Here is a 57,671-nt window from a genome sequence, read left to right as displayed (position 1 = left end):
AATCCAAATGCGGTATTAAATCGCTTAGGGCGCTGCCAATCATCACGCCAATTGCACCAGCTAATACCCACCAGCTTTGATTAAACAGACTAATAGGCAGTATCAATGATTGTCGCGACTCATTTGGCAAACTGGTCATCACTGAAAACGTTTCGTCCGTTAAGGCGAATAAACAATAAGTTTTGGCTATTTTGTTTTTTGGTAGATACTGTAATAACGGCATACCATAAAAGACATGACGCAAGTTAATAGCAGCAATGTTGGTTGCGATATTGCCAATCGGTAATCCAGCACTCAGCATCGGTAGACAAGCATATTGCGCCGCGCCTGCATATAAGACCACACTTAGCATGATAGTAGCCCACACTGGCACACCAGCCACTTGTGCGAGCACGCCAAAGGCAATCCCTGCTGGCAGATAACCCATGGCGACTGGCAAGCTTTTTTTAAAGCCTTCCGCCCAATCGTAGTGGTAGGCTTGATTTTGATTTATCTCATTTGATTGAGTATTCACGTGACATCCTAATTTTTTCTTACTTTAATTTGTCGTTTATGGTCTTTTTTCTTGTTTTTTAAATTCATCATACAAGCATCGTTTTAGCTAAATGCTCTTAATGATTAGGCTTCAGGCTGCAATTTTTCATAACTGCCTGTCTGATGGGCACGATATAAAAACCCACCGAGGATAATCAATCTTAATAATAATAAGCACCAAACGCTCAGCCAGATGCCGGTCATATCCCATTGTTGGTACAGTAGCCAACTTAAGGGGAAAAAGATAACCGCCAATATAAGCGCGGCATTACGAATGACACTACCTGCCGTTAAACCAAAAAATATCCCATCTAACCAATAAGCGCCAACACCCACAAGCGGCAGTAGCACGGCATAAAGGTGATAGTCATAAGCAAGCGCAAAGACCGGCTCGATATTGGTCATCAATTCTAAATAAGTCGGCATGGCAAACCACCATATCGCACTTAGCATAATGGCAAGCCCGTAGCTAACCACGCCTGTGCGCTTTACGATAATACGAAACCGTGGCCAGTCGCGTCGTCCCGCAGCTTGCCCGCTTAAGGTTTCTGCAGAGACTGCCACGCCATCAAGGGCAAAGGCTGAGATACTCAATACCTGCAATAAGATGGCGTTGGCGGCCAGTATGACATCGCCGCTTTGGGCAGATAGACGGGTAATCCAAGCAAAGCTTACCGTTAAAATTAACGTACGGATAAAAATGTCTTTATTTAAAGAAAATAGCCTAAGCATTTTATCTTTGGTAAAGTGTTCTTTATTGGCGGTCAATAACGCTCGCCAAGAGATTTGTAGATGTCGACGGCTGAGCCATAATGCCAAAACTACGCCAAGCCAAAAGGCAATTGTCGTACCTAACGCCACCCCAACCAAGCCCATTTGCATCACATAAACAAAAAACAAGGTCAGTATGATATTAAGGATAGCGATAAATCCTTGTTGATAAAGCATGTAGCGGGTCTTACCTTGACCAGCAAACCAGCCTATAAACGCAAAGTTCATCAGCTCAGCGATAACACCCCAAAAACGTACATCTAAATAAGTCTTTGCCGCGCTGCCACTATCAGGATTGGCGGAGAGCGCTTGCAAGCCAAAATCAATTAACCAAGGTTTTGCGATAAGTAAAACCGCGCCAATCATAAAGGCCAATAATAAAGCCCGTTGCAAAATCGACAACAGCGGTGATGGCGTTCGGTTAGACGCGTTTAATGGCGCATTGTTATTGTTAAGGGCATCTTTATTAGCCAGTTGCCCCAATGCTTGTGCCGACAGTCCAGATGACGCATATTGCAAAAAGTTAAAGCTGACCAGTATTAAAGAGAGCAGCTGTATGGCTAAGCCCATACCAGCAAGCTTAGCGGTGTCATTCATATTACCGACAATCGCTGTATCAATGACGCTTTGTAGCGGCATCGCAAGGTTGGCCAATAATACTGGCAAGGCGATGGCGATAATGCGCGCATAGCGAGTATCGATAGGCGGCATAGTACATGGCGGTAAGGTAGATGACATAGCTTAGTCGCTTATATAACGAGGCAGAGAAGTTTAGTAATCACTTTTTACATAACTTTAAAATATAAATAATATAAAGACAAAAGCACCTAGAGTTTAGGTGCTTTTGTCAGGATAACGCTTATCAGCTTAATAACTTAGCAGCTTAATAATTAAAAGGTCTAATTATTGCCTTTGAGGTAAGCATTAATCTTGCTCATACATTTTTGGATCATTAAAGGTTACGATTTCTTCTTCAAACTCAGGTTTTACTTTAACGATAAAGTCATCACGTGATAAACCCATTCTTAAAGGAATAGAGCTTGCAATATAAGTAGATGAATACGTTCCTGCCAGTAAACCGATAAATAGGGCGACTGAGAACCAGTATAAACCCTCTCCGCCTAAGAATAGCATTGCAAGGACTACTAACAGAACCGTTGAAATGGTCATAATGGTACGGCGTAGGGTCTCTGTCAGTGACAAATCAACCGTTTGACGCGGCGTGATACCACGGACACGGCGGAAGTTCTCACGGATACGGTCATAGACGACGATGGTATCGTTTATTGAATAACCAATCAAGGCTAAAATAGCAGCTAGGACGGTTAAATCAAACGGAAAACCAAATAATGCAAAAATCCCGATGGTCACGATAGCATCGTGGAATAGCGACAGTACCGCACCAAGCGCCAGCTTAAACTGGAAACGTAAGGCAACATAGCCCAGCATACAGGCCAGTGCCAACACCAATGACATGACTGAGCTTAGATAGATGTCGTTACCTACTTGGCTACCGATAATATTAACATTACTGATTTCAACATTATTATTAGGCAGTGCCAACGCTTTACTCAGACTGGCATTAAGTCCGTCGACGTTGTCAGACTGTGGTGGTAGACGTACTAAAAGCTCTTGACGCGTCCCTAAATACTGCACGACGGCATCATCAAAACCATTGTCAGCCAAGGCTTTAACCACTTCGACTTGTTCAGCAGGTTGCTCATAACGTACATCTGCTGAAACCCCGCCGGTGAAATCAAGACCTAGATTTAGACCATTGACGGCAATGGCGATAATACTACCAATCACCATCAGCAGCGATAGAAGTGCCATCGGCTTTTCTAACTTCATAAATGGGATGATACGTTGATCGCCAATGGCTTTGATGCCACCTTCAGCTTCTGCTGCTGCATTATCTTCAGCATCACCTATGTCTAAATTATTTAGATTAGGATCCATTGCTTGCGTGGCCAATGCATGGCTGTCTTGACTCGCATCTTTACCGGCGCGACGGGTTTTATTTTTACTCAAGCTCGTCTTAGAAGTCTTATTGCTTTGGGTATTACTGCCTTTACCATCACGGCGCGGTTTCTTACGGCGGCGCGTACTAGCTTCGCTATTTGAGCCATTCGGTTCGGGGTTGTTCTGTTGTTCTAAAGGGTTGTTATTATCGATGGCCATAGTTTTCTCCTAACCGATGCTCAGACGTTTGATAGATTTACGCTTACCGTAAGCAAGTTGTACCAGCGCACGGGTTACCAAAATCGCGGTAAATAGTGAGCTGACAATACCAATCGCGAGGGTAACCGCAAAGCCTTTAATCGGACCCGTACCAATCGCAAATAAGATAAACGCGACCAATAACGTGGTGATGTTGGCATCGAAAATACTACTAAAGGCACGATCAAAACCTGCCACGATAGCGGATTTTGGTCTGACCCCGTTTGCCAGCTCTTCACGTATACGCTCAAAAATCAGCACGTTGGCATCGACCGCCATACCGATGGTTAAGACGATACCAGCAATACCGGGTAGGGTCAGTGATGAGCCTAAAATTGACATAATGGCAATAATGATAATGACGTTAATCGCTAGGGCAATATTAGCAATCACCCCAAATAAGCGATAGAAAATAATCATAAAGGCGAAGACCAGTAGATAACCCACTTGGGTAGAGAATAGGCCTTTATCGATATTTTCTTGGCCTAATGATGGACCAATGGTACGTTCTTCAACGAAATACATCGGGGCTGCCAATGCACCTGAACGTAACAATAGCGCAAGCTCTGCGGCTTCAGCACTGCTATCAAGCCCAGTAATACGGAAAGACGAACCCAGTACCGCTTGGATATTGGCGCGGTTAATAACTTTAGTCTCAGCATATGGCGTGCGTACTTCGACGGTCTCACCAGTTGCTGGATTTTCTTCATAAGTAATGCGTTGTTTATTTTCAATAAACAGCACCGCCATTTGTTTGCCGACAGCCGTACGCGTGGCGTTTTGCATCAGCTTACCACCAGCACTATCTAGGGTAATGCTTACTTCAGGTGAGCCGCTTTCATCAATACCTGTCTGCGCGTTTGTAACCTTGTCACCGGTGACAATCGCTTGACGCTCTAGCAATACTGGTGGACCATCAAGCGTTTCAAATGGAAATGCTTCGGTACCAGCAGGCGGAATACCACCCATATAATTTTCAGCGCCTTCAGCGACCATACGGAACTCAAGGTTTGCCGTACGACCAAGGACACGTTTTGCTTCTGCAGTATCTTGTACACCCGGTAGCTCAACCACGATACGGCTAGCGCCTTGTGATTGTACCAAGGCCTCAGTAACACCAAGCTCAGCAATACGATTGCGTAGAGTAGTCAAGTTTTGGTTGACCGCGTAGCTGTTGATTTCGTCTAAGGTTGCATCGTTATAAGCTAAAATCAGGGCAGGGCCTTGCTCATCAATAGAAGACTGTAAGGAGAATGTGTTACCCATAGAGCCTTGCAGGATGTTTTGCGCACGGTTACGGGTATCAGTATCAGAAAAATGCAGCACCACGCCACGCTTTTCTGTTTTGATGCCTTTAACTGCAATACGTTCAGCACGTAGGTCACGGCGCATATCACGACTGGCGCTGGTCAAGCGTTGTTCGAGCGCCTTGTCCATATCCACTTCTAGCACGAAACGCACACCACCGCGCAAATCAAGCCCGAGTTTCATGGGTCTTGCACCGATATCACGTAGCCAATCAGGAGTAGTCTGTGCCAAGTTCAGCGCGACCACATAGTCCTCGCCTAGATTTTGACGCAGCACTTCCTGAGCTTTTAGCTGATCGACGGGGTTGTCGAGACGCACCAGCGCACTATTGCCTTCAAAGGTACCATCATGATTGTTCAATCCTGCTTCTTCGAGCAAGCTTTGAGACTGAGTCAAGATACCTTCAGACAGCTGCGTACCTGCTGCTGCACTGGTAATCTGTACGGCAGGTTCATCAGGATAGAGGTTAGGAGCCGCATATAGACCGGCAATGATGAGCACGACGGTGATGAGTAAGTATTTCCAAGCGGGATATTGCATAATCACTTCTTTAAGTTGATAAACTACTGGCGACGCAGGCCACAAGTTAGCAGATGGGAAGTTAGCGATAACAAGGGTGACTGACTAAAGGGAGAGCTACTATATTGTTTTAGTAGTCGTACTGAATCATGCACCACTGTGATCATCCGCGATGATAGTAAAGCAAAAAACGGTAAAGCGTAAAGCAGTAAAGCGAAAAATGACCGTAAATAATGTACGGTCATTTTAAAGTCATTACAACTATTAATTGATAATAGCCATCAATTAGTCACAACCAATGTTTAACAATCATCAAATACATCGATAATGCTTAAACGCTTTCGATAGTACCAGCGGGCAATACTGAAATAACAGAAGCACGTTGTACTTTAACGTCAGTGTTGTTGTTTAAGCTCACAACCGCATAATCGCCTTCTAGTGCTTTGATACGACCCATAAGGCCGCCAGCAAAGATGATTTCGCTACCAACAGTCAATGAATTGACCATAGCGCGGTGCTCTTTGGTGCGTTTTGACTGTGGACGAATCACCAAAAAGTAAAAAATGGCAAAAAACGCCACTGGCAACAAGATTTGACCAAATAGTGACGCAGCTCCGGCAGTTTCTGGCGCAGCATGGGCAGCTTGAATAAAAAAGCTCATAATTTCTCTCAGTAAGTCATAGATAACAATAAATTTACAGGCATAGTAACAAAAAATCCCAGACTTGGTAACTGTTAATCATAGGCTAGGCGTGTTTTTGTTACCCATTTAACATACTAACCGCCAATATTTAGCCTAACAATCGTTTTGCTATTCTAAATGATAGAATGATTAGAGTTAAAGTGTAGAGTGCTCTGATGCTCAGCAAGCAGTAAAAGCCGACTATTAAGTAGATATATCAATTGGCATAGCGTCACAATAGTCAAAAAATAGATTTGTTAAATACATCATGTCTTTGATATAAATAGTAATTTTCTATGATATACCATTATTGCTGCTATGATTAAACGAGGGTTTATATCGCTATAAATGGGGGTATAATAGGCTGTCTTGAGCATGATTTTGGTCGTTAAATAGATAAAAATTAGACGCTATCGGCTATTATTTTCTATCTGCTGCCGTCAGCTCATGATATATTGTGACTTCCTTTTACTTCTTTGTTTAGGTTACCTAACTTGTTCACCTCTTTTATATCTGTACCTCGTTTATACCGTCCGCGCGCCTGTCGTAAAGACGCATCCGCTGAACCTCCCCCGACGATGGGTGGCTATACTCGCTTTAGTAAAACTTACTTCGGTATGATGCGCCTTAATATGTGGCGTTTTGTTATAAAACGGCTTGCTACGTTATCTGCATTGATAACGCTATTCCTCACTCTATTACTGCCGCAATCGGTGCTGGCTGCTGATGCCTTAGCAGACCCAAGCCCGACCAGCGTTCTACTGCTTATCTTATTTGTGGTAGTAGCGATTGGTATCTCATTTATTTGTTCGTTGGCAGAGTCAGCATTACTTAGTATGACGCCGTCATATATCGCCGATGTTCAAGAGACTAACCCCAAAAAAGCCAACATGCTAAGACGCTTAAAGATTGATAATATCGATCAGTCATTAGCGGCTATCTTAACCTTAAACACGGTTGCACATACCTTAGGCTCTATTGGCGCTGGTGCACAGGCGACGATTGTTTTTGGTAGCGCTTGGTTTGGACTGTTTTCTGCCATTATGACCTTAGCAATTTTATTTTTATCTGAGATTATTCCAAAAACGTTGGGCACGGTCTATTGGCGTCAATTAAGTGGCATGGTGGCTTATTTCGTACGCGGTATTATTTTGCTGCTATACCCATTAATCTGGATATCAGAAAAACTGACCAAATTATTGGTACGAGGCAAAGAACCGGTAACCTTTAGTCGCCGAGAGTTTGCGGCGCTCGCCAGTATCGGCGAAGAGTCAGGACAAATCGACCCATTAGAGTCACGTATCATTCGTAACTTATTGGCATTTGGTGCTATTAAAGTTGAAGATATTATGACCCCGCGTTCGGTGATGCTAGCGTTTGAAGAAAATAAAACCGTTGCTGAATTATTGGTTGACCGTCCAAAACTCACTTTTTCGCGCCTGCCGATTTATGATGGTGATTTAGACAATATCACCGGTTTTGTCTTAAAAACCGACATGTTATTGGCCAAGGTTAATCATGCGGTACATAAACCCTTGACGCAGTTCAAACGTGATATTACCTTTGTATTTTCAAAGATGAAATTGTTTGATTTGTTAGAGCTGATGCTAAAAAACCGTATTCATATCGCCATTACCGTTGGTGAATATGGCGAGGTCAAAGGCTTAGTGACATTAGAAGATGTGTTTGAGACCTTGTTGGGTCTTGAGATTGTCGATGAAATAGACCGCGTCGAAGACATGCAAGCGTTAGCTCGGCAGATGATGGACAGACGTGTTGAGCGCTTGGGTATGAAGCTGAGTGATGATGAGCAGTATGAAGACATCCATACCGAGAATAAGCATTAGAACCATAGCTATTAGAAACACAACTATTAGAAACACAACTATTAGAAACACAACTATTAGAAACACAACTATTAGAAATGTAGCTATTAAAAACAGATATTAAAAATGCGTTCGATAAGGCTGCCTAAGTTATGAATATTTAGGCAGTTCTTATCAATATTGATGTATTTGAGCAATGTATTTGATATTGCATGATATCTAGTAATGCTACTTAGTCATAGCATTTAAGCTAAGCGGTCATTTTTTACTCTAGGCTGTCAACTTTGATGATATTCGCAATAATTACACAGGGTGTCACATGGCTGTGAGAATTTAGTGATAGGCTGAAATTATCATAACAGAAGGCTGCTAAAAGTCTTAGATTAAGCCAGATGTAAAATACTTAACTGATAAAAGCACGACTTGTTTCAATTTATATGATAACTGTTTATTTACGAGAGCAGCACTTTATAATTAAATGATACATCACCGTTAAGCGTCATTGTATGATGGCATGATAAAAATCACACCTGACCATGACGATAGACGACAATAGTATCACTAAGGAATATCATGAAAAGATTATGGGGAAAAGGGCTGTTGGCTCTATTGATGAAAAGCGCTAGCGTGACTGCGATAGTGGCGGCTGCCAGCACCATGACTATCAGCGCGCAAGCGGCAACCATGACCGAAGCTTTGGTACAAAACTATGCGACGGCTATGAAGTCGGCAGCCAATAGCCAAAGTCTTAATCAGGTCGCGCGCCTCGTATCTGACGATGCGCTGATTTCTATGTCAAGAAAAGGCAAGTCTACCAGTCTCGACAAAGATGCTTATCTAAAATTACTGCAAAACAGTTGGAGTAATACCTCAAATTATCGCTACGATATCAATGTGGATAATATTGTCATTACCGGTGAGCAAGCAAAAGCCAATGTCACTACCAATGAAAGCTGGGTAAAAGATGGGCAAAAGGTCTCATTTGTCACGACATCGAGAGTAACGCTTACTTTATCGACTGGTAATGCGGTGCTTTTACGCGCTGTGTCACAAGTGGCGATTAATTAATCATTACTACTATATTAGTAAGTAATGTCAATTAGTCATCAATGAGCCATCGCTAGCAGAGTTAGTTAATAAATCGTATAAATAATGTCGCTATTCAGCCATTGAAAGATAGAGTGGATTAAATTCTACTCATTATCTTTCATAATAGGCTGGTCTTTGTTTGATATTGCGTACTATACTGTCGATTAACTTTATTTTATCACTTATTGTTGTTAGGAAACTTCCACTATCATGTCTACTGTGTCATCAAAATCTCGCTCATTTATCGCTTTACCACTGACGCTTGCGGTGTCGACTTTGCTTATCAGCGCTTGTAGTAATACGTCGGCGGTGAAAAAGACGGGTGCGACCGGCAGCTCAGCTGTGGTTACTAAGCGTCCTGTCGCTCAAGTTACTAAGCCAAGTACGGGCGCTGATTATTCAACGGCGTTCTTGGATGCTGAAAGCTTAGATGAGTTGGCTGATTTATTAGAAGCCACCGACATGACTATGGTTGAAGGCAATAAACTTGCGATTCAACAATATGGTGATTTATGGAATCGCTTGCGGGCAGGCTACCGTATGAATGGCGGACAGCCTGTTTATAATCAGCGTATTGAAGCGCAAAAAGGTTGGTTTACCAGTCGTCAAGACTATCTCAACCGTTTGACCGCGCGTGCCAGTCGCTATCTTTACCATACGGTTCGAGAAGCCGAGCGTCGTAATATTCCAACCGAACTTGCATTATTGCCTGTGATTGAGAGCTCCTACGATCCAAGTGGTACCAGTAGTGCGGCGGCAGCAGGTTTATGGCAGTTTATCCCGAGTACAGGGCGTATCTATGGTCTAAATCAAAGTAGCACTTATGATGGTCGCCGTGATGTGATTGAATCAACACGTGCCGCTTATGACTTTTTGACCGCACTGCATAACCAGTTCGGTAGTTGGGAGCTGGCACTAGCCGCTTATAACGCCGGTCCTGGTCGTGTGCAAAAAGCTATCGATGCCAATGCTGCTCGTGGCTTGCCGACCGATTACTGGTCACTAAGACTGCCAACAGAGACCATGAACTATGTACCGCGCTTTTTAGCGGTTGCTGAAATCGTCGCCAAGCCTGAGCAATATGGTGTTTATCTGCCTGCTATTGCTAACCGTCAGCATTTCCGTAGCGTACCAGTAAATTATGGCGTCAGCTTAGCCGAAGTCGCACAGGTGACCGGTGTCAGTTATGACGAACTAGAAAGACTGAATACCGCGCTGACTTCAGCTCGTATCGATTCATCAGGTCCACAGCGCATCATTATTCCTAATGATGTCAGCTTGACGACAGATGCGAAGCTGAGCGCCTTGAGAGGGAATGGCAGTAGTAATGTGATTGCTTCTAGTAACACCAGCAGCAGTAGCACGCCAAGCTATTCAGGCTCTACTTCTACTACGCCGAGCTATAACAATAAGCCTTATACTAGCGGTGGATCATTACCTTCTACCGGTAGCGCCCTTGCTGATTACGCGGCGAGCGCCAGTGTACCGCAGCAAACCACCAGCTATATTCCGCCGACGGTTTCACCGACGAGCAGCTCTGTTTATAGCAGCAATACCTCATTCCGTACTGAGCCACCGCTGACTTCTGCAGAAACCAAAAAGATTAACGCTGAGCTAAAAAGCAGTAATAGCTTACCGACCACATCGGCACAAATCACGCAAAACAATACTATCATTCAAGAGCCACCACTAAGCAAAGAAGAGCGCGATTTCATTGCCAGTCAGATTCGCATCAGTACGCCTGAAACCAAAGTCATTAATGCCGATGGTAATATCAATTTATCAGCCGTACAAACGCAGCAGTCAGTGTTAGAGGCCAGTGGTCAAGAAAAGAAATTAAGTTTCCCAAAAACCTCGGTTAGTAAGCCAAAACCACAAGGCACGCGTAGCACTTATACGGTAAAACGTGGCGATACCTTGGCAAATATCGCCAGTCGTGCGGGCGTCAGCTGGCGTGATATCGCTGAATGGAACCAGATAGATGCCAGCGCCAATCTGCTAGCCGGCAGCACGTTGTATTTATATAACGCCAAATCTATCGAGCCATTGAGCAATGCCAGTACTACAGCGGCAAGCCAGCCTGAAAGCTATGTGGTACAAGGTGGTGATACGCTTATCGGTACGGCCAATCGCTTTGGTTTATCGGTGACTCAGCTGGCTACTTATAATAATTTGAGCAGTAGAGCGGACTTGCTACGCGGTCAAAAACTATGGCTGGTTCCTGGTAAAGTGACCGCGCCTGCAACCACGCCTGCTGCACCATCGACCAAACCTAGTAAGTCGAGCACGGCAACCAAGAATTATAAAGTCAAACCCGGTGATGGTCTGATTGCTTTATCACGCCAGTTTAATGTACCGACTACCACCTTGGCGACGTTAAATAATATGGGCACGACCGATTCACTATACGTTGGTCAAACCTTAAAAGTACCAGCCAATGTAGACTTTACGCCTGCGGCTGCTACGTCTAACAATACGTCGAATAGCACAAGCAGCAATGCTACTGCTAGCACGTCAAGCTCAGTGGCAACGACCAACTATAAAGTCAAATCAGGTGATACTTTAATTGGTATTGCAAATAGCGTTGGCATTAGTCCTGAAGAATTGGCAGCCGTGAATAGCAACTTTGATGCTAAAGCTCGCTTGCAACGTGGTCAAACGATCAAAGTACCGGTCTCTAAAGATTTGGTAGATCGTCAGCTCAATGACAAAGCAGTCAGTTATAAAGTCAAATCGGGCGATACCTTGACGGGCGTTGCGCAGCGTTACAATATCGGTTTGGGTGATTTGGCAGCCGCCAATAATTTGAAAACCAATTCTAATCTAATTCTTGGTCGTACGATTACCATTCCTGCCAATGGCACAGTAAGCGCTCCTAGTACAGCTAACAGTAATACTAGTAGCACCAGTAACAAGAGCACCAGCAGCGCCAGTGCAGAAACCGCAAGCAGTAGCGGCAAAAAACTTGGTAATACTGAGAGCTACAAAGTTAAATCGGGCGATGGTCTTATTGCCTTAGCGCGTCAGTTTGGTATCTCAGTAGAAGACCTAGCGGCGACAAACGATTTGGCGACCAATGCTCAGTTACAACGTGGTCAAACGATCAAAGTACCAAAAGCGACAGTAAGCTATACCGTTGGCTCAGGCGATAGCTTGATTGGATTGGCACGTAAATATGGCGTCTCAACCAAAGAGCTTGCGGATATGAATAATATCGCTGTAGATACCATGCTACAACGCGGTCAACGTTTAACCGTACCGAATCGCTAATCTAGAATGTAGCCGCATTTAATAGATTTTAAGCATTAAAAAAAGCTGCTCTTTTATAAGAGCAGCTTTTTTATTGACAAAGTTTTTTATTAACAAGGTTTTATACGTATTGTATTTAGCAGCTTTTACTCGCAGTCTTTTCAAAAGAAAAGTTATTAAACCGTTTGAGTTTTAATGGTCTCAAGATAACTTCTAATATTACTCACATAATGCATCGCTTGACCATAACGGCTATTTGAGGCTCTGTTCTCAGATAAGTAGGCATATATATTTGCCCAGCTTTTATCATCGATTCCTTGCGCCCTTAATTTACGCTGGATACTTTTTACCGCATTAGGACCCATGTTGTAACCTGCTAGGGCAAACCAGATGCGGTCGGTCTTTGGTACATCGGCGAAGTCCTCTTTGACTTGTTCCAAATAACGCGCGCCGCCACCGATACTTTGATAAGGGTCAACGCGGTCAGAGACGCCCATCGCTTTGGCCGTATTATTGGTCAGCATCATAATACCGCGTACGCCTGTTGGAGACACGGCATTGGCATTTAGATGCGACTCTTGATAACCCATGGCGACGAGCAGCTCCCAATCATGGTTGTAATTGCGCGCTTGCTCTTGAAACGAAGACTGATAGTCGGGCAGTTTCTCGGTCAAGGTTTTCTTAAAATGGTCTTGGCTATAAGCGTCTTTTAATAAGTTTTGATTATAAAACGCGGCCAGTTTCTGAGTATGCTCAAGCTTCATGCTATCACATAAGAAGTAACTGGCTTTTTGTGATAACGGGTCATTGGCTGAATTAAACGTCCAGCTGACTTTAGGATGTAGACCATTTTTGGTCAAGCTGGCGTCATAGCCGCAGCTGACATTGACTGAAGATAAGCTTAATTGGCTTTTTAGTTGGGTGCTGGCAGTGGTCAATGCCATATCGGCATCGCCTGATTTTAACGCTCTTAATGCCGCTTCTTCACTGGCATAAGCTTTTAAATCGATTTTTACCCCAAGCTCGTCAGCATAACTACGCACTAAGTCGTAGCCGAAACCGTGCTGGAAGCCATCAGTCGCAAAGTAGGTGCTATCACCTGGCACGGCAGCAATGGTCAGAGTGTTCTCCAGCATGACATGGTCATAAGCTGGTATGGGTGCCCCCATCGTCATCAGACTCTCAGCAGGTAGAGAGAGCATGGCGATGCTAGATACTTGTGCCAACTTCTTAGTTTTAGAGAAATTAGTTTTGGCAAAACGAGCTACTTTAATAGGTGCAACGACTGGAACGATGTTACTTTTGGTGTGCAGTAGGCGCTTAGATGGACGCAGTAAGTATGAGATACGGCGTTTGGCCCCTTGCGCAGATACTTTCACACGATAAGTAATACGCTGCATGGATGTCTCCTAGTTTTAGCCATCCTACATACCATAAAAACGCCTCGTCAATTTATGCTGCTTATATATGCTTATCAAAAGCGTATTGCTATATAAGTGGCATAAACTGGCGTTGCATTTTAGATAATATCGCCCTTATAAATAAAATAAGGAACAATGTCATCTTGTTTACATATAGTGGGGCTAACATGCATTATATAAGCGTTAGCGCTCAAGTCTCTTAATCAGCTAGCCAATACCCAATGTTGTCTTTTTTAAACTTTTTTAAAATAGAAGTCATTTTAAGCACTATTCTAAAAAAAGACGCTCTAAAAAAAAGACGCACAACACCGCGAAGGGTATAAATCGGATGATTCCTTCATCGATGTTAGGGTTGCTACTGAATAAAAGACCCGTTATTCAACTATCGTAAACATAGGTAAGGTCATGAATAAGTTATTGAGACAAAAACGTCGGATAAGTGCGGTACAGCTGCACTTAATCGTTGCAACGCTCATATTACTAACCAGCTACTCTTTAAATAGTTTGTAGTAGAGTAGATGATCAGTAATATGTACTGTCCAGCGATAAAAACAAGCAAACATTCTATCTAACTACTCATTCACAATAAGTAGCAGACAAACTTTGCTTAAGCAGTATCGCGACGCTAAAAACAGGGCAGACTATTTAATTAGAAAACAAATTAATCAAAAAAACTAATTAAAAATTAACCATACAAAAATAATATTTGATTGTTCACTGCCAAAAACCTAATGAGTTAAAAACAGGCTTTTAGACGATAAACACTGTTTTAGCACCATAACCGGAAGCTATAAAAAATGGGAAGTCTCATGACAAGACGTTCTTTCTTCAGGTACTAATATGCGGATATTCATCATATTATTCAAGTAGGGTTAATAAATTAGCGATAAAACTTAACAATAGCGCTATAAACGGTAAAAAAAGACCTCGTTTTTACTAATCTGCTGACAATAAACGTCATAAAAAGCGATTGCGATAGAGAATAAAGCGCCTGCATGGCGCTTAAAATGTGAAAAATGAGCATTTAAATAGCGCTGAAACAGCGTTAAAGCCACGAAAATTATCATAAATACGATAAATTGGCTGAATGATTAGGCTGGATTATCGATATCTATGAAAGTCACCGGTAAGCCAAATTGCTCAGCAACCAGTTCACCCAATGCTTGAATGCCGCCACGCTCTGTCGCATGATGGCCGCAAGCAAAATAATCAATACCAAGTTCACGAGCGATATGTGTGGTGCGCTCTGATATCTCACCTGAGATAAACGCATCGCAGCCCATCAGTGCCGCTTGTTCAATCATATCTTGCGCGCCGCCGGTGCAGATACCCACCCGTTCGATAAGCCTGTCATTTTGCCCATCAGATTGATTGGTATCTGAAGTTTGATAATGAGCAGAGATATGTAAGGGCAGGCGTCCTAGCACCTCAGTAATCTGGGTGATTAGACTTTGAGCACTTTGCGGGGTACAAGTGGCAATATTACCAACCGGATGTGATTCGGTAGGATAAAGCGCGCCAATGATACTCATATCAAGTAGCTCAGCCAGCTTGGCGTTATTGCCAATGCGAGGATGGGCGTCAAGCGGCAGATGATAGCCAATCAAAGAGATGCCATGTTGCATCAGTTTGCGGATACGTTGACCTTTCATACCGGTGATGGGCGCAGGCTCGCCTTTCCAAAAATAACCATGATGCACCAAAATGGCATCTGCATTATCAGCAATCGCGGCATCAATCAACGCCTCACAAGCGGTGACACCAGTAACGATGCGCTGTATAGGTCGGCCGCCATCTACCTGTAAACCATTGGGCGCATAGTCTTTAAAAGCGGGTGCTGATAGGTATTCGTCACAAAACTCTGTTAAAGCTTGCGCGCTAATCGTCGTATCTGATATCTGGGTTGAAGATTCGCTTGCGGATGGGTTCAAGGTATTGTGCGCGGTCATGGTCTTTCCTTATAATTGTCGCAGTTTTGCACTATATTCGTTTTATCATTGGTTTTATAACAGCTTTGATTTTTACTGCTTAAATGGTTTAAGTGTTTATAGTAAATAATCAAAATACCAATTTATAAATTATGTATGTTATAAATAATCTGGGTTTCTATCATCGCCATTTTAGCATGGCGCTGTAAAAGAGTAGACAAGGCGAATAACTGAAACGGTACACGATGCGTTACTATTTGCCCGTGTTGCCAGTTATAATTTGCATACCTGAGCCTATATGATTCATAGCGCGTATCCTATCTGGTTTTGCGCCCAATCACAGCGGACTGCTCAGAAATTTTTTGGCTTATTCATCATTTACTGTTTTGTAAAAACTATTTTTATAAAGCTATTGTTACTTTTACAAAAACATCGTTACAAATACTGTTTCTAAAATAATATAGAGGTTTTTATATGTCGTCATCTCGGAACGCCAATGACAAGGCTGGTCTGGTAAAATGGTTACCTTGGATTTTGTTACTTGTAGTCACTGTAGCATTTATCTGGTTGTTTGCGAGTATGAAGGCGGCATCAGAGCAGGCTTGGGAGCCACCTAGAACCACGCCTGCTGAGCAGCAAGCCTCAGCGCCTGTAGCAGATACACCCGCGCCGATTTCCTCTTATCATAATGCGGTCGCCCGTGCCTCGCAGTCGGTGGTGAATATTTATACCACCCAAACGATGGCCGAGCATCCTTATATGAATGATCCGGTGTTGCGCCGCTTCTTTGAGTTTCATGGTGGTCCATCACAAGAGCAGGGCAATACCAACTTAGGCTCTGGCGTAATTGTGTCAGAAGATGGTTATATCGTCACCAATGCCCATGTTATTGAAAAAGCCGATGAGATTACCGTTGCCTTTAATGACGGGCGTAAGAGCCGTGCGCAAATCATCGGTACTGATCCTGACAGTGATTTGGCGGTGATTAAAGTCGATATGACGGGTCTGACGCCACTTGGCTTCCGTGAAGATCCTATTCGCGTGGGCGATTTAGCGCTAGCGATTGGTAATCCGTTTGGCGTTGGTCAAACCGTAACCCAAGGGATTATCTCAGCGACAGGTCGTACGGGGCTTGGGGTCAATAAGTTTGAAGACTTTATCCAAACCGATGCCGCTATCAACCCCGGTAACTCAGGTGGCGCTTTGGTTGATGCGCACGGTGAATTGGTCGGCATCAATACGGTGATTTTCTCGCGTTCTGGTGGCTCGATGGGTATCGGCTTTGCCATTCCTACGGCTATCGTTGAGCAAGTGATGAATGCGCTGATTAAAGACGGTAAGGTCAGCCGTGGTTGGTTAGGGATTGAGATACAGTCACAATTACGCGACCCAACGCAGCTAGAAACCTCGACTGGGGTAGAAGTGCTAAATGTCGTTCCTAAGAGTCCTGCTGCTAAAAGTGGTTTACGCGTTGGTGATATCGTCCTGACCATTGACGGCGTTGAGATGACGGATGCCAATACCTTGATTCAGTATGTTGCTCGTAAAGCACCGAATACCACGCTCAACGCGCAAATCTTACGCCGCGGTAAAAATGCCCAAGTGAAGATATTACTAGAGGAACGTCCGGCGCAAGAGCCAATGGCGAGCCCTGTCGTGATTCATGATGAAACGCTTGGCGGTATGGAAGATCCAAGTCTACAAGGTGATAGAGCAGAAGTACCTATGATGTCAGAAGCTGAGCGTGACCGTATGCGCGAAGAGCTGCTACAGTTATTTGAAAGAGATGGCGCACCTTTATAGTGCTATGCTTTATAACGCCATGCTCTATAACGTAAAGTTTAATCAAAACGGTTTTAGAGTGTTATAAATAATAAAAAAGCGCGTTATCTTACAGATAACGCGCTTTTTTTATCGGGATTTTTAAATAACAGCTTTCTTTAAATAATGGCTTTTATTGGTGACAGCTTTTATTAATAATATTTAATATTAACAACGGCTGCTATTTTGCAAAAGACTCATCATTGATATAAATCACCCCTTGTACCCGACAGCAGCAGGGCAGGATTTCATCTTTTTCAATCATGGCAAGTGGCTCAAACGGATAATCAATAACGTGTGAGCTGGCGATGCGCTTGATGCGGCAACTGCCACAATAACCTTCCTTACATTGATAATTGATATCATGTCCGGTGCGTAGCAATCCATCGAGCAGACTTTCGTCATCATGCAAGTAGAATCGCTTCTTACTCGTCATTACCCAAGTCATAATTCAACCTTCTCTTAATTTTCCCATCGTATTGACAGTCAATTTGATGGTTCATTTTAATGATAAAATCTTGCTAAAATAACATTGGCCTAACCTTAAAATAGTAAGGTTAAGCCATTAAAATTACGTGATTAACTTTTAACTCTATTTAAGCTCAAAGCTTTTAAAGCTTAAAGCTCTTAAAGTTCAACGCTTTTAAAGCTCAAAATCATCAAAATCGCTGTCTGATAAATCTGAATCAATCTGACCGACCAAGTACGAGCTGATTTCCGTCTCTTGCGGCGCAACTTGGACATTGTCAGAAGACAACCAAGTATTAATCCATGGAATCGGATTTGATTTAGAGTTCGGGAATGCCACTGGCAAGCCAACCGCTTCCATACGTAAGTTGGTGATAAATTCGATATATTGGCAAAGAATGTCTCTATTGAGCCCAATCATTGAGCCGTCTTTAAACAGATAACCGGCCCATTCTTTTTCTTGCTCAGCCGCTTTGGTAAAGATATCGATGCTTTCTTGATAGCACTCATAGGCAATATCGACCATCTCTGGGTCATCTCTGCCATTACGCATCAAGTTTAGGATATGCTGCGTACCGGTTAAATGTAGCGCCTCATCACGGGCGATTAATTTAATAATCTTGGCATTGCCTTCCATCAGCTTACGCTCAGCAAAAGCAAACGAGCAGGCAAACGACACATAAAAGCGAATGGCTTCTAAGACGTTAACCGCCATCAAGCATAAATACAGCTGTTTTTTCAGCGATTTTAAGCTAACGGTCACTTCTTTGCCATTGACGGTATGCGTGCCTGCGCCATACATATTGTAGAGCTGTGAGTTGTAGTACAAGTCATCGTAGTACTTGGCGATGTCAGCCGCGCGCCCTAAAATGTGCTCGTTTTGCATGATGTCATCAAAGACAATACCCGGATCATTGACGATATTACGAATGATATGAGTATAGCTGCGCGAGTGAATGGTCTCAGAAAACGTCCACGTCTCAATCCACGTTTCAAGCTCAGGAATAGACACCAGTGGCAACAGTACGACGTTTGGGCTACGACCTTGGATAGAGTCGAGTAGGGTCTGATACTTTAGGTTACTGATAAAGATATGCTGCTCATGTGACGATAGATTGCCATAGTCGATACGGTCGCGTGACACATCGACTTCTTCTGGACGCCAAAAGAACGACAGCTGCTTTTCAATCAACTGCTCAAAGATAGGATGCTTTTGTTGGTCATAACGCGCCACGTTGACCGGCTGACCAAAAAACATCGGCTCTTTTAGCGCATTGTTTGGCGTTTGAGAAAAAATCGAGTAAGTCATAGTTCCACCTTTATAAGTGATACAGTTGTGAATCAAAAGTTTTAAAAATGCCGCCTGAGAAATACTTTCAAAAGGGCGTTATAAGTTCTCTAAAGATATTTGGGTCGGTTCTTGTCCATCATTCATATAAGCTTTAAAAATCTCGCTAAGCTCACTATCATCCAATCCTTCCAGCTCATCGATAGCGCTCTTACGCAGCGTACTTAAATCTACCTCTGCGGCTTTCTGTGTTTCTTTTTTTAGCGGCTTTTTTACTGGTTTTTTTGCTTGTTTTGGCGCGTCCATCTTTGGCATTGCGCTGCTATTCAATTGCTGACGAACTTCCTCGATATCGACTTCTACTTGCACGATATGCGAGCCACCATCGTTTAGGTCGGAAAATACGTTAGGGATAAACAAACCACCGTCTTTGATGATTGCGGTATATTGCACGTCTATAACCTCCGTCATTTTTATTCTTTGTGTGTTTCAATTATGGTTGGCGCGACACAAGGCTTTCATATACCTTATTGTTTTCTCTTTTGCCTACGGCTAGCACGTAAACCACCACCACGTCATCTTTGACGGTATAAACCAAACGATAGCCTATGGTGCGTAGTTTGATTTTATAGGCGTCTGTATGTCCTGAAAGTTTCGACGCAGGAACACGAGGGTTTGCTAAGCGCTGCTGTAATTTTTTCTTAAACTGCTGCTGAATACTGGGCGCTAACTTTTTCCATTCTTTTAATGCTAAGGGATGAAACTCAAGATTATAAGTCATCCATCGTTACCTTTACAGGTGTTTGCCCGTCATTCATTCGGGCGCTAACGGTTTGGCTTAATGCCATATCGTCCATCGCTTCCATCATGCGCTCATACATATCTGTGGAAACTAAATAAGCGACAGGTTTATTGTGATTTAAAATAGCAATAGACTCACCGTCCGACTGTTTAATCAGTGCCGAAGGGTTGTTTTTCAGCTCTGAGATACTGGCTGTCTGTGTCGCAAATATCGGTTGCATGATTCATTCTCCGCTAATATTAGGCTCTAAATATAGGACTAATATTAGCACGAAAATTAGGTCTTAATTGTTAATCTATTTATTTAAAAAACTGTGAGTAGGTTGGTGTTGAAAAATGAGCCTTAACGAATTACTTATTTACAATCGTTGGGTGCCGCAAACTCCAATCAACCTACGATTGTTGCTTTCTTTCCAGTGGTAAGCCTATACCTCTAGGAAATGGTTCTTCACCAAGTAGGTAGCACTCTTTATCAAATTCGTAGGGTATAGCAGCAAGACTTCCATCAAATAGTCTTCTTGCAATATGTCCATCCAACTTTTTCTTATAAAAGCTAGGTAGTCCTACTGTATAGACATTTCCCAAAAAAACTAAAGTAAATTCTGCTAAATACTTTGGATATTTATTGCTAGGATAGAAAACGGTTAAACTTAAGGCTCCAGAAAACGTGACTACTAATGGACAAGTTTTTTTTATTTAACTTCAGCTTGAAGTTACCTAGAAGAAAAATTAAACAAAAAATAAAGTCTCTAAAAGACGGGCTATGTATATTTCTAGAAAGAGGATAAATCCCGACCATTCCAAAAACTGAATACAATTCATCTAAGATTTCATTGTTAAAGCCTATCGAAAATGGTACTTCTATCGTTGGTCGTTTACCACCCAGCATATCACCAGTATTTTCTTCAAAATATTTGATAGCAGGTTTGAGATTCTTAATTGCCATTCCACGATCTTTAAGATTAGGATGCGCTATAAAGTCTCCTAATTCTTTAAAAATACTTCCATGATTAGTATCATCTCGACTTGCAGTAATAAAAAGCGCTATATCGTCTTGATCGAAAGTTTGATCCTTGTATTTCTCATAGAAGTTTTTTATCTGATACTCGGTATATGCATTCATATGATTCCAGTACCTTGTAGATAAGAATAAACAGCGGGCTTAACCCAAAAGCCAAACCCGCCATTTATCAAAAGCTTAAATCTTACAAGCCCCGCCAGCACAATCATCTTCCATATCCGCTTGGGCATCATTCGCACCATCACGAGTATTATGGTAATACAGAGTTTTCACGCCAAGCTTATACGCCGTCAACAAGTCTTTTAGCAATACTTTCATCGGTACACGCTGACCATCAAAGCGCGTTGGGTCATAGTTGGTATTGGCAGAGATACTTTGATCGACGAATTTTTGCATGATAGCGACCAGCTTTAGGTAACCGTCATTGTTCGGCATTTGCCATAGTAGCTCGTACTGATCTTTTAGCTTATCAATCTCAGGCACCACTTGCTTTAAGATGCCATCTTTTGATGCTTTGATAGAGACTAGACCACGTGGTGGCTCGATACCGTTAGTCGCGTTGGCAATCTGACTAGAGGTCTCAGACGGCATCAAAGCGGTTAGGGTAGAGTTGCGCAGACCGTGAGTGGTAATCTCAGTGCGTAACGTTTCCCAATCGAGATGTAGCGGCTCTTGGCAGATTTTATCCAAGTCTTTTTTATAGGTATCAATCGGCAAGATACCTTGCGAGTAGGTCGTCTCATTAAATGCCGGACACGCACCTTGCTCTTTTGCCAATTTGTTCGACGCTTTCAAGAGATAGTACTGTAGCGCTTCAAAGGTTTGATGGGTTAGACCAAGCGCGCTGCCGTCTGAATAGCGGACGCCATTTTTCGCTAAATAATACGCATAGTTAATCACGCCAACGCCCAAGGTACGGCGACGCATACTACCGTTTTCAGCGGCTTTGACTGGATAGTCTTGATAGTCGAGCAGGGCATCAAGTGCACGGACGATTAATTCTGCTGGCTCTTCGATATCGCTAACGTTTTCAACTTTACCTAAGTTGACCGCTGATAGCGTACAAAGGGCGATTTCACCGGTTTCGTCATTGATGTTATCAAGTGGCTTAGTCGGTAGGGCGATTTCCATACAGAGGTTTGACTGGCGAATCGGCGCAACTGTCGCGTCAAACGGGCTATGCGTGTTGCAATGGTCGACGTTTTGGATATATATACGACCGGTGCTGGCGCGCTCTTGCATCATCAAACTAAACAGCTCAGTAGCTGGAATTTGACGGCTACGAATGCTAGGGTCGTTCTCGTATTTGGTATATAGCTCTTCAAACTTGTCTTGGTCTTCAAAGAAGGCATCGTACAAGCCCGGGGTGTCGCTTGGTGAAAATAGCGAGATATCTTGACCTTTAATCAAACGGGTATACATGGTTTTGTTTAACTGCACGCCGTAGTCCATGTGACGGACACGGTTGTCTTCAACGCCGCGGTTATTTTTCAGCACCAATAGCGACTCAACTTCCAAATGCCATATTGGGTAGAATAACGTTGCAGCACCGCCACGGACGCCGCCTTGTGAGCAGCATTTAACCGCAGTTTGGAATAATTTATAAAAAGGAATGCAGCCAGTATGCTGCGCTTCGCCGCCACGGATAGGGCTACCAAGGGCACGGATACGACCAGCGTTGATGCCGATACCGGCTCGCTGCGACACATAGCGTACGATGGCGCTGGTGGTGGCGTTGATAGAATCGAGGCTATCACCACATTCAATCAATACGCATGAGCTAAACTGGCGTGACGGCGTACGTACGCCAGACATGATAGGCGTTGGTAGAGAGATTTTGAATTGTGAGGTTGCATCATAGAAGCGTTTAACGTAATCAAGACGCTCTGATTTTTCATAGCTGGCAAACAGACACATGCCAACCAACATATATAAGAACTGCGGGCTTTCATAAACGGTCTTGCTGACGCGGTCTTGCACAAGGTATTTACCCGCCATTTGCTCGACAGCAGCATAAGCAAGATTCATATCGCGCCAGTGGTCAAGGTATTCTTCTAATTCATCAAATTCCGCACGGCTATAGTCGGCTAGGATATGCTGATCGTATTTACCGGCATCAGTTAGCTTTTTAACATGGTCATACAAGTGAGGAGGGGTGAATTTATTATAAGCAATCTTACGCAAATGGAAGATGGCCAAACGCGCGGCTAAATACTGATAATCAGGCGTGGTTTCAGAGATAAGGTCAGCGGCAGACTTGATGATGGTCTCGTGAATATCACGAGTTTTGATGCCTTCATAAAACTGAATGTGCGACTTTAGCTCAACTTGTGATACCGACACATTATCTAAATCATGAGCAGCCCACTCGATAACCTTGTGAATCTTATCTAAATCAATAGGCTCTAAACGTCCATCACGTTTGGTTACTTGGATTTTATCGATATGTGTCATGCTGACCTCGTAAGTTGATTGCTTGGCAATTAATTTATAATGATGCTTATAGTGTTACTTATAGTAATGCGGCGCGGTTGATACCGGCGGGCATTCTTTATCACGCTATCTTTATTACGCTATCTTTATTACGCTATAACATCCTGTCACGGCAGAGTGTTTTTTTAGGCAAAACGATGCCATTGCTCATAGTGAGGGTTTAAATCACTGAGCACTACATATAGCGTATTTGTTAGTAGGTGGACACAATATAGCGGGAAAATTTTGAAAATGCTATATTGATTTTAGCGGCAAACTATGTTGATGAGAGGGTAAAGCGTGTCCAAATTTTAGCAAAGGACGATGGGATAAGGGTTAGACGCCAATAAGAAAAATAATAAAAGTTTTGTAAAAAATGGCGCGAATTTACTTTTTATTGTTGGCTAAATTAACGAGCGCAAATCTGCTGAATGGCGCGCATATTTCGGGTGGTGATTGTACCCCAGCCAATAGAAAATCGCCACCCATATGAGTGACGATTCGGACGAAAAACGGACTGGTTTTTGTTAAATTGGTAAAACTATGATTAGACGACCATGCGTACCGTTTTTGCATTATCGAGTGATGCATAAAGCGTGTTCACTTGCTCAACGGTGGTCAAGTATAAATTGGCACGCACCGAATGGAAGCGTCCTGTTTTTGACGGTTTAACTTCCATAGACGCCAAATCAAACTCTGGAAACTGGCTGCCAAGGATAAGCTTCACTTCATTGAGTAAGCTATCATGCTCGCCTTCATGACCGATAATGCTCAGAGGGTAGTTCATTGGGAACTGCCACAGCTCAGGGTTTTGCACGTCGGTTTTTTTGCCTTTTAAGATACCGTCATTGGCGACCAATTCTGTCACTTTGACCTCTCTTTTAGGGGTTTGATTTGGGTTAGTGGTGTCTTTTGGATCATCAGTCATGATGTTGTCCTTATCTTTGTGAAAATATGAGCTTATGGGTTATGCCGATAAGCGCTTTATTTACCATTTATAAGGCCACTCATCATATTATTCAAGGGTCAGCCAACGACAACTCATATTAAAATCGTTATTTTTTATAACCACATACCGCCACATAATCGCCGCGATCATAGCCTTCGATGACCTCTTGTACCTTGTCATTGGCATACATAGGATGGGTCAATAAAGTTTGCGCATATTCGAAATCGACAAAACCATTGGCTTGCATTAACTCGATTTTCTCATCAGAGGTACGCCAGTTTGCTGACTTCACCAGCTCAATAGGATAAGGGTCAGCAGGGGAGATGTGTTCGAGTAGTGGATGCTCCCACGTATCTACCGCGCTGGCTAAATTGTATAAGCTGGCAAAGCCGCTTTCTTTTGGCACATCAATCAGGATAAGTTTGCCGCCAGTCTTTAGAGCGTCAAAGGCCTTTTTAATACAGACATCCAAATCGCTGATATAGCTGACGCTGCCATTAAACATGATGATATCAAATTTATTAGGCGCAATCTCGCAGGTTTCAGCAGGGCTGATATCTACTTGCAATCCGCGCTTTTCAGCGACTTCAGCCATATCTTTCGATGGCTCGATACCATGCGTGATATGAATGCCGTAATCTTTGGCCAACAGTGATTCGAAAAGACCACTACCACAGCCGATAGACAATATCTCGCTATCTTTATCTAAGAAGTGAGCGACCAGCTTTAGCTCACTGGTCAGTAAGTTTTGGTTGTCAAAAAACCAGCTGTCATACGCGCTTGCGTGTTCATCGAATGCTGCCATGGTGTTTCTCCTTGTTGATCGTTATTATTGATCATTGTTTCTGATTTTAGAGGGCTTTTTTAGAATCAAGCTAGATTGAGTATAAGTTAAGACAAATCTAATGCCTGCTGCCAAAAATTAACTTCCATACGTGCGGCGGTGTTAAATAACCGTTGGAACTTGTCTGCCTGAGCAGGGCTGGCATCGGCTAGCAGCGTATTAATCTGTGCTTCGTTCTGCGCGGTAATTACTTGGAACTCATCGCTAGAAAACACGTCAATCCATGGTTGATAAGGGTTGTTATCGATAAAACCCTCATCTTTGATGCGTTTACCAATTTCCCCATAACCCATTAAGCAAGGCGCAATAGCGGCATACAGTTCGGCCAGCGAGCCTGACATTGCAGCGTCTAATATATAGCGACTATAGGCGATGGTGACGGCAGATTCAGGGGCGTTTTCTACTTGTTCAAGTGGTATATTCCACTGACGGCAGAAATCCAAATACATAGCGATTTCCATATCGAGCATGGCATTGATACCTGCTTGACCGACGCGCATTTGTGCCAGCGTGTCACTCTTATATACGCTCAGCGCCATCACGCGGGTATAGTGAATTAAGTATAAATAGTCTTGCACAAGGTAGTGGCGAAAGCTGTCAGGGGCGAGTGTGCCAGCGGTCAGCTGTTTGACAAAGTCGTGCTGAATGTAATCATCCCATGTGGGACAATTGTGACGTAGCGTTTGGTAATCCATAGTTTTCACTTACTGTTATAAAACGCAAGCAAGCAAATGGCAGGAAACGAGAAGTGATAAGGCACAAAAAAATTGCCAGTCTAGGGTAAATAGATTGGCAAAATATGAAGTAAATGTGACTTATCTATCGACACGCTTGTTTCCTACGTCAGTGCTAACTGCATCAGGTTCGCGGGTAACTCTCAGCCATGATTTTGATTGTAGTTAAAGCGTCAAAATCAAAGCACCCCGACAAGGTTTATTTTTTAATAATAAATATAAAATTTAAATGAGTTCGAACTGCTGTTATTTAAGAAGTTGAGCCCTATGATAGGCGAACTCAGCCATCATTAGCAAGTGATGTCCAAATAACGATAAAAAAAGCAGCTTAGATTTAAAAAGTTATTTTTTATCAAGCTGTTCAATAGCATTGTGATAAAGCATCAGCATGGCTTTAAAACGGCGCTCATATAAGCCTTCTGCATATAGCAGCTCCACACTTAAGCTATCGATTACGCCTAGATAAGCATCGGTATACAGCTCTAGCTGCTCAGAGTCGAGCTGATAAGGCTGTAGAGCCAGCTGTATGTGCTCAGTCAACACCTTTATATAGACATTAAAAGTCGCCGCGCTGGTATCGGTCAAATGCACAGGTGCGGCATAGGCCATGCGAATTAAAAACCGTAAGGTAATTGCGCTTTCATAACGCGCTTCAAAAGCATGGCAATACGCTTCACCGGGAGTAGGAAATTCACTAGTCGTTGCAAAGCATGACTTAATAAATGCACATTCTGACTCGAGCGCATCTTGCAGTAATTCTAAAAATATCGCTTCTTTGCTGGCAAAGTGCGTATAGAGGGAGGCTTTGCGGATGCCCACAGCCTTGGCAATATCACTGAGTGACGCGCCCTCGTAGCCATGCATAAAGAAAGGCTCAAACGCGGCATCAATAATACGTTGCTTAGCGCTTGAGCGTGGTTTATGGCTTTGCATAGGCCTCCTCTAATGATGGTGTGGTGACACTGCTATAAGGTTTTAAGCTTCTAGAACCAAGATAGACCAATGCCAAAATAATCGGTCCCATGGCACCTAGCAAGATTAACCAGTATAAGGTGTTCATCTCGACCAATTGTCCCGCGATGGGTGTGGCAGTAGATGAGAGTAACATAGGAATGGCGCCCAATAAAGCTGCGCTTGAACCCAAAGCGCTGCGCTGCGAGTCCATTGCAATTGCCATCAACGTCGCTTCTAATACACCAAGACCAAATAATCCCAAGGCAATGCCAGTGACAATACCGACCAAACCCATCGATAGCAGATAAGCGATGATGCAAACGGCACTACCGAGCATCATGACACCGGCACCGATTAAGGCCAAACGTGATGCTGATATTTTTTTGACCAAATAAGCGGTAGAAGAAGCACCTAAAATCAGACTGATACTCGTGAGGCCAAAGACAAAACCAAATTGCTCTAGGCTAAGACCATAGTTTGTTTGATAGACATAAGCAGAACCACCGATGTAGGCAAACAAAAAGAAATACACCGCAGATAGCGCAAATAGATTAAAGACAAAGGTTTTGTTCTTTAATATGCCGACATAAATGCCTGTAATATTTTTTATATTTAATTGAATGCGCTTGTCTTTTGGCAAGGTTTCTTTGATATTCAACAGCGTATTAATGAGTACAATCATACCTAACGCCGCCAAAATAAACATGACGCCGCGCCAACCATAATGCGCACCGACGATACCACCGATTGCTGGCGCGACGATTGGACCTAATGCCACAATGGTATTTAATAAAGCATAAATTTGTGCCGCTTTTGGGCCATCGACGAGATCACGTACCATACTCATCACCACCACGATAGCCATAGAGGCGCCAAGACCTTGCAAAATGCGGGCAAAGATTAGGCTTTCAATACTTTGTGACCACATCGCCCACACGGAAGCGCCAATATATGCCAGTAAGCCTGCAAATAATGGTGCTATTCGTCCTATAGCGTCAGATACCGGACCAAATACCAGCTGTCCTAAACCCATAAAAATAAGAAAGACGGTCAACGTGATTTGCGTGGTGGCGTAGGAAGTATTGAGGTCTGTTGCCATATTCGGCATAGAGGCCAAATACATATCAATCGCTGCAGGGCCAAGCGCCACAATGATGGCAAGAGAGATGACGGTTTTGATACTGATGTGATTTACATGGGTTTGTTTATTCATAAGAGTGCACTATTAACTATTTATCTATTTAATTTTTTAACTACCGAACGGTAGGTAGTTATACTCGCTATTTTAAATAAAGGCAATATTTTTATGAGTTAATTGCTTATCTTATGCTATAGCGGCTCTATATTTAATAAGTAAAAGCTAATAGCCATTAAATAACAGGCACAAAAAAGCTGAGATATACTCAGCTTTTTTGGTTTGCCACTAGGCGTAATAAGATATGTTTAGCACATACTATTTAAATTAGTCATTTTCAAGGAATGAGCGTAAGTGCTCAGAACGTGAAGGATGACGCAATTTACGTAATGCTTTTGCCTCAATCTGACGAATACGCTCACGCGTTACATCAAACTGCTTACCAACTTCCTCTAACGTATGGTCAGTTGGCATATCGATACCAAAGCGCATTTTTAGGACACGCGCTTCACGCTCAGTCAAGTTGCCTAAGACATCACGCGTCGCTTCACGCAGACCAGCTGCGGTCGCATCATCGACAGGGCTTGAAATCGTACCATCTTCGATAAAGTCGCCTAGGTGTGAGTCTTCATCGTCACCGATTGGCGTCTCCATAGAGATAGGCTCTTTGGCAATTTTTAGCACTTTACGGACTTTAACTTCGTCCATCTCTAAGCGTTCGCCTAATTCCTCAGGCGTTGGCTCGCGGCCCATTTCTTGTAGTAATTGACGTGAGACACGGTTTATCTTGTTAATGGTCTCAATCATATGCACAGGGATACGAATCGTGCGCGCTTGATCAGCGATAGAGCGGGTAATCGCCTGACGAATCCACCACGTGGCATAGGTTGAGAATTTATAACCACGGCGGTATTCAAATTTATCAACCGCTTTCATCAGACCGATATTACCTTCTTGGATTAAGTCCAAGAACTGTAGACCGCGGTTGGTATATTTCTTAGCGATAGAAATTACCAGACGCAAGTTAGCTTCGACCATCTCTTTTTTGGCACGGCGCGCTTTTGCTTCGCCAACAGCCATACGACGGGCGACGTCTTTCATGTCGTGGATTTTCATATCGAGCTGCTGCTCGTAATCACGAATTTTACGTTGTAGTAAAATCACATCGTCAGCGACTTTTTCTAACGTACCTGCAAAAGCAGGTTTGCCTTTGATCCGCTCAATGAGCCAATCAACGTTGGTTTCATTGCTAGGGAAAGTTTTACGGAATTCTTCACGCGGCATACGACCACGGCGAATCACCAAACGCATGATTTGACGCTCTTGCTTACGCACATCATCATAGACGTCATGCATGATAGCCATGACTTGGTCTGACAAGCGATTGTTTAACTTTAACATCATAAAGCGTTCGGCAAGTAAGGCATAAGCAGCATCTGCTTCTACGCTACCACGGCCATAATCAAGCAAGGCTTGTTTGGCTTTAATAAATAAGTGTTCAATCTCTTCTAGACGTAAGCGTACTTCTTCTGGATCGATACCGCCGGTTTCTTCTTCGGCTTCTTCTTCAACTTCGACCTCGTCGTCCTCGTCATCATCGTCAAGCGCAGCTTTGGCATTGGCTTTTGGTTTGATAACTGGCGGATTCTCTTTTTCTTCTTTAATACGCTCGCGTTCTTCTTTCGCCGCTTCTTTTGCTTCTTGGGCGGCGATTTTGTCTTCTTCGGTTTCAGGGTCTAAGAAACCTGTGATGACGTCAGACAATTTTTTCTCGCCATCTTGGACTTTTTGGTACTCATCAAGGACGAACTGTACCGTACCCGGCCAATAAGACATCGCATGCTGCACGTCACGAATACCTTCTTCGATACGCTTAGCAATGGCAATCTCGCCTTCACGGGTTAAGAGGTCAACCGTACCCATTTCACGCATATACATACGTACAGGGTCAGTGGTACGACCAGGCTCAGTCTCGACCGAAGCCAAAACCGCTGCTGCCTCATCGGCTGCCATGTCATCATCGCTTGAATCATCGTTCATCAAGATGTCATCGGCGTCGGGCGCAGATTCAAAAATTTTAATGCCAACGTCCGTTAGCATTTGCACGATATCTTCAATCTGATCACTTTCAGTAATAGAGTCGGGCAGTTGGTCATTCACCTCAGCATAGGTCAAATACCCTTGCTCTTTACCCATTTGGATTAAGGTGGCCAGTTGAGATGTGGACTTAGAAACTGACTTATCGTTCATAAATACTCGCTTGCTTGTATCGGACATTTTTATATTGTGACTCGCTATCGCTTACGGGGTGCGTTGATATAATCAATCGATTCATCAAAATATGGCGTAAAGGTTGTCAATAATAACAAAAATGAGTGGATATGAATAAAGGCTCAAAATACTACAATTACAATACTAAAAAACCGCTAAAAATTGGTCATGCGCAAAATACTTCAAAATCATATTACCTAAAAATACAGTTGCCTAAAAATACGGTTATCTGAAAAATACTATTAATTAAAAAACAACCCTAAAAAATACTATGAGCTAAAAAATGGTCATTCAAAAATACAGCGATTTAAAATTTATGTTTTAAAAAGCGCTTTGAAAATGCATACCTAGAGCTGTGCTTTTAGCTAAAATTGTGCTTAATGATGCGGGTTTATCGTCATCTATTAAGTCGGGCTATAAATAGTTAGCGACACAGTTTAACACAGACCAGCGTAATCAAGCACGAGCTAGTGACGCTCGCTGCTATTTATCTAGCATTTATCTGGTATTTATTAATGATATTACCCATTATTTTTCACCCATTGGTTTTTTATCAGTAGCCTGATGGAGGGCGGTATATGCAACTGGGCATAATCATTAATAGTGGGGGCAACCGCGATGCTTTTAAAGGGTCGCTGCCCATAAATAAAATCTAGGACGTATCCCAGCCTAGCCGTTAAGATTTCACCGTTGCCATTTGTGCCGATTGCTCTGCTTGCTGCGCGCGTAACCAGTCGTTTAATAATTGTGACTGCTTACGGACAATCGCCAGTTTTATATTGTCGGGGTTCTTAACCAAATCTTGGATTTTTTTCTTCATATGACGTTCAATCAACTGGCTGACCAACTCTTCAACCAAACCATCAAGGCTTAAGATATTGCGCGTGGTAAGCGCTTTATAAAATCCGCCCCAATCGCGGCTAAGCGTCTCTTGGGTGCTGGGTTTGACATTGGATAAGATAAAGTGCGCCGCTGCATTGGCGTCTTTAGGCAAATAATTAAGACAGCGCTTAATGGTGCTGACGATATCGAGCAAGGCATTATCTTGCAGGTCTTCCCATGCCAGTGGACGCAATGTATCGGCAGAGGCTTTTTGTTTGATATGCGCCGGCAGCTGCAAATCATTAATACCTGCCTGCTGCCAAATGGCTTCGATAGGGTCATCACTTAAGGCGCGCGGCTGGAATAAAAAACACAGCTGCAATTGCTGACTGATGGTCATATCGCCATCAAAATCTAGCAGCGCGTCTTTGGCATCTTTGTTTTGACTACGTTTACCGCCCAGCTTTTGATAAATGTCATTATTCAAAAGATAGCGAAAGCTACTGCCTTTAGGTAGGGCGGTGGTCAACGCGCGCACTTGCGACATAAGCTTGGCTTTACCTTCTGCCAAGGTCAAGTCGTAGCGCTCACTTAAGTAAGCAAAAATATACTGTGATAGCGGCATGGCCGTAGCGATTTGCTCACGCATCGCATCCGCGCCCTGACTTTTAATAAAAGTATCAGGGTCATGATTGTTAGGTAAGGTTAAAAACCGTAGCTCTTTATCATCGCCAAGTACAGGCAGCGCGACTTCAAGGGTGCGCCAAGCGGCCTTTTGTCCCGCGCTATCACCATCGAAGCTCAATGTTAGGGTAGGATTTAATGTCAACAGCCGTGATATTTGGCTCTCATTAATCGCCGTACCCATAGAAGCTACCGCACCATAAATACCGGCTTGATAAAGGGCAATGACATCCATATAGCCTTCGACCACCAGCCAGTTATCAGCGCGCTGCTGGCGAGATTCGTAATAGCCGTATAGTACGTGCTGCTTATGGAAAACCGGCGAGTCGGACGAGTTGATATATTTGGGCTTTACCTCGTCATCAAGCGCGCGACCGCCAAAACCAATGGTACGACCTTGGTTATCGCGAATCGGGAAAATAACCCGATCACGAAGTAGGTCGTAATCGCGCCCTGATTCTGATTTGCGCACTAAGCCCAAGGCTTTAAGCCCTTCAATGTCCTGCGGGAATTGATGTTCAAGATGCTGCCAACCAAAGGGCGCATAGCCGAGACCAAAGGTTTCAAAGATGTCTTCGGTGATGCCACGCGATAAAAAGTAATGCTTGGCATGCGGATGGATAGTGAGATTATGCTGATAAAACTGCTGGATTTGCTCTAGCAACTCGTAAAGATTGCCGTCTTTATCAGAGACGCTATTATCATCGTAGAGAGCAGTAGTGTCAGCATCACCGGTTAACCATGCAGGTGGATAACTACTATTGTCTTGATAGTTGGCATCACCTTGGTAGCTAGTATCGTAGTCATCCATCGCATAAGGAACGGAATCATACGCGTCTAATGGCGGATAATTGTCATAGTTGTCGTTATAAGCTGGCGGTTGCGTATCAGCAGCTCGCACGCTTATGGATGACTGAGTATCGGCTACGGGCTGGTTATTAGTCGATTGTGGCTGCGTTGCTGCTGCCGATGTTGCTGGCTCAATAGCGGTTTTTGGCTTGGTTTCCGGCTTAGCTTTTGGCTTAATTGGGGCACGCTGATAGCTGACGTTTTGTTGTTCTTCTTTTGGTACTTCGATGCCCGTTTGTTTGGACAGCTCATTAACCGCTTCGATAAAGGTCAGGTTTTCATAATCACGCAAAAAACTGATGGCGTTACCACCGACACTACAGCCAAAGCAGTGATAGATGTTCTTTTGCGGATTGACATAAAAAGACGGCGACTTTTCGCCATGAAACGGACAGCAGCCTTTGTACTCACTACCCGCACGTTTAAGCGTGGTATGACGCCCAATGATACTGATTAAGTCAGCTTGGCTATTTAATTGCTCAAGAATATGGTTAGGAATGCTCATACAAAAAACAGTTTACCATAGGTCAATTATATTAAGCATCGACAATCAGTTAGAAATAAAAACTGAAAGTAGATAAAAAGTATAAGAAGTAAAAACAGAAAAATAAGGCCAACGGAATGTTGACCTTATTTGTGATGATAGGCGCTAAGCGTCTAAAATAGACGAGGGTAGTATCAGTTTACTCCGCAGGTATCGTCGTACGGCGTACAGGATTGGTGTTTTGCGGATCGACATTGGCTTCTCTGGCGGCATCGCCGGTGCTCGATTGGCTCGTCACGCGTTCAGCTGACGCTTCAGGTAGACCTAGACCCATATTAATACCAGTAGTACGTTTTGGAGACATATTTAACGGGGTGTTAGCATTAGTACTCGCGTTGGCTGCTGCCGCATTGTTGCTCGGCAATCTTAATTGGCTGGCATTACGGATAACTTGAGTTTTGGTGGCACCATTGTAATCGCCTGTCGCAACTGAGGTGTCTTTATTAAAACGGTTCAATTGCCCAAAGGTCAATTTATTCAACAAAGAGCGCTCACGTTTGGTATTCAATTTAACGCGTCCATCAGCGCTTAGCATGTTTGGATAGTTAATCTGCAATAGCGTTTTATATTCTTTAGCCAAGTCATTAAGACCGAGTTTTTCATGGCTATAAGCCAGTACCGCAATAGCGTCAGGCACAGATTCGCTTAATGGATAGTATTGGAACACCCACTTGGCACGGTTTACAGCCGCGACATAGGCTTCGCGCTCAATATACCAATTCGCCGCGCTCATCTCGCTTTCGGCAAACTGATTATAGATAAAGGTCATACGCTGAGCGGCATCTGGCGCATAAGGGCTGTTAGGGTATTTATTGATAAGCTCTTGGAAATTGGCAAAGGCAATACGCAAATACGCGGTATCACGCTCAGCTTGATTGAGCTTAAACAGTTTTAAACCCTCTGACGAGCCTTGCATATTGGCCACGCCGCGTACGTAGTAAGCATAGCTGACTTGCGGATTAGACGGGTACAAATTAATAAATTGCTCAGCACTGGCTGCAGCGGTCTCAAACTTGCCGCTTTCATATTGAGCGTACATCATATCGAGCAATGCTTGTTCGGCATATTGTCCGGTTGGGTAAAAGGTGCGCAGATTGGTCAAATCTTCAACAGCTTGCGTATAGCGACCTTTATCAATCTGGGCGATGGCGTCATTATAGTAACGCTGCTCTGACTTCTCAGCAGTTTCAACCGCATCCACGTCTTTACCGCCGGTTAGGTTTTTAAACGTTTGACAACCCACCAAGTTGATACTTAGGGCAAGTAGGGTGATTGAGGACAGTTTGATAAACGTATTGCCAACAGCTTGCATACTTCTTCTCCGACACAAGACGCGTAATAGCAGCGACGCTATTAGGCTAAATAATAAAAGGATAATAATGAAAAAACGATGCTTGCGGCATCCGTTAACTGTCTATTAATGAGTAGGCGCTATAAATAAGTACACTCATTAGCAACAGAATTTTTATCGAATGCAGTTTTGCTCGTATGAATAAAATATATTTATTTTAAAAATTCAGTGCCACAGCATACAGCAAAACATGGCTTACTTTATAGAATAACCTTTGCTTCGTCTATTTTTTCGTTATCTATTTTGTAGTTAAACGGCGAATGCTTTATGTCTGGTTACGCTAATGCTTTATGTATGGTGGCCATGGTGACATTGTTCCGTAGTGTAGCATGAGCCGCTGTCACGAGCGATAATGAATATGGCTGACAGGGACAAATATACAGTAAATTACAGCCATGTTATATTTTAGAGAGTTAATCTAGCGAATAACGCCCAGTATATGACGGCTGAGAACCTGTCGCATGGTCATGATAAAATCATAGATAACGCGCAGCTTCTGTAGGGCTTAGGCGTTCAGCATGTTACACTATGACGATGTGACTTTTGCTTTTTTTGCCCGCACTTATTTTTGCCGGTCAGCAAGCGTTAGTCTGCTCTCTTATGAAGTCGGCTTACAAAACAATGTAAGCGACTTTACCATGTATGAATCCGCTATGAATAATGATGCTATGACGACCAATTTACCTAAGAATCAACCGCTAGATGCTAATATATCACCATCAACATCAACATCAGAAACGCTATCTGCGCAAGAGTTATCCGCGCAACAGTTAGCCATGAAAACTTCACCAACGAAAGGTTCACCCGTGCAAAAATCGACGATGCCAAATGAGTTATTAGAGGATAATGAGCTGCTTGCTGACCATGAAAGTGCGCCTGATGAGCAGATGCAAGAGCTGTCCGATGATGATGAGCTAGATGAATTGGTGGATGGTGAGCTACTTGAAGAAGATGAGGACGGCGATGATGCAGCGTCAGTCGCTGGGCAAGCCGTCCCTGTCATCGTTGATGTCACACATACGGTAGTAGAAGAGGAAGCGGGTTTACGTATTGATAAATTGGCGTCAAAAGTATTTACCGACTTTTCGCGTGCCCAGCTACAAGGCTGGATCACTGACGGCAGCTTACTTTATAACGGTAGTGTGCAAAAACCAAAAATCCGTGTCAAAGCCGGTGATATCTTACATTTATCGACGACCCTGCAGCAACATAGCGAAGATCAACCAGAAAATATCGACATTGAGGTGGTTTATGAAGACGACGATGTCTTAGTAATTAATAAACCTGTTGGTATGGTTGTACATCCTGGCGCTGGCAATCAAACCGGCACTTTGGTGAATGCGCTACTGTATCACTACCCGCAGCAGCACCATTTGCCGCGTGCCGGACTGGTACACCGTATTGATAAAGATACCTCGGGGCTATTGCTAATCGGTAAAACCAAGCCCGCGCAAATGGCCTTGATGGAGCAGCTCAAAGACAAGTCCGTCTATCGTCATTATCAATGTGTGGTAGCAGGGGATGCAGCAAGTTTACTGCGTCATCGTCGTATTGACGCGCCCATTGGTCGCCATCGCAATCAGCGTACCAAAATGACCGTGATGACCGCAGGACGCGAAGCAGTCACCCATTTATTAACCGTGACCCCGCTTAACGATAACTACTGTCTGCTAGATGTCAGTCTGGAAACAGGGCGTACGCACCAAATTCGAGTGCATCTTAGCCATATTACGTATCCGATAGTCGGTGACCGTGTCTACGGTGGTCGTCGTCAATTGCGTGCCGGTTTAACAGAAGCGCAGCGTCAAGCGATTAATAATTTCCCGCGCCAAGCATTGCACGCTTATACCTTGGGTTTCGTTCACCCAACGACAGGCGAAGATATCGAAGTCACCACACCCATCCCTGAAGATATGCAGCAATTGATGGCAGTCTTAAGCGATGGCTATGACGAAGAATAATCATTCATGACTTCATGATGTTTATTTAAAAAGTATAAATTAGCGCTAATGCCTTAATAACGATAATGATAACGATAATGAGAAGTGTGGTAAATCGACCATGACTAGCACAATAAACAAGCTTCCTATTACCTTGCTCGCTCAGCTTGATGAATTGGCTATTTTCCAAACGGCTGCTTTTATCAGTGACGATAATGCTGACGCTATTGCTGCGAATTTAAAAAGCCAGGCAAGTTATGGGGCGCTAAATTTAGGCTTGCATGTTAATGACAATGCAAAGACGGTCTTAAACAATCGCATGCATCTGCTGAGCGCTATCAATGAGCAATTGGCAGCAACACAGCGCCAGCCTATTGATAGCCTGCACTGGCTCAATCAGGTTCATGGTAAGCAGATTCATGATATCGATGCGACTGCGCTGGCTATGCGTCCGCTCGACGCCGATGCCATGGTCAGCTGCCAAGCGGAATTAGGGCTTGCGGTGATGACCGCCGATTGTGTGCCGATAGTCTTATACCAACCGGCAACGGGGCAGATAGCCGCCATACATGCAGGCTGGCAAGGGCTGGCATGCGGTGTTATTAAAGCGACGGTTGAACGCTTTAGCAGCTCTGAACCAATCATGGCGTGGATTGGGGTTTGTATCAGTCAAGAAAATTATGAAGTCGGCAGGCAAGTACGAGATAAGCTGTTAACAGGTTGTATCGAAAATCAAACCTTAGCAGCGCAGCATCTAGAGAGCTTTGAAGAACGTTATGTCTTAGCTTCTGAAGCGGATAAAATTAAGCTGAACTTACCACAATTGGCGGCTGACCAATTAAATGCAGCAGGTATTATAGTTAGCAATGAGGCGGCTATACCTTGTAGTTATGCTGACCCGCATTATTATTCTTATCGACGTCAAACGCATCTTCAGCAGCCTGCGACAGGACGTATGGCATTGGTCATTGTTCGCAGCCTTGCTGTTTCTTGATGCAAACAATTGGCAATAGTTTTTAAGTAATGAAGCGCATTATATTGATAATGCAATAAAAGAATAGCAGGCTAATGATAAGCCTGCTATTTTTTTGTTTTATTAAGACGACATTTGATGAATTAGCATACAGAATCATTAGATTTTGGCACAGACAGCCCGAATAAAGGACGCAGATATAAGGCTAAAAAAGTCCCTGCCATCGCCATGATGCCCCATATATAACCATGAGCACTAAAAGAGGCGATACCGCCGAAGTAAGCACCGATGTTACAGCCGAATGCCAAACGTGCGCCATAACCCATCATTAACCCGCCAATCACCGAAGCGGCGAAATTCCCCAAAGTAATCTGAGTGAATTTGAATAAACCACCCGCTGCTGAGGCAATAAAAGCGCCAATGATAATGCCGATATTCATGACTGTGGTCGAATCAGCGAAAATAGACGCATTTAATGCAGCGGCATTCGCCCCTTGCCAATAGCCCCAGTTGGCAACATCAACACCAAAACTGCTGGCGATTTTCGAGCCCCACAATGAAAATGCAGAAGTAATGCCCCATGGTTGACCACGCGTGAGCAAGGTTAAAGCATTTAATATGGCTAAGACAATGGCGGCTGCGAATAACGGCCAAGAACCTCGAAAAATACGTCTCCAACCTGACTCAGTTGGAACGGGAGCCATCTTTGGAGCCTTGGTCTTTTTCTCAACAACGAGCGTAACCCAAGCAATCAAAGCAAACAGGACCAAAGACAATACCCAAGCACCGCTATAACCAAGACCGGTAGAGGTGGCTAACGAAAAAGGCGCAAAGGACGGCATCTCTTCTGTCCAAAACGGCAGATGATAAGCACCTATGGTCGCGCCAATGACGAAGAAAATAAAGGTGATAAACATCACCGAACGTCCGCCACCTACTGCGTAAAGCGTACCAGAAGCACAGCCGCCGCCAAGCTGCATGCCAATACCGAATACAAAAGCGCCGACCAGTAAACTGACACCGACTGGCGACACATAACCTGCGACCGAGCCGCCAAAAATCGTCGTTCCATAAGCAAGAATGGGCGCAAACAACGTAACTGCAACGGCCAACATCAACATATGAGAGCGCATGGCTTGCCCATTACCAACCGACATCAGACGTCTAAAGGCAGAAGTAAAACCAAAGCGGGCATGAAATAGGGTATAGCCGAGCAATAAGCCGATAGCAAAAAGAAGCGGCTGGGCGGTAGTCTGGGTAATAGACAGATAGACCAACAGGATAAAACCAACAATAACACCAGCTATTATCAATGGTTTTTGTGGATTATTTAAAGCCAGCGTCTCTTTAGCAATAGGCTCTCGTGTATCGTTCACGGGCTGAACGCTCGTCGTTATAGTCGTCAAGGGAATCACATCCTTCTCTGATATAATATTTCAGAGTTCATTGTTCATGGTTTGTATCATTGGTTATGATAAGGTATTTGGAATATCCAACAGATTTTTCTAGGTATGATTGAATAAGGGCTATATGATAGACCCGTTTTAAAGAATCACTACAAGAAGAGCGGGAATAATTATATTCATATATGGAATAAGTAGATAAAAATCAATGAATGGTAGGGTATGGAGATATTGAGCCGATATCTTTTTTTCGCTGTATTTCGCTATGCTTCTCTGTATATAGTCATTTCAATAACTATATCATCCATTTAATTTTGCCTTTACGTTCAGCGTCTAAAAATAGCGCGGCTCAGTGAAGGTTGAATTTATCAAAGCTTGCCTCATATCAATGAATTAATGCGTCCGCTGTCCTATATAATAGCTAGCTGCTACATAACAGTAGCCACCTAAAGTATTTATAATAAAAATTATTGAACATTTTGCAGCATCACTACTATCCACCCAATCCATTATTAGAGTTCGTATGACTACATCTATCACGCCTTCCTTAGCTTCCACGGACAATCCGCCTAACGTATCGATGGCTGTCATCTACCATAGTAACTACGGACATACTAGACGTGTTGCCGAAGCCATAGTGATGGGCGCGCGCCAGCAATTGCCGGACGCACAAGCCAAAGCGGTCGATGTTCATGATGTCGATTGGGAGTTTTTGGATCAGGCGGATTTACTGGTTTTTGGTAGTGCCGTATATATGGGCAGCGTGACGGCAGGCTTTAAGACCTTTATGGATGAGACATCCAAGCGTTGGTATCATCGTAAATGGGAAGGTAAGTGGGCCGCAGGCTTTGCCAATTCAGGCGGTCTGAGCGGCGATAAGCTTGCCGTCTTGCAGCAGATTTGTCTTTATACCATGCAGCATGGAATGAATTGGATAGGTCTGCCGCTTATGCCAACCGGTCATGAAGCGCATGATTTAAATCGTCTTTCAAGCTTTTTGGGTTTGATGACTCAGTCGCTAGATGGTCCACCTGAAGAAACCCCAGGGAAGGGCGATATTGATACAGCTATCTGGTTTGGTGACCATTTGGCGAAGACCATTATTAAGCATCAGCCTAAACAGCAGATGGAAGCCGCTAAAAACTAGCCTAAGCAGTCACTCAGGCGCTATCAGTATTTTGAATGCTTTATGAGGCGCAAAATAAAAAAAGCAGATATCAAATCGATATCTGCTTTTTTTATTGAGCGTTATTTTGTGTTGCTACCTTTTTAACCACAATGGTTCTAGTAACATTATTATCAGTGATAAAGGGATTATCAACAGTATTCTTAGCAGGGATAATCATAACTGATGCGGTGGTAGGGGTAGAGACGTTTTTATTCGGCACAGTGGTTAATGGCCGGTCTTTAACAGCGAAAGTTTTCGCAGGGAGATTTTTGACAGGAATTGGGCTTTCGACAAATTGAAAAGATTGGCAACCTGTCAGAGGTATCGTCGCTGCAAGTAGACATATAAAGGCAAATGATTTCATAAGGACATCTCGGGCGCTAGTTGGTGACGTTAAAAATGATGAGCGACGTTAAAATAATGCGCGACATTAGCATGGCGCTTATCATAAACAAAACAATGGGGAATACAAAAGGCTATTTATTATTAAGGTGGATATCATAAGTAAGCTAGAGAGAACAGGGTATATAACGATAAAGAAAGGCGATTGACCCTAAGCGCTATGTATCTATTATGTACACTTATAATTGATAATGATAAGCAATAAAGCCGAAATTTAGCAGATAAATTGTTTTATATATTCGTTTTTACGGATAAAATTAAGAGTTATTAGGCTTTAGTGATTGTTTTCTAAAGGATTTATCTAATTATTTATAATTATAATATAAAAATACATATTAATTTATTCCAAGGTAGTAGCGCTAAAGCGTTTCTTTAAGTTTTGTAAAAAAATGCAGCCAATCCGTTACTATTCAAGTAATAGTCGTGAAATAGTCTTACATTAGTGAGGTGAGTAGACATTCTTTAGCAACTATCTTTATTAAGTTGCTTTTATCACCCTCTTTTATGAAGCATTTACTGGACGATTTGCTACCTCATTTAATGGATTATGCATTGGGCATTATAAGTCATCAGTTATAAAAACTTGCCCAATATCGAATGTCTTATTCCAACAATAATTACAACACCCTAGGTGCCAGCTATATGAGGATATTATGAAGCCACTTTCTGTGATGTTATCGATGCTTGTCATTGGTATTACCTCCAGCGCCGCAATGGCTGAAGGTGTTAACCTTCCTAATGCCAACTTACCCAATGCCAGCTTGCCTAATGTAAGCCCTGCCAATAGCGAGCTTGTCAACCGCGGTGCATATATTGCCCGTGCTGCTGACTGTATGGCATGCCATGGTGAGGATTACACCGGCGGCACAGCGATTGAAACTCCGATGGGAGAGATTTATTCAACCAATATTACCCCCTCGAAACGTTACGGTATCGGCGATTATACCGAAACGGATTTAAAGAACGCTTTGCAAAAAGGCCGTGCACCAAGCCACATGCTGTATCCTGCCATGCCGTATCCTTCTTATAGCGGCATGAAGGAAGAAGATATCAGCGCATTGTTTGCTTATTTGCAAACCGTACCGGCCGTCGATGAAGCTCCGAAGCACAAAACCAATTTACCCTTTCCTTTTAACATTCGCAGCTTAATGCTTGGCTGGAATTTTCTCAATGTACCGTCTACCGAAAAGCGCGACGGACTGAACGAGACCCAAAAACGCGGTGAATATCTGGTCAATAATCTAGAGCATTGCGGTACTTGTCATACCCCGCGTAATAGCACCATGGGTTTCGATAAAAAAATGTATCTATCAGGTGCTCAGCTTGGGCATTGGCATGCGCCAAATATCACGCCCGATGAGTCGAGCGGTATCGGTAGTTGGAGTGAGCAAGATATTATCACCTATCTACGTACCGGTGAGTTAGACCAACGCGCTTATGCGGGTGGCCCTATGGGTGAGGCGGTTGCGCATAGTACCCGTTATCTAAAAAATGAGGATTTGAGTGCCATTGCCTCGTATCTAAAAGCGATACCAGCCATTCAAACAGAAGATAAGGTCTCGGCTGTTGATGTGTCACGCTTGCCAACGCCCGTCAATGAATCTATCACTCATGATCTACTTGCGCAAAAAGATTATTTAGCCCAAGCAAAAACAGAGGTGAGTAATGGTAGCAATTCGCCAGAATCGCTATATCTAGCAGCATGTGGTAGCTGTCATGGTGTCGATGGTTACGGTCAGCCTGATGCGCGTTATGCGCCCATCGTGGGACTCAGCAGTATTCGCCGCGAAAAGCCTGATGCCCTCGTTAATATGATATTGCATGGGGTAGAGGGAGCAACTGATACGTCACCTATCATGCCGGGGTTCTCAGAAGAGCTGAATAGTGAACAGATTGCTGGCATTGCCAACTATGTACGTGTCAATTTTGGTGGGCTTGCTAACAGTGAGGTCAGTGCTGCTGATGTCGATCGCATCGCTAACACAGGGGTGGATAAACCTTTCTTAATCAAGTACGCAGGTTTATTGGCAATCATCGGTATTCTCGTCGCTATTGCGGTCATTATATTTATTATACGAGCCATTTTACGTTCTAAGCGCCGCCGTTAATTCGAATTTCGCTATTTGTAATGACTTTGATTGCCATGGTTTTGATTTAACTACGTTCAATTGACGTCATACAAATAGCAAAAAACTCAATCAAACAGCGGATTAGTAAGCTTATAAATGCGTTTTAGGCAGTTATTATAAGACGGCTATTATCAAACAGTTATTATAAGACAGGGATTAACGGCAATACGGTAGCGCAGGGCAGCTTGGCAAATAAACGCAGAATTAAGCCAAGCTGATAAATAGCATAAATACTGATAAATAAAGATAGGTGTTTATCAATAAAACCAGTGTCTAAGAATCAGTTTCTAAGCACCCGTGTTTACCGTCATGCACGAACGTCTACTTTAAGGATATTATTATGAAAGACATGCTTCAATCACCAACGCGGCGCCAACTGCTCTCGATGATTGGTAAAACAGCGGGCGCAACCGCGATGTATCAGGCAATGACGACGTTAGGATTTGCCTCAGAATCGAGCTTTAAAGAAACCATGGACCTTAAGGGTGCACCGCCGGGCGCTAGTATCGTCATTCTTGGCGCCGGTCTTGGCGGCCTAACCGCGGCTTACGAGCTACGTAAAGCGGGCTATGATGTCAAGGTGCTCGAGTTCCAAAACCGTGGTGGCGGTCGTAGTTGGACGCTCAATAGCGGTGACAAATATACCGAGCTTGGCGGCGAAGAAGTCACCTGCGATTTTGAAGAAGGTAACTATTTTAATGGTGGACCATGGCGTCTGCCAAGCCATCACTATGCCGTTTTTCATTATTGCAAACAGTTCGGCGTTGAGATGCAGCCTTTTATTCAGACCAATGACCGCGCTTATCTGCATCGTAGCACCCATTTTAATGGTGTGCCGCAGCGCTTGGGTGATGTAAAAAACGACATCCAAGGGCATGTATCAGAGTTATTATCAAAAGCGGTCAATGTTGGCGGTCTTGATCGTTCGGTTAATAAAGAAGACAAAGAAAAGCTCCTAGAAGGCTTAAAAGGTTGGGGGGTACTCGATAAAGACTATCGCTACCGTGCCAGCAATGCGACCAGTAAGCATCGTGGTTATAGTGTTTTTCCGGGTGGCGGCTTGATGCCTGATGAAACCCCATCAAAGCCTTTGCCTATCAGTGAGATATTAGATTCAGGCATGTGGGCTGATATTTATGGCAACCATATGACCTATGCGCATCAGCCAACCATGTTTCAGCCTGTTGGCGGTATGGGTAAAATCGGTGATGCATTTACCCGCGAATGCCGCGATATGATTGAGTTTAATGCCAAAGTGACCAAGATTCATCAAGATGAAAGTGGCGTTACCGTTGATTATGTCGACAGCAATAGCCCAAATGGCGCGACCAAAACCATTCGTGCTGATTGGTGTGTGTGTAATATTCCTTTAACGGTACTGACCCAAATTGATATCAACGTCTCAAAACCGATGAAAGAGGCGATGGCAGCTGTGCCTTACGAGACTTCTTATAAAGTGGGCTTAGAGTTTAATCGCCGCTTTTGGGAAGAGGATGAGTGGATCTATGGCGGCTTGACCTATACCGATATGCCGATAGCGCAGATTGCTTATCCTTCAGAAAATATGTTCAAAGACGGTACAGGTGTGTTGTTGGGCGCGTATGGCTACGGCCCAACTTCTTATAAATTTAATACCTTAACCCCGCAAGAGCGTATCAATGTCGCGCTGGCTTACGGTAAGTATATCCATCCTCAGTATCCAAAAGAGTTCCGCGCCGGTACATCAGTAGTATGGCACCGTATCCCGTGGACACTTGGTTGTTATGGTATTTGGAATGAGTCGACTCGTCGTCAGCATTATGACACCTTGTGTAGTATTGATAATCGTATTGTACTCACGGGCGAGCATTGCTCACACATTCCGGCATGGCAAGAAGGCGCTATTTTATCTGGTATGGATGCCGCCAAGCGCCTACATAAAAAAGCAAAAATGCTGGGTTAATATGAATAACTATAAAAATTCAGAGGCTATCATGGACAATGCAATCGTGAATAAGGCAGTCGTGAAGAAAAAAGTCATGAAAAAAATGACCCCCAAACTGCTGACTGTGATGCTGCTAAGTTTGCTGAGCAGTGCAGCGCTTTTAGGCTGTAGTCAACAGTCAGATGATGAAGTGACCATCTCTACAGTACAAGATCAAGACTCCTTGACAACCAATGACTATCAAGCAAGTCGTAATACGGGGGCGTGGGGCGGCGTATATATGAGCCGTGAGGAACTTGCTGCCCCTGCCATCAACATCGTTGATAACAGCTCACTTCCCACTATGGATAGCGATCCAAGTATTGCCGAATGGGAAGCCAAGTTTGAAGGCACGAATGCTTTTGTGACGACAGATGGTAAGAAACTGTATCACGACTCTTGTGCCGCTTGTCATATGCATAAAGGCGAGGGTGCTTATGGCGCAGGTTATTATCCGCCACTGGCTGATAACAGTAAGATGCAATCGAAGTATTACATCATTGATATCTTGATTAATGGCTTTCGTGGCATGCCATCCTTCCATAAGATGATGAATGACGAGCAGATGGCGGCGGTCACTCAGTATGTGGTCAGTGATTTAAATGGTTATACTGATACGGTTACCGCTGAAGATGTGGCACAGCTAAGACACGCGGTTCCGCCAGCCAGTGATCCTAGTGATGAGTAATGCAATGAGTTAATGTTTTAGTGCTTATTTTTAGTATAGTCAGTTCAAAATAAAAGCGTGACGTTATAGCTGTGTGCGACTGGTATAAATTTTTCTTGCTTGCTGCTATCACAGAGCCTACGAAAAATTCATCCCAGTCGCACTGTATCGATTTTAAAGTAATTCTACTCTATCACTGATTATTACTATAAAAGTCGCTCTATTATTCCAAGCTAAAAAAAGCGCCTAATGATTTATTAGGCGCTTTTTTTTATATTTAGAGATTTGATTTCTAGGATTTTCTTAACTGGTAAAATGACAAGTTAATAAATTCATAAGCTATTTAGGGCTCGCTGACCAAACTGGCGAGCGGATAGTACCCTGACCAGATTTACCAAATGATTCGCCACCATTCAATGACTTGATGGTCAGTACGCCTTTACCGCCTTGCTTTGAGGCGTAAACCACGCGCTTACCATTGGGCGAAAAACTTGGAGCTTCGTCGATACCAGTATTGCCCAAATTGGCAGTGACCGCGCCGCCACTGTTCATGATGGCAGCTGAGCGACCACTTAAAAAGGCAATTTGTGAGCCATCGCTACTGAACTGCGGGCTGGTCGCATAACCACTGCTTGATACTTGAGTCGTACGTCCTGAACCAAATTCATAACGATAAATGCGCGGTTTGTTAAACCCTGCACGGTCACTGACGAAGACAAAAGATTTGCCATCAGGTGCATAGTTCGGCTGCACTTCACTACTTGGCCAATTGGTGATACGTCGAGGCGTACCGCCGCTGGCGCTCATCTCATAAATATCAGCACTGCCTTCAAAGCTGCTAGAAAACAGTATCTTGCTACCGTCGGGTGAAAATGAAGGGCTAAGATTGCTACCAGGGAAGGGCGTTAATGGTGTCGCACCGCCGCCGCTCACGCTTTGTACATAAATAACAGGGTAAGACTTATCGCGCTGCACTGAATAAGCGATACGATTGCCGTCAGGTGACCATGTAGGCGAGAAGATAGAGCCTGCCACCTCGGTAATGGTTTTGGCATTTTCGCCATCAGCATCCATCACTTTTAGGCGCGATATTTTCTCTTTGCCAGTGCCAATCTCTTCGATATAAGCAATGCGCCCTGAGAAGTCGCCGGGAATGCCTGTGATAAGCTCATATACTTTATCAGCGATAACGTGACCTGCATAACGCATGCTTTCTTTATTATTATCAGCAGTTAAAGTTTGCTTACCTTCTATCACGCGCCCAGATTTGATATCGATGACTTCATAATCGGTGACGACTTTGCCGCGATTACTGCGCGTGCTACCGACCACAAGATAAGGGATACCCATGCTTTGCCATACAGGTAGTGTGCCTGCTAACTCGCTACTACTACGCGGCTGCTGCGGTAGGTTTTGACTGGTGACTTTCAGCTCTGTTTTGCTCAAATCGTTTAAGACAATAGACGATAAGGTCGTGTCACCAGCAAAGGGCACAAAAGCCACTTGGTTTTGCTGCACCGGAATCTCATAATCCAACTCTAGAACGACGGGTGCTGCAAAGACGCTAGGAGCAAGCAATAAGCTTGAGGTGCTGGCAAGTAAAGAGAGGCATAGTTTTTTATGGATGCGCATGACCAAATCGAACTCCTAGGTTGGGATAATGTTTTTTAAAGGCAGTAAACTGACGATAACGATAATATCGCCGCATATATAGGTTGCGTTAGCTAAAGTTAGCAATAATATCGTCTTAGGGCAACTGATTAATTGCTGCCCTTAAACTGTATGGTAAAGGTAGGATATTTAGGATCATCGGCGTCAATTGGTAAGCTGCCGGTATTCAACACCGCCTGCTTAGCGGCTTCATTGACCGCGCTATCAGGTCCTGAGGCAGAGACGTTAACCACATTACCACTGGCATTGACAGTGATGGTTAAGGTGGCGCGCTGAGTCGAGCCTTTCGCTGCCGTCGGTGGATTATAGTTGCGTTTGATGAGGTTGATAATTTCACTATTGCTGGCACCGCGGCTGCCACTTGATGCCGAGCGGCTACTGCCTTTTGCGGTACTTGAAGTCGTGGCGTCACCAGATAGCATCGACTGTCCATCATCTCCTAAGCTAAGCGTTTGACCTGCGCTACCAGAACTACCGGTATTGATTTCTATATTTCTATCATTGGCCGTAGGGCGTTTAATCTTAGGCGGATTATTTTGCTTATTACGAAAATCTCCTAGCCTTTTTTGCTCTTCAATAAGCTGTTGTTTCTTATCTTGTTCAATTTGCTCATGCTCTTCTAACACAGATTCATCTAACTGCGCTGCCCACTCCGCCATATTACGCTCATACTCTTGAGTTTGCTCAAGTAGGCGTTGGTGCTGCTCTTCACTCATTAGCATAGGGCGACTAGCGGAATCATCAGAACGGGTAAAAACAGGCACGCGCTGAGAATTGGGCTGCGTTGGGCTATCGTAGCTGACGCTGCCATCAGTACTATTTGCTGGCATATTACTGGATGAGCCGCTTGCACCGCTGTCGGCTTGCATGGCGCTGGCCGCTGCAGCACGATTGGCAAGTATCTGTCCTTGCATCTCAGCCAATTGTTCAGGGGATATCATGACGGTCTCAATAGTGCCCGCGGTCTCGACTTCCATATTCTGATAGCTATAAATTAGGATGCCAATCACAAGACCATGTGCCAGTAAACTGAGCAACGTAGGCAAGGTTAGCCCGTTACCTTCAGGTTCGGTCGGCACATAAACGGTTGGCGCATTACGCATGGCACTGATACTCAAGGATATGGTAATCAAAAACAGGATGCTTAAACATAGGGCACTCAAAAACAGAGCATTCAAGAACGTGAGACTGAAAAAAGAGCTTCATCAAATTATCTACTTTATTATAACCAACTGAGCTAAAAGTGGGCGGTCTTATAATGAGGGCGCGTTATTATAATGAAGGCGCTGGTAATGGCGCGCCTGTCAATAGCCCTACCTTTTGGATGCCTGCTTGTTGTAAAGTTGCCATCAGAGTCATGATAGCGCCATACTGATTGTTTTGATCGGCATTGATCATTACCTGTAAAGGTTGTGCACCCACTTCGCTACTTTGATTTTGCAGATTGGATAATGTATCAATCAGCTCCGGCTCGCTAATCGGCAAGTCGATATTGTTCTCATAACTGATAAAAATCTCGCCACTGCCCGTTAACGACACAATCACGGGTAGCTGACTTTGGCTCATGGTATTGGTTTGCTCTTTTGGCAAATCAACGTCGACGCCCGTAATCAGCATCGGCGCTGTGACCATAAAGATAACAAGCAGCACTAGCATTACGTCGATATAAGGAACAACGTTCATCTCCGCATTGAGCGCTTTTTTCTCACGGCGATAGGGACTTTGTTTCATAGACCGGTTACCTGACTGCTTTGATTAACTTGGCTGACTTGGCTAACTTGCGTACTAGGCTGCGGATTTTCGATACTGGTTTCGCGTTGTAGCATCCCCGTCATCTCATCACAGAATAAAGCACGTGAGTCATATAGGCGGCTTGATTTGGCGGTAAAATGGTTATAAGCCAATACCGCAGGAATAGCGGCAAACAAACCCATGGCAGTGGCAATCAAGGCTTCAGCGATACCGGGCGCAACAGTCGCTAGGGTCGCTTGTTCGCTTTGCGACAGTCCCAAAAAGGCATTCATGATGCCCCAAACGGTGCCAAATAAACCGACATAAGGTGCTACCGAACCAATACTTGCCAGCGTCGTCAATCCTGATTCTAACAACTGCTGCTGACGTCCCAAGCCAACGCGAAGCTTACGTTCAACGCCATCGATGATGTCATCTTTAGGCTGGCGTTTTTTATGCATTCTTAAATATTCAGAAAACCCAACATAAAAAATCTGCTCAAGCCCTTGGCGCTCAGGCGAACCTTGCACGCCTTGATAAAGCTTCGCCAAATCTTCTCCTGACCAAAACCAAGTTTCAAACTGCTGGTCGAAATTTTTGGCCGTACCCAAACGGGCACTCATACGAAAAATAATCACCCAACTAAGCAACGAGGCTAATAATAACAATGCCATCACAATCTGTACCAATAGACTGGCTTGGGTGATGAGGTCGACAATATTTAATGATTCAGGCATGGGTTAGGCTCATGGGTAATTAATAATAACGGCTTTGATTTTAATGGCTAAATGCTTATAGCGGCTAGGGGCGGGTAGCATTTTCACAACATGCTGATTCTGCCTCCTCGCTATAACCCCGTAGTGTACTGTGAAATGATAAAAAGGTCATTTATTAAAGTGTTAAATGTAAATTTAATCGTTGGTGCAAAAATTATAATAGTGAATGGTTTTTATAAGGCTGTCGATATAGTCAGCTAATTGTGCCCATTAACTTAAAAAGCGTGACATTAATTGAAATTGTAAGACAATTTCACTAGAATGTAATTGTTTGTTGCTATCGCTTTTCATGGTGGCTCTGCATTTGCCAAAGTTATATGTGGCTAAAGGATTAAAAACATCATCTCGAATCTTAGTTTGTAAGCGTCATTTATAGTCGCAATTTGGAAGCGTCATTTATCGTCGCAATTTGGATGTATTTTTATATGTTTGATTTAAAAGCAGCATTGATGGTCGCTATTGCAAAACGGCGCTTATCAACGCAGGTGGATAATGATAATTTACTTACTGCTATTTGGAAGCGACTCTTATGAACGCAATCGAACGCTATTTTGGGATCAACGGTGAAAATACCACGATCAAAACAGAGGTTTTAGCTGGTGTAACCACGTTTTTAACCATGGCTTACATCATTTTTGTCAACCCTAACGTACTTGCTGACGCTGGAATGGATAAAGGCGCGGTATTTGTTGCCACCTGTCTTGCCGCCGCTATTGGTTGTTTTATCATGGGGTTTTATGCCCGCCTGCCAGTCGCGCAAGCCCCAGGTATGGGACTCAACGCCTTCTTTACTTATGGCGTGGTTTTGGGCATGGGCTACAGCTGGCAAACGGCGCTTGGCGCGGTATTTTTGTCAGGTTGTATCTTTGTCCTACTAAGCTTATTTAAAATCCGTGAAATCATCATTAATTCTATTCCAGACAGTATCAAACAAGGCGTTGTCGCTGGTATTGGTGCATTTTTGGCGTTTATCTCCATGCAAACTGCTGGTGTCATCGTTAATAACGATGCGACATTGGTAGGTCTTGGTGATATGACAGCATTTGCGCCGGCAATGGCAGCACTTGGTTTTATCATTATTGTTGGTTTGTCTCACAAAAAAATACCAGGTTCGGTCACTATTGGTATTTTACTGGTAGCGCTTATCAGCCTTATCACCGGTAATACCCAGTTTTCAGGTATTATCTCAGCGCCGCCGTCTATTGCTCCAACATTTATGCAGCTTGATATCGCTGGTGCGTTTGATGTAGCAATGATTAGCGTTATCTTTGCCTTCTTATTTGTGGATTTATTTGATACGGCAGGTACGCTGATTGCAACCACCAGTCAAGCAGGTCTGATTGGTAAAGATGGTAAAATCCCTAATATGGGTAAAGCGCTGCTAGCAGATTCGACGGCGACTGTAGCAGGTACTTTACTGGGTACCTCATCAACGACCAGTTATATCGAAAGTGTCTCAGGTATCGCCTCCGGTGGTCGTACTGGATTAATGGCTGTGACCGTTGGCGTGCTATTTTTACTCAGCGTGTTCTTCTCACCGCTTGCTGCCATGATTCCTGGTTATGCGACAGCAGGGGCTATCTTTTACGTAGCAGTACTGATGATGGGCACATTAAAAGACGTTAAATGGCATGACTTAACAGAAGCGGCGCCAGTCGTGGTGGTCTTGTTATTTACGCCTTTGACCTATTCTGTTGCTGACGGTATTGCGCTTGGCTTTATCACCTATACCGCTATCAAGGTAGTCGCTGGTAAATTCTCTGATGTGAGTATTCCTGTTTGGCTTTTAACAGCCGTATTATTGATTAAGATTATCTTCTTATAAAATATTAGCTAGTGTATTCACCATAAAAACCCTCTTTATCTACTAAACTGATAAAGAGGGTTTTTTATAGGAAAATCATAGGTAAAACGTGAATAAGTGGGATAGGAAAACCCTAATTATTTCTGCAAAAAACCAGTTAAATCAGCATCAGTAATCTAGATATATAACCAAATCGTGATATTTACTGTGATGTTAATAACCAATTGTTTTTAAACCATATTCTGCTTGGTTAAAATAAGTAACAGCGTGCGTTTGACGCTTTTTTTATGCTACCATGACTAAGCTAAGCGCATCACCTCAATCAACGCCGTAGAGGTTTTTCTTACAGTGAATTTGCGTCATATAAGATGACAGATACGGTTTTATTAACACGATACCGTATCTGAGCATCACTCTCCATTCACTACTAACAAGAAGAAGGCACTAATGCCGCTTAGCTGTTCGTTGTTGCCTTTATATTGTTAACGTAGCCCGTTTAACACTAAAACGACCTACTTGACCGCGTCCAGCCTATGCTGGATTTTCTCGTTTTGTGATGGTGTGGTTTGGCCTTTTGATTATTGCTGTAAATATTCATCGACGACTATTATTTAATTTAATCATGTATTCAATTTAATGATGGTTATAAGTATTTTTCAAAAATAATCAGAATTTTTACCACGCTATTTATTATGGTTTTTAAACGATAGTTATGGAGTTGTTATGAACCCAGTAGACCAGTTTACCCCGCAAGAGCCGATTTTATTTAAGCCGGCAGATTTGCTAGCGCCAGACTATATTGCTCAGTCGTCAGAAACGCTGCATGCCCGTATCTCACCTTTATATAGCGTCGATGAAGAACGTTGGTTGTCAGAATTGTTGCCCCTTGCCAAACCGACTGATAGCGAACGTGAAGCGGCTGCCACACAGACGCGCCAACTGGTCGAGCACGTACGTAATGATGGCAAAGCTGTGAAAATGGTTGACTCATTATTACTTGAGTACAGCCTCGATACCCAAGAAGGTATCTTGCTGATGAGCTTGGCAGAGGCATTGATTCGGGTGCCGGATAACTATACTGCCGATGCGCTGATTCATGACAAAATGAGTGTGGCTGATTGGAAAAAGCACATAAAAAATGACAATGGCTTCATGGTCAATGCCTCGACATGGGGCATGATGATGACCGGCCGTGTGGTCAGTATTGATAGCAATACTACGGCTTCAGGGTTTTTGGACCGCATGACCAAAAAGATGGGTGAGCCGGTCATTCGCAGTGCGATGCAAAAAGCCATGCGTATTATGGGGCATCAGTTTGTATTGGGTGAAACCATTGAAGGGGCGAATAAAAACAGCCAACCATATCGTAATAAAGGCTATACCTATTCATTTGATATGCTAGGTGAAGCGGCCATTACCCATAAAGATGCTGAAAAATACTTCAACGATTATCTGCATGCGATTAAAGCAACTGCCAGTATCAAAGTTAAAGAGGGTATGCCGAAGCCGTCAGTATCTATTAAGCTGTCAGCCTTGCACCCGCGCTATGAAGCGACCCAAGAAGAGCAAGTCATGGGTCTATTGCGTCAACGTTGTCTATTGTTGATTGAAGCGGCGCGTGAAGTTAATGTCGATATCAGTATCGATGCCGAAGAAGCCGATCGCCTTGAGATTTCTCTGAAACTATTTGAGTCTCTATATCGCGATAATTTAACCGCTGATTGGGATGGCCTAGGTATCGTAGTCCAAGGTTACTCTAAACGCGCGATTGCTATTTTAGTGTGGTTAGCACGCTTGGCAACTGAAGTCGGCGATCGTATTCCAGTACGTTTGGTCAAAGGTGCTTATTGGGATACTGAGATTAAATTGGCGCAGCAAAAAGGTCTATCTGGCTATCCTGTGTGGACACGTAAAGAAGGTACCGATACTGCTTATCTTGCTTGCGCGCGCTTCTTATTGTCTGAGCATCTGCGTGGGCTCATCTGGCCACAGTTTGCTACGCATAACGCGCACACGCTAGCGTCGATTATGACCATGAGTGCGCATAGAGACTTTGAGTTTCAGCGTCTACATGGTATGGGTGATGCGCTGTATGACCATATCTTGCAAGCTTATCAAATTCCGGTACGTATCTATGCACCGGTTGGCGCCCATAAAGATTTATTACCATATTTGGTACGTCGATTGCTTGAAAACGGTGCCAATAGCTCGTTTGTCCATCAATTATTAGACAAATCTTATCCCATTGATAAGCTAACCGTGCATCCATACGACAAATTATTGACCAATGATACTTTACATAACCCTGATATTCCGCTGCCGTTAGATATCTATGGCGAGCGTCGTGCCAGTTTCGGTCCCAATATTTTTGTAGAGTCGCAATGGCTACCGTTTAAAGCTGCTATTGATAGTCATCTGCATAAAACGTGGTCAGCAACTTCTATTATCAATGGTAAAGCGGTTGATGAATACGAAGCGGATGGTAAGACTCATCAGCTTGAATCTCAGAAAGTGCGTGCACCTTGGAATCATGAAGTCATCGCTGGTGAGGTAAAATATGCCAATGCGGAATTGGCGGTGCAAGCTATCGATGCGGCAGTAGCAGGGCAAAGTGCGTGGCAAGCAGTCCCAGCCGCGAATCGTGCTGCTATATTGCGCAAGGTGGCGGACTTATATGAAGAAAACTATGCTGAACTGATGGCGCTCTGCCAGATTGAAGCCGGTAAAACCATGCAAGACGGTATCGATGAAATCAAAGAAGCGGTTGATTTTTGCCGCTTTTATGCCGACGAAGCAGAGCGTTTAGACGATGTGGTGCATGAGTTTACTGATTTAACAGGTAAACCCTCGCGTCAGGTTTATAAAGCGCGCGGTACTTTCGTATGTATCAGCCCTTGGAACTTCCCATTGGCTATTTATACCGGTCAAATCGTAGCAGCACTAGCAGCAGGCAATACTGTTGTGGCAAAACCTGCCGAGCAGACCAGCTTAATCGCTCATTTTGCTGCGCAGTTAATGTATCAAGCTGGGGTTCCAGCCGAAGCATTACAGTTAGTGACGGGTGCGGGCGATGTTGGCGGTGCTTTGACAGCTGCTGATAATATCGCAGGCGTTATTTTTACCGGTTCAACCCAAACGGCGCAGCGTATTAACCAAAGCTTAAATAATCATGTGCAAGCCAGTGGCGAGCTACCGGTCTTTATTGCTGAGACGGGTGGTCAAAATGCCATGATTGTTGACTCAACCGCACTACCTGAACAGGTGGTTAAAGATGCGGTATTGTCAGCCTTTGGCTCGGCAGGTCAGCGTTGTTCAGCTTGTCGTATCTTATGCGTGCAAGAAGAAGTCGCGGATAATTTAATCGAATTGCTACAAGGGACTATGGCAGAATTGGTCGTCGGTAATCCACTATACGTCACCACAGACGTAGGTCCGGTGATTGATGCGGATGCCAAGCACAGTTTGGAGGCGCATATCGAACGTATGAGCGCTGAGCCAACCGCAACTATTTTGGCGCAGACGCCTATGAGTGCAAGCTCGGTTGTTAGCGAAGAGCATTCTACCTTTGTTTTGCCAACGGCGATTGAGGTTAAAAGTATCGATGTCATCGGTGGCGAGCATTTCGGTCCGATATTGCATGTACTGCGTTATCAAGCGCCTGATCTGAATAAGCTTATCGATGCCATTAACGGGACTGGTTTTGGTTTGACTTTAGGTATTCATAGCCGTATTGAAAATATTGCTGAGCATATAGAGCGCCGTGCGTTTGTTGGTAATACCTACATCAACCGTAACCAAATCGGTGCCGTTGTAAACGTTCAGCCATTTGGTGGCTGTGGTCTATCGGGTACGGGTCCAAAAGCGGGTGGTCCACATTATGTGGCGCGTCTCATGCAGCTGCAATCTGAGTCAATAACGACTGAATCACTCACTCAAACACAAATCGCATAAGGAGTAGCAAGATGGCGACTGAATTTAAAAAGAATCATGCCCAAGTTTGTGAATCTTGGCGATTACTTGGCGCGGTCAATCGCGCAACGTATCTACAAGCAGCCATTGCAAAGTTGGCCTTGCTAACTGGCGATGTCAATAAAGCAAAGCGTTTATTCAATCATTTATTAAGTGCTGCGCCAAGCTTAGATGAAGTGCAGCGTATGACGGGCGCGACGGGTGAATCCAATGATTTATACGTGACCGCTCGTGGCAAAACCATGGTCATCGGTGGTGAGTCTGCGCGCGCAATGGCAGTACTTGGGCAGCTTATAGCCGCATTATTGACTGGCAACGAGGTGATACTACATTGCCCAAGCCAAGATGAGATGTGCAATGAGGCTGCAAAAATACTGTATGAGACAGGTATTAGTGATGATGTATTGAGTGTGGCGAACGATTCGCAAACCGTGACGCTGTTATATATTGATCGTCTGGCGCAAGTGGCTGTCGCTGGTAATCAAAGCGAAGTCCAAACGATTAGCCAAGAGCTTGCTAATACTGACGGCATTTTGACGCAAGTCATTGCTGTCACTGACATGGAAGGACTGTCAGAGATGCTGACGCCTGATTATCTCTATCGCTTTGTCACCGAACGGGTAAGAACCATTAATACCACAGCGATTGGTGGTAATGCTAGCTTGTTGGAGCTTGGCACAGAGTAAAGTTTTTATAGGTAAAAGTTTAGAGGTTTTAGTAGATAAAATAGAATCTCACACATAACGGTCAGTAATTGTTTTCCAAGCGTTTTGGGAAATGATTACTGACCGTTTTTTTTATAGTCTTTTTTAAGATATTTATTATTTTGCTTAGACGTTAAAAAACCTTTTAAATCCATGGTTTTTTAGCTTGTAGGGAAACAATAGTGGTGATACTATAAATAAAACCTGACCAAATAGTCATCTTTTTAATTGATATTGTGACCAATAATAAGGTGGGGAATTTAACTAGAGCAGCCTACAACTATTAACAAGGATTGTTAATAGATTTAAGGTCATATTAATCAAGGATGATTAAAATGTCTCAATCTTTAGAGTCTCAAAAAAATGCCGAGTTGATGTATCAGCTCAATGACAAGCCTAGCTTTTGGCCGGCAAGTTTCGCCGCTTTACAACATCTGCTAGCTAGTATCGTCGCTATTGTCACTCCTACCTTGATTGTCGCCGGAACCTTGGGTTTGGGTGATTACGTTCCTTATCTAATCAGCTGCGCGCTCATCTCCTCTGGAATTGGCACTTATATTCAATGTAAAAAAATAGGCCCTATAGGCGCGGGCATGCTCAGTTTGCAAGGTACTAGCTTTGCTTTTTTAACCGCTATTATCGCTGCTGGACTGATTGTAAAAGGGCGGGGTGGTTCACCAGAAGATATTTTGGCTACTATTTTTGGGGTTAGTTTTTGTGCCGCCTTCGTTGAAATTGTTCTTAGCCGCTTTATTCATAAATTAAAAAGAATATTTACCCCTGTGGTCACTGGCACTATTATTATTCTCATCGGTGTTCCGCTGATTGAAGTTGCCATGACTGATATTGCAGGCGGTTTTGGCGCCGAAGATTTTGGCAGTTTGCAAAATCTGTTTTTAGGTATGGTTGTGCTAGTATCGGTGATTGTATTTAACCGCTCAAAAAACCCATTATTAAGACTTTCCTCTATTGTCATTGCCTTAATCTTAGGAATGTTAGCTGCCTTTTTCATGGGCAGATTAGACTTTTCTTCATTAAACAATGTCGGTTTTATTACCATTCCTATCCCATTCAAATTTGGTTTTCAGTTTGATATCACCGCTTTTATTCCATTAGCTATCCTGTATTGTGTCAGTGCCCTTGAAACGACGGGCGATCTCACAGCCAACGCGGTAGTATCAAAAGAACCTGTCAAAGGCCCTGTCTATCTTAATAGAATTCAAGGCGGGGTATTGGCAGATGGGGTCAACTCTATGATTGCTGCCACCTTAAACAGCATGCCGTCGACCACCTTTAGCCAAAATAACGGCGTCATTGCGCTTACGGGCGTCGCCAGCCGTCATGTCGGTATTTATATTGCGGCTCTTATGATTATCATTGGATTGTTTCCTATCTTTGGCGCCATATTGCAAACCATGCCGCAGCCAGTACTTGGTGGCGCAACATTGGTTATGTTTGGGACAGTAGCGGTAGCTGGTATAAAAGTATTGGCTAGCGCTAAGCTTGACCGCCGTGATATGTTGATTATTGCTACTTCTGTAGGCATCGGTATCGGCGTATCTATGGTGCCTGAGGTGTTGTCACAACTGCCTGAATCAATACGTAACGTGCTGATATCGCCTGTCGCAATAGGAGCGATCACTGCCATTGCATTGAGTTTATTTTTACCAGAAGATACCCAAGACGCTGATATATAAAAGTAAATATTTAATAGAAGTGTGATTGGTAAATATTATTGTGTGATAGCTATTACATATTAATTGATTGGTTTGCGCCATCAAGCAAGTGTTTATATTAACACTCTATGTAAACTGTT

42 protein-coding genes and 1 riboswitch (1 of these 43 only partly in view) are annotated in these 57,671 nt (G+C 43.7%); of the genes, 14 read left to right on the top strand and 28 right to left on the bottom strand.

The genetic code is table 11. The annotated features are described in order from the left end of the window. The 5 genes from JMX50_RS04485 to yajC form a co-directional block, all read right to left on the bottom strand. Nucleotides 1-514 carry the 5' portion of an AzlC family ABC transporter permease gene (locus JMX50_RS04485; RefSeq protein WP_201628588.1) on the bottom strand. 218 nt of this gene lie to the left of the window's left edge, so 514 of the gene's 732 nt are visible here — the first part of the coding sequence; its start codon is at nucleotides 512-514; its stop codon lies beyond the left edge, outside the window. A gap of 104 nt (nucleotides 515-618) precedes the next feature. Further along, on the bottom strand, nucleotides 619-2,043 hold the full coding sequence (locus JMX50_RS04480; RefSeq protein WP_201628587.1) for an MATE family efflux transporter: 1,425 nt from the start codon (nucleotides 2,041-2,043) through the stop codon (nucleotides 619-621). Between the two features lie 186 nt (nucleotides 2,044-2,229). After that, nucleotides 2,230-3,486: a protein translocase subunit SecF gene (gene secF / locus JMX50_RS04475; RefSeq protein ID WP_201628586.1), complete on the bottom strand. Its 1,257-nt coding sequence runs from the start codon at nucleotides 3,484-3,486 to the stop codon at nucleotides 2,230-2,232. A gap of 9 nt (nucleotides 3,487-3,495) precedes the next feature. Then, nucleotides 3,496-5,373: a protein translocase subunit SecD gene (gene secD, locus JMX50_RS04470; RefSeq protein WP_201628585.1), complete on the bottom strand. Its 1,878-nt coding sequence runs from the start codon at nucleotides 5,371-5,373 to the stop codon at nucleotides 3,496-3,498. A 310-nt stretch (nucleotides 5,374-5,683) separates the two neighbouring features. Beyond that, nucleotides 5,684-6,013: a preprotein translocase subunit YajC gene (gene yajC / locus JMX50_RS04465; protein WP_201543085.1), complete on the bottom strand. Its 330-nt coding sequence runs from the start codon at nucleotides 6,011-6,013 to the stop codon at nucleotides 5,684-5,686. 530 nt (nucleotides 6,014-6,543) lie between these two features. Between yajC and JMX50_RS04460 the strand changes: the two genes are divergently transcribed. The 3 genes from JMX50_RS04460 to JMX50_RS04450 all read left to right on the top strand — a co-directional run bounded on the left by JMX50_RS04460 (nucleotide 6,544) and on the right by JMX50_RS04450 (nucleotide 12,219). Further along, the gene (locus tag JMX50_RS04460; RefSeq protein ID WP_201628708.1) at nucleotides 6,544-7,881 is read left to right on the top strand and encodes a CNNM domain-containing protein; all 1,338 of its coding nucleotides are present in this window, start codon (nucleotides 6,544-6,546) and stop codon (nucleotides 7,879-7,881) included. A gap of 552 nt (nucleotides 7,882-8,433) precedes the next feature. Next, the gene (locus tag JMX50_RS04455; RefSeq protein WP_201565352.1) at nucleotides 8,434-8,928 is read left to right on the top strand and encodes a nuclear transport factor 2 family protein; all 495 of its coding nucleotides are present in this window, start codon (nucleotides 8,434-8,436) and stop codon (nucleotides 8,926-8,928) included. A 231-nt stretch (nucleotides 8,929-9,159) separates the two neighbouring features. Further along, a complete protein-coding gene (locus JMX50_RS04450; RefSeq protein WP_201628584.1) occupies nucleotides 9,160-12,219 on the top strand; it encodes a LysM peptidoglycan-binding domain-containing protein in 3,060 nt (1,019 codons plus the stop codon). Between the two features lie 155 nt (nucleotides 12,220-12,374). Here JMX50_RS04450 and JMX50_RS04445 read toward each other — a convergent pair whose 3' ends face one another. Together JMX50_RS04445 and JMX50_RS04440 are read right to left on the bottom strand one after the other, a co-directional pair. After that, nucleotides 12,375-13,598, bottom strand: a complete 1,224-nt coding sequence (locus JMX50_RS04445) for a transglycosylase SLT domain-containing protein (protein ID WP_201565350.1) — start codon at nucleotides 13,596-13,598, stop codon at nucleotides 12,375-12,377. Nucleotides 13,599-14,710: 1,112 nt separating this feature from the next. After that, on the bottom strand, nucleotides 14,711-15,568 hold the full coding sequence (locus tag JMX50_RS04440) for a Nif3-like dinuclear metal center hexameric protein (RefSeq protein ID WP_201628583.1): 858 nt from the start codon (nucleotides 15,566-15,568) through the stop codon (nucleotides 14,711-14,713). A gap of 453 nt (nucleotides 15,569-16,021) precedes the next feature. On the opposite strand from JMX50_RS04440, the gene JMX50_RS04435 reads away from it, so the two are divergent. Continuing rightward, complete coding sequence (locus JMX50_RS04435) at nucleotides 16,022-17,350, top strand: S1C family serine protease (RefSeq protein WP_201624331.1); 1,329 nt, start codon at nucleotides 16,022-16,024, stop codon at nucleotides 17,348-17,350. Nucleotides 17,351-17,549: 199 nt separating this feature from the next. Here JMX50_RS04435 and yfaE read toward each other — a convergent pair whose 3' ends face one another. The 15 genes from yfaE to JMX50_RS04360 all read right to left on the bottom strand — a co-directional run bounded on the left by yfaE (nucleotide 17,550) and on the right by JMX50_RS04360 (nucleotide 34,516). Beyond that, nucleotides 17,550-17,816, bottom strand: a complete 267-nt coding sequence (yfaE, locus tag JMX50_RS04430; RefSeq protein ID WP_201628582.1) for a class I ribonucleotide reductase maintenance protein YfaE — start codon at nucleotides 17,814-17,816, stop codon at nucleotides 17,550-17,552. A 195-nt stretch (nucleotides 17,817-18,011) separates the two neighbouring features. After that, nucleotides 18,012-19,145, bottom strand: a complete 1,134-nt coding sequence (nrdB, locus tag JMX50_RS04425; protein WP_201628581.1) for a class Ia ribonucleoside-diphosphate reductase subunit beta — start codon at nucleotides 19,143-19,145, stop codon at nucleotides 18,012-18,014. 78 nt (nucleotides 19,146-19,223) lie between these two features. Next, nucleotides 19,224-19,595, bottom strand: a complete 372-nt coding sequence (locus tag JMX50_RS04420) for a hypothetical protein (protein ID WP_227670906.1) — start codon at nucleotides 19,593-19,595, stop codon at nucleotides 19,224-19,226. Nucleotides 19,596-19,617: 22 nt separating this feature from the next. Continuing rightward, the gene (locus JMX50_RS04415) at nucleotides 19,618-19,905 is read right to left on the bottom strand and encodes a type II toxin-antitoxin system RelE family toxin (protein WP_201628580.1); all 288 of its coding nucleotides are present in this window, start codon (nucleotides 19,903-19,905) and stop codon (nucleotides 19,618-19,620) included. Then, nucleotides 19,895-20,146, bottom strand: coding sequence for a type II toxin-antitoxin system Phd/YefM family antitoxin (locus JMX50_RS04410; protein WP_201628579.1), 252 nt, complete (start codon nucleotides 20,144-20,146; stop codon nucleotides 19,895-19,897). The genes JMX50_RS04415 and JMX50_RS04410 overlap by 11 nt, the downstream gene beginning before the upstream one ends. Before the next feature lie 407 nt (nucleotides 20,147-20,553). Then, a complete protein-coding gene (locus JMX50_RS04405) occupies nucleotides 20,554-21,048 on the bottom strand; it encodes a hypothetical protein (RefSeq protein ID WP_201628578.1) in 495 nt (164 codons plus the stop codon). 75 nt (nucleotides 21,049-21,123) lie between these two features. Continuing rightward, complete coding sequence (gene nrdA / locus JMX50_RS04400) at nucleotides 21,124-23,400, bottom strand: class 1a ribonucleoside-diphosphate reductase subunit alpha (RefSeq protein WP_201628577.1); 2,277 nt, start codon at nucleotides 23,398-23,400, stop codon at nucleotides 21,124-21,126. Between the two features lie 565 nt (nucleotides 23,401-23,965). Continuing rightward, nucleotides 23,966-24,346 carry a YbeD family protein gene (locus tag JMX50_RS04395; RefSeq protein ID WP_192524586.1) on the bottom strand — a complete coding sequence of 127 codons (381 nt, stop codon included), beginning with the start codon at nucleotides 24,344-24,346 and terminating at the stop codon, nucleotides 23,966-23,968. 127 nt (nucleotides 24,347-24,473) lie between these two features. Beyond that, on the bottom strand, nucleotides 24,474-25,172 hold the full coding sequence (locus tag JMX50_RS04390) for a class I SAM-dependent DNA methyltransferase (RefSeq protein ID WP_201625697.1): 699 nt from the start codon (nucleotides 25,170-25,172) through the stop codon (nucleotides 24,474-24,476). Between the two features lie 86 nt (nucleotides 25,173-25,258). Further along, entirely contained in the window at nucleotides 25,259-25,906 is a 648-nt protein-coding gene (gene tenA / locus JMX50_RS04385) for a thiaminase II (protein WP_201628576.1), read from the bottom strand. A 123-nt stretch (nucleotides 25,907-26,029) separates the two neighbouring features. After that, nucleotides 26,030-26,147, bottom strand: a riboswitch (TPP riboswitch). A 140-nt stretch (nucleotides 26,148-26,287) separates the two neighbouring features. Next, a complete protein-coding gene (locus tag JMX50_RS13250) occupies nucleotides 26,288-26,878 on the bottom strand; it encodes a TetR/AcrR family transcriptional regulator (RefSeq protein ID WP_201628575.1) in 591 nt (196 codons plus the stop codon). Further along, nucleotides 26,865-28,112, bottom strand: a complete 1,248-nt coding sequence (locus tag JMX50_RS04375) for a multidrug effflux MFS transporter (protein WP_201628574.1) — start codon at nucleotides 28,110-28,112, stop codon at nucleotides 26,865-26,867. Before JMX50_RS04375 ends, JMX50_RS13250 begins: the two co-directional genes overlap by 14 nt. A 249-nt stretch (nucleotides 28,113-28,361) precedes the next feature. After that, the gene (gene rpoD / locus JMX50_RS04370; protein WP_201628573.1) at nucleotides 28,362-30,284 is read right to left on the bottom strand and encodes an RNA polymerase sigma factor RpoD; all 1,923 of its coding nucleotides are present in this window, start codon (nucleotides 30,282-30,284) and stop codon (nucleotides 28,362-28,364) included. Nucleotides 30,285-30,981: 697 nt separating this feature from the next. Further along, the gene (locus JMX50_RS04365; protein ID WP_201628572.1) at nucleotides 30,982-33,165 is read right to left on the bottom strand and encodes a DNA primase; all 2,184 of its coding nucleotides are present in this window, start codon (nucleotides 33,163-33,165) and stop codon (nucleotides 30,982-30,984) included. Between the two features lie 178 nt (nucleotides 33,166-33,343). After that, nucleotides 33,344-34,516, bottom strand: a complete 1,173-nt coding sequence (locus JMX50_RS04360) for an outer membrane protein assembly factor BamD (protein WP_201628571.1) — start codon at nucleotides 34,514-34,516, stop codon at nucleotides 33,344-33,346. Nucleotides 34,517-35,451: 935 nt separating this feature from the next. Between JMX50_RS04360 and JMX50_RS04355 the strand changes: the two genes are divergently transcribed. Together JMX50_RS04355 and JMX50_RS04350 are read left to right on the top strand one after the other, a co-directional pair. Beyond that, nucleotides 35,452-36,516, top strand: a complete 1,065-nt coding sequence (locus JMX50_RS04355; RefSeq protein WP_413786814.1) for an RluA family pseudouridine synthase — start codon at nucleotides 35,452-35,454, stop codon at nucleotides 36,514-36,516. Between the two features lie 100 nt (nucleotides 36,517-36,616). Continuing rightward, nucleotides 36,617-37,489 carry a polyphenol oxidase family protein gene (locus JMX50_RS04350; protein ID WP_201628570.1) on the top strand — a complete coding sequence of 291 codons (873 nt, stop codon included), beginning with the start codon at nucleotides 36,617-36,619 and terminating at the stop codon, nucleotides 37,487-37,489. A 122-nt stretch (nucleotides 37,490-37,611) separates the two neighbouring features. On the opposite strand, the gene JMX50_RS04345 is transcribed toward JMX50_RS04350, so the two are convergent. Beyond that, a complete protein-coding gene (locus tag JMX50_RS04345; RefSeq protein ID WP_265088577.1) occupies nucleotides 37,612-38,874 on the bottom strand; it encodes a YeeE/YedE family protein in 1,263 nt (420 codons plus the stop codon). 520 nt (nucleotides 38,875-39,394) lie between these two features. On the opposite strand from JMX50_RS04345, the gene JMX50_RS04340 reads away from it, so the two are divergent. After that, nucleotides 39,395-40,018 carry a flavodoxin family protein gene (locus JMX50_RS04340; RefSeq protein ID WP_201628569.1) on the top strand — a complete coding sequence of 208 codons (624 nt, stop codon included), beginning with the start codon at nucleotides 39,395-39,397 and terminating at the stop codon, nucleotides 40,016-40,018. Between the two features lie 91 nt (nucleotides 40,019-40,109). Here the strand turns inward: JMX50_RS04340 and JMX50_RS04335 are convergent, their stop codons facing one another. Beyond that, the gene (locus JMX50_RS04335; protein WP_201628568.1) at nucleotides 40,110-40,403 is read right to left on the bottom strand and encodes a hypothetical protein; all 294 of its coding nucleotides are present in this window, start codon (nucleotides 40,401-40,403) and stop codon (nucleotides 40,110-40,112) included. A 691-nt stretch (nucleotides 40,404-41,094) separates the two neighbouring features. On the opposite strand from JMX50_RS04335, the gene JMX50_RS04330 reads away from it, so the two are divergent. The 3 genes from JMX50_RS04330 (at nucleotide 41,095) to JMX50_RS04320 (ending at nucleotide 45,221) form a co-directional block, all read left to right on the top strand. Then, complete coding sequence (locus tag JMX50_RS04330) at nucleotides 41,095-42,549, top strand: cytochrome c (RefSeq protein ID WP_201628567.1); 1,455 nt, start codon at nucleotides 41,095-41,097, stop codon at nucleotides 42,547-42,549. 361 nt (nucleotides 42,550-42,910) lie between these two features. Next, entirely contained in the window at nucleotides 42,911-44,512 is a 1,602-nt protein-coding gene (locus tag JMX50_RS04325) for a flavin monoamine oxidase family protein (RefSeq protein ID WP_201618647.1), read from the top strand. A gap of 76 nt (nucleotides 44,513-44,588) precedes the next feature. Then, nucleotides 44,589-45,221: a c-type cytochrome gene (locus JMX50_RS04320; RefSeq protein ID WP_201628704.1), complete on the top strand. Its 633-nt coding sequence runs from the start codon at nucleotides 44,589-44,591 to the stop codon at nucleotides 45,219-45,221. 318 nt (nucleotides 45,222-45,539) lie between these two features. On the opposite strand, the gene JMX50_RS04315 is transcribed toward JMX50_RS04320, so the two are convergent. The 4 genes from JMX50_RS04315 to tolQ all read right to left on the bottom strand — a co-directional run bounded on the left by JMX50_RS04315 (nucleotide 45,540) and on the right by tolQ (nucleotide 49,339). Further along, complete coding sequence (locus JMX50_RS04315) at nucleotides 45,540-46,832, bottom strand: PD40 domain-containing protein (RefSeq protein WP_201628566.1); 1,293 nt, start codon at nucleotides 46,830-46,832, stop codon at nucleotides 45,540-45,542. A gap of 128 nt (nucleotides 46,833-46,960) precedes the next feature. Continuing rightward, nucleotides 46,961-48,004: a cell envelope integrity protein TolA gene (locus JMX50_RS04310; RefSeq protein WP_227670905.1), complete on the bottom strand. Its 1,044-nt coding sequence runs from the start codon at nucleotides 48,002-48,004 to the stop codon at nucleotides 46,961-46,963. A gap of 139 nt (nucleotides 48,005-48,143) precedes the next feature. Continuing rightward, nucleotides 48,144-48,602, bottom strand: coding sequence for a protein TolR (tolR, locus tag JMX50_RS04305; protein ID WP_201563520.1), 459 nt, complete (start codon nucleotides 48,600-48,602; stop codon nucleotides 48,144-48,146). Beyond that, nucleotides 48,599-49,339, bottom strand: a complete 741-nt coding sequence (gene tolQ, locus JMX50_RS04300) for a protein TolQ (protein WP_201625686.1) — start codon at nucleotides 49,337-49,339, stop codon at nucleotides 48,599-48,601. Before tolQ ends, tolR begins: the two co-directional genes overlap by 4 nt. 568 nt (nucleotides 49,340-49,907) lie before the next feature. Between tolQ and JMX50_RS04295 the strand changes: the two genes are divergently transcribed. From JMX50_RS04295 to JMX50_RS04280, 4 genes are all read left to right on the top strand, one after another. Continuing rightward, on the top strand, nucleotides 49,908-51,203 hold the full coding sequence (locus JMX50_RS04295) for an NCS2 family permease (RefSeq protein ID WP_201628565.1): 1,296 nt from the start codon (nucleotides 49,908-49,910) through the stop codon (nucleotides 51,201-51,203). A 702-nt stretch (nucleotides 51,204-51,905) separates the two neighbouring features. Then, nucleotides 51,906-55,133 (top strand): bifunctional proline dehydrogenase/L-glutamate gamma-semialdehyde dehydrogenase PutA, encoded by a 3,228-nt coding sequence (gene putA, locus JMX50_RS04290; protein WP_201628564.1) that lies wholly within the window; start codon nucleotides 51,906-51,908, stop codon nucleotides 55,131-55,133. Nucleotides 55,134-55,144: 11 nt separating this feature from the next. Continuing rightward, complete coding sequence (locus JMX50_RS04285; protein WP_201628563.1) at nucleotides 55,145-55,837, top strand: 1-pyrroline-5-carboxylate dehydrogenase; 693 nt, start codon at nucleotides 55,145-55,147, stop codon at nucleotides 55,835-55,837. Between the two features lie 353 nt (nucleotides 55,838-56,190). After that, entirely contained in the window at nucleotides 56,191-57,552 is a 1,362-nt protein-coding gene (locus JMX50_RS04280; RefSeq protein WP_227670904.1) for a uracil-xanthine permease family protein, read from the top strand. Nucleotides 57,553-57,671 lie beyond the last annotated feature (119 nt).

It is taken from the genome of Psychrobacter maritimus (genome assembly GCF_904846345.1).
Classification (GTDB): domain Bacteria; phylum Pseudomonadota; class Gammaproteobacteria; order Pseudomonadales; family Moraxellaceae; genus Psychrobacter; species Psychrobacter maritimus.
Note: the sequence above shows the minus strand (reverse complement) of the source record. Positions and strands in the feature narration are given on the sequence as shown.

Coding starts and splice junctions, on each gene's coding strand:
- JMX50_RS04480 (WP_201628587.1), bottom strand. CDS start 2,043: ATGTCATCTACCTTACCGCCATGTACTATGCCGCCTATCGATACTCGC.
- secF (WP_201628586.1), bottom strand. CDS start 3,486: ATGGCCATCGATAATAACAACCCTTTAGAACAACAGAACAACCCCGAA.
- secD (WP_201628585.1), bottom strand. CDS start 5,373: ATGCAATATCCCGCTTGGAAATACTTACTCATCACCGTCGTGCTCATC.
- yajC (WP_201543085.1), bottom strand. CDS start 6,013: ATGAGCTTTTTTATTCAAGCTGCCCATGCTGCGCCAGAAACTGCCGGA.
- JMX50_RS04455 (WP_201565352.1), top strand. CDS start 8,434: ATGAAAAGATTATGGGGAAAAGGGCTGTTGGCTCTATTGATGAAAAGC.
- JMX50_RS04450 (WP_201628584.1), top strand. CDS start 9,160: ATGTCTACTGTGTCATCAAAATCTCGCTCATTTATCGCTTTACCACTG.
- JMX50_RS04445 (WP_201565350.1), bottom strand. CDS start 13,598: ATGCAGCGTATTACTTATCGTGTGAAAGTATCTGCGCAAGGGGCCAAA.
- JMX50_RS04440 (WP_201628583.1), bottom strand. CDS start 15,568: ATGACCGCGCACAATACCTTGAACCCATCCGCAAGCGAATCTTCAACC.
- JMX50_RS04435 (WP_201624331.1), top strand. CDS start 16,022: ATGTCGTCATCTCGGAACGCCAATGACAAGGCTGGTCTGGTAAAATGG.
- yfaE (WP_201628582.1), bottom strand. CDS start 17,816: ATGACTTGGGTAATGACGAGTAAGAAGCGATTCTACTTGCATGATGAC.
- nrdB (WP_201628581.1), bottom strand. CDS start 19,145: ATGACTTACTCGATTTTTTCTCAAACGCCAAACAATGCGCTAAAAGAG.
- JMX50_RS04420 (WP_227670906.1), bottom strand. CDS start 19,595: ATGACGGAGGTTATAGACGTGCAATATACCGCAATCATCAAAGACGGT.
- JMX50_RS04415 (WP_201628580.1), bottom strand. CDS start 19,905: ATGACTTATAATCTTGAGTTTCATCCCTTAGCATTAAAAGAATGGAAA.
- JMX50_RS04410 (WP_201628579.1), bottom strand. CDS start 20,146: ATGCAACCGATATTTGCGACACAGACAGCCAGTATCTCAGAGCTGAAA.
- JMX50_RS04405 (WP_201628578.1), bottom strand. CDS start 21,048: ATGAATGCATATACCGAGTATCAGATAAAAAACTTCTATGAGAAATAC.
- nrdA (WP_201628577.1), bottom strand. CDS start 23,400: ATGACACATATCGATAAAATCCAAGTAACCAAACGTGATGGACGTTTA.
- JMX50_RS04395 (WP_192524586.1), bottom strand. CDS start 24,346: ATGACTGATGATCCAAAAGACACCACTAACCCAAATCAAACCCCTAAA.
- JMX50_RS04390 (WP_201625697.1), bottom strand. CDS start 25,172: ATGGCAGCATTCGATGAACACGCAAGCGCGTATGACAGCTGGTTTTTT.
- tenA (WP_201628576.1), bottom strand. CDS start 25,906: ATGGATTACCAAACGCTACGTCACAATTGTCCCACATGGGATGATTAC.
- JMX50_RS13250 (WP_201628575.1), bottom strand. CDS start 26,878: ATGCAAAGCCATAAACCACGCTCAAGCGCTAAGCAACGTATTATTGAT.
- JMX50_RS04375 (WP_201628574.1), bottom strand. CDS start 28,112: ATGAATAAACAAACCCATGTAAATCACATCAGTATCAAAACCGTCATC.
- rpoD (WP_201628573.1), bottom strand. CDS start 30,284: ATGAACGATAAGTCAGTTTCTAAGTCCACATCTCAACTGGCCACCTTA.
- JMX50_RS04365 (WP_201628572.1), bottom strand. CDS start 33,165: ATGAGCATTCCTAACCATATTCTTGAGCAATTAAATAGCCAAGCTGAC.
- JMX50_RS04360 (WP_201628571.1), bottom strand. CDS start 34,516: ATGCAAGCTGTTGGCAATACGTTTATCAAACTGTCCTCAATCACCCTA.
- JMX50_RS04350 (WP_201628570.1), top strand. CDS start 36,617: ATGACTAGCACAATAAACAAGCTTCCTATTACCTTGCTCGCTCAGCTT.
- JMX50_RS04340 (WP_201628569.1), top strand. CDS start 39,395: ATGACTACATCTATCACGCCTTCCTTAGCTTCCACGGACAATCCGCCT.
- JMX50_RS04335 (WP_201628568.1), bottom strand. CDS start 40,403: ATGAAATCATTTGCCTTTATATGTCTACTTGCAGCGACGATACCTCTG.
- JMX50_RS04330 (WP_201628567.1), top strand. CDS start 41,095: ATGAAGCCACTTTCTGTGATGTTATCGATGCTTGTCATTGGTATTACC.
- JMX50_RS04325 (WP_201618647.1), top strand. CDS start 42,911: ATGAAAGACATGCTTCAATCACCAACGCGGCGCCAACTGCTCTCGATG.
- JMX50_RS04320 (WP_201628704.1), top strand. CDS start 44,589: ATGAAAAAAATGACCCCCAAACTGCTGACTGTGATGCTGCTAAGTTTG.
- JMX50_RS04315 (WP_201628566.1), bottom strand. CDS start 46,832: ATGCGCATCCATAAAAAACTATGCCTCTCTTTACTTGCCAGCACCTCA.
- tolR (WP_201563520.1), bottom strand. CDS start 48,602: ATGAAACAAAGTCCCTATCGCCGTGAGAAAAAAGCGCTCAATGCGGAG.
- tolQ (WP_201625686.1), bottom strand. CDS start 49,339: ATGCCTGAATCATTAAATATTGTCGACCTCATCACCCAAGCCAGTCTA.
- JMX50_RS04295 (WP_201628565.1), top strand. CDS start 49,908: ATGAACGCAATCGAACGCTATTTTGGGATCAACGGTGAAAATACCACG.
- putA (WP_201628564.1), top strand. CDS start 51,906: ATGAACCCAGTAGACCAGTTTACCCCGCAAGAGCCGATTTTATTTAAG.
- JMX50_RS04285 (WP_201628563.1), top strand. CDS start 55,145: ATGGCGACTGAATTTAAAAAGAATCATGCCCAAGTTTGTGAATCTTGG.
- JMX50_RS04280 (WP_227670904.1), top strand. CDS start 56,191: ATGTCTCAATCTTTAGAGTCTCAAAAAAATGCCGAGTTGATGTATCAG.